This is a genomic window from Paenibacillus sp. P2(2022), assembly GCF_029522175.1.
Lineage (GTDB): Bacteria > Bacillota > Bacilli > Paenibacillales > Paenibacillaceae > Paenibacillus > Paenibacillus polymyxa.
Genome location: NZ_JAKWFI010000010.1, coordinates 57,672 through 115,342 on the forward strand (window position 1 = coordinate 57,672; position 57,671 = coordinate 115,342).

Sequence of the window (57,671 nt, forward strand, 5' to 3'; positions counted from 1 at the left end):
CCCATCAATTAACACGATGTCCTGTGGCTCTACTTCCGCACCCGCTTCACATACGCTACCATTAATTGTAATCCGCCCTGCTGCAATCAGCCTGTTCGTTTCCCGACGTGAGCAGAATCCTGTCTCACTAATGTACTTGTTAATTCGCATGATTCACTTCCTTTACATCGTAGCATCAGATTTATAGATAACTATAGAGAGTAAATCTGTATTGTTTTATTAAAAAAACATCTGATTACATATGCATAATCAGATGTTCGACTTTGAAAACAACCCTATACATGCTCGGCTTACTTACTTCTGCCGCCTCGATTCCCATTTGGCTTGGCAGCAGCGCCTTTTGCAGCTCCGGTCGCTGTATTTCCAGGTGCACCGGTAGCAGCACTTTTTCTCCTTACTGGCTTCGCTGTTTTGTTCCAGCGTGTCCAGCCTTTACTTCCCGTACCTCTGCCGGTTCCGCCACCCTTACTTTTTCCACCCATATTATAATCACTCCATGACTAGTCGTTCAGATTTAACTAAGCTATCATACCATTACTTTGAACATAATGCCCATTTGTTTTGAAAACAGAAGCAATGAATTGAAAATATTTATGTATATCAGTCCTGATCTACTATAAAACTGGATAAGTAGCTTTTAATCGTTTGTTATAGTTATATTTTTTTTGATTTTTAGATTTTAACTTCGCAAAAATTAGGTGTCAAAAAAAGGACAGCATAATCATGTGAAAGCTCACACATGTTAGTCTCTGCGCGAAAAAAATGTTTACTTAAATTCCTTTAAAGGATAATTTTGTCCGAAGAAAGAGGGGTGTTAAATGAGTACTGATGTAAAGTTATATGTGGCTCGCCACGGTATTGGAACTGGTAATGAGCCAGATGCTCCACTCAGTTCAGATGGCTTTAATCAGGCGGAACAGTTAGCTGGTTTTCTGTCCCAAATGGAAGATTTACATGTAGACTGTTTGATTTCCAGTCCATATACGCGAGCCTGGCAGACTGCGGAAATCATCGAAGAAAGATTAAAAATCAAACTTGGTCCACCTGGAAACCGCCTTAGAGAGCAAGGAGTAAGAGGCGTTACCGAAGAGGAATCGGATGAAATGGTTATCGCCCGGGTCACTTCCCTAACGGAAGAATTGCTGAAAAGCGATCAACACACCTTTCTGTTAGTCACCCATCGCTTGATCCTAACACTTCTGTTGCATCACTATGCTCCAGACTTTGTTCTGGAGCATATAACAAATCCGGATCTCTATCTTTTAACGTTTCGTGATGGAAAGTGCCAGGTGAAGCGTTTGTGGAATACGATGCAGCCTGTTGTAGTTTAATTCAAAAAAACTGGGAGGTAAACTAATTATGCAAGGAATGCTGGAAAGAAATCGCATCACTACTGTTACCAAACCGGATGTATCCAACATGTCTCTTTGTATCGAAAATGTGAAGAAGGCTGTGCTCTCCAATCTTCATGGACCATCAGATCCTACAGACTATCATCAACTGATGGGAAGACTCCACGCGGCCAAAGCCAAGCTGCCTAAAATATATCAAGAAACGGTTGCAAGTCCGTTTATTAAAGAACTGGACGAGCTCGGGCAACAAGGCTTCACTGAAATTTTAATTCAGGACCCAAGCAGAACTAGAGCTGCTGGACTCATGCTGGATATTGCTCAGAGCATTTTGCAAAATGGAGAAGGCTACAATGTCCTCGCGACCGATGCTTTTCAGGAAATTGTGAGCGACCTGTATGACGGTTTTCTTAGCGCAGAAGATCGCCAAGGAATAAAAGAACCAGATCTCAGCATCATTCCAGCTCTTGTAAAATGGGGAGCGCCGGAAAATGGCCCATACACATGGCCCGCTGACGCCACAGCCGCATTTAAAGTGCAAGCAGCTATAGTTAGCCTTCCTCCTGCACATGCGACAAACGGTCTAATGGCTTGGTCCAGTATCCCGCATGAAGTATGTGGTCATGATATTTTGCATGCTGATCTGGGTCTACTTCAAGAGTTGGCCAATGTCGTCAGAAACAGATTAAACAGCGAAAATATTGGACAAGGGCTACCGGACTACTGGGCTTCTCGCATTGATGAAACCGCGTCTGATGTATTGGGTGTCCTAAATTTGGGACCAGCAGCTGCCATTGGTTTGGTCGGTTATTTTCGGGGTATGAATGCCGCGTTTTCCGGCAGAGCTCAACTTCGAAATGAGGGACCTGCCCGTGATCCACACGCCGCAGATATTTTACGGGGATACTTGGGTGCCTACGCCACTGCACTGTTGGAATTTGACCAAGCTGGAGCATGGGCGGAAATCATTGAATCGGAGACCGACAAGGATTTGTCCAATATTAAACTTAACGGCAGAGCTATCGACGCTAACACAGCAAAACGTTCTGCACGTATTGTGGCAGAATCCATAATGAAGACTAAACTTATAAGCCTCGAAAACCACAGTCTGGATGAAATCCAGAACTGGAGAAACGAGGATGAGAGCATCGCCGCACATTTACGAACCTTGCTGCAAACTACAGGTTCGCTTACTGACGAGCACCGTTCCGGCTTCTACGCTGCGCATGTGGTAGCTGCTGCTATCACCGAGGGTCTTTCTCGCGAAGCGGATCTGCAAGTTATATTTAATCGGATGATATCGCTGTTAAAGCTGATGCACGACACCAATCCTGCTTGGGGACCACTTTTCGTACAGCATCCCGGCGACATTTCACGTCATCTGCTCTATCATCCAGCCTCTCCAAACTTGATTTCCATCTAGCCAATCCATAATCATAACCCGCAAAAAGTTTGTTTAAGGGCAAGCATCCTTTTTGCGGGTTACTTTCCTTTAAAAGACGCTCCCCCCTTAACGGCTACGTGTTAGCATGTCAGCAAGAGTGTATTTTTGCTTGTGCACAGGTTAATAATGAAAATAAGAAATTAGCCTGTAAAAAATCAGCCAAAAGGGAATGACGCAGATGTCAGTTGATGTTTATCTTAACTTTAATGGAAACTGTCGCGAGGCAGCAGAATTTTACGCACATGCTTTTGGGACTGAGAAACCAAAGATCATGACGTTCGGGGAAGCACCCCCCAACCCCGATTATCCTCTACCAGAAGAAGCCAAAAATCTGGTCATGCATACGCGGCTTCAAATTGATGGAAGTAATGTGATGTTTTCAGACGTTTTTCCTGGTATGCCTTTTGTTGCGGGAAACAACATCAGCCTCGCCATCGTCAATAAGGACGAGGAGAAAATTCGATCATACTTTCACAAATTAAAAGAAGGCGCGACCGTAAACATGGAGCTTCAAGAAACATTCTGGAGCAAATGCTACGGTAGCCTTAAAGATAAGTTTGGAATTGAATGGCAATTAAGCTATGATAACGAAATGACCGGCAGATAGGCCTTTTATATTGTCATACGACAGTGGAGCCCTCGCAAGCTATTCTGATTGAATGCTTTGTGAGGGCTTCATATCAATCGCAGCCTTGAAATTCTTCCAAAACCTTGGATTTGTCTCCATGGATCTTATCCAGGTGATTCTCTCCCCAATAGCATAAATGGTCTAGTGCGGGTTTTAATCCCCAGCCGTACTGCGTTAACTCATACTCCACTTTAGGTGGGATTTCATTATAAACCTCTCGTGTAACAATCTCATCCTTTTCCAGGCTTCTGAGCTGAGTGGTCAGCATTTTTTGAGTAATGCCAGGCATTAACCGACGAAACTCAGACGATCGTTTCCGTCCTGTCATCAGATGGTAGATAATTAAAGGCTTCCATTTTCCTCCCATTACCTCTAAAGCTGCTTCCACTCCAACTTGATACTTCTTTTGAACCCTATTTTTGGTCGGTTCATTCATTCCTTTATCCTCCTTTAGAAGGCTACGTTTGCTAAAAACAACCCATCACTTCAATTCGTGACTCAGGTCAATTTAGGTAATCTACCTAGGGCACTTCCATGTTCCTATGGCACCTGTATTATCCTATAGAACGTAAAAGTGCGTACTTCCAGATTATTTTCCTAATGTTTATAATAGCAGCAAGCATGGAGCATGCCTAGAAGTTAGCCTATTGAGAAAGGTAGTGAAAACATGAAAGTACTAGTCGTTGTTTCACACCCAAGAAAAGATTCCCTGACCTTTAAGGTTGCCGGTCGTTTCGTACAAGGTCTTGTCGATGCGGGCCACGATTATGAGATATTGGATTTGCATGGGATCGGTTTTGATCCTGTTTTAAAAGGAGTAGATGAACCGGATTGGTCCGTTGCGGAGCAGTCTTTTTCCCCTGAAGTAGAAATGGAAATAAGGCGGTTGAAGGAGCATGATGCGTTGGCATTTATTTTTCCACTTTGGTGGTGGCATTTGCCAGCTATGCTGAAGGGTTATATTGACCGTGTATGGAACAATGGGTTTGCGTACGGTTCGAATTACCTTCATCATCAGCATATCTTGTGGATTGGCTTGGCTGGCGTTTCGAAAGAACAGCTGAAAAAGCGTAGATATGATGAAATGATTACTCATTTGCTGAATGTGGGTATTGCAGATTATTGCGGTGTTTCCAACTCCAAGGTTGAATTCTTAGATGAAACTCTGGGTTCAAATTCCGATCATTATGAAATATTGCTGGATCAAGCTTATCGCTTGGGTCTGAATTATGCCAAGGATTAGGCTTTATTTACAAACCGCTAACCCATCCATATTTTCCGTGGAAGTGGGTTAGCGTTTTTTTCCTTCATTAAACATTAACTGGCCTTCGACAACAAATAGAGAAAATAAGGGGTAACCAAGATAGTGATTATGATTCCGGTTGGAATATCAGCACCAAAACTGATCGTGCGTGTAAGGGTATCAGCAATCAATATAACGAGCGAGCCAACCAATGCAGTAGTAGGTAACAGCAGCTTATGATTGGGTCCTACCAACCTGCGAGCCAGATGGGGACTAACCATGCCCACAAAAAAGAAATTCCCACCAAGTGCCACGCTACCAGAAGCCAGAGCCACTGCTGCGATCGTCAAGCCGATAAATTCCCTTTTAATGGCTACGCCGAGCCCCGATGCTGTCTGATTGCCCAAATTCAGCGTATTGAGTGTGTTAGACCTGTAAAAAACGTAAAGGCTGATGATCAGCACCCAGGGGAGCAGCACCATAATATAGCTCCAGTCATCCCCCCAAAGATCTCCAGCCTGCCAACGCAGAGCAAAATCATACTGTTGCTTGTCTAATCGGAGCGTCAGTAGCAGCGACAATGCGCTGTAGCCACTCCCCATAGCAACACCCGTTAAAATTAGGCCTGTAGGTGAAATGTCTCTTCCCCGCCTAAAAGCAAACATAAAAATCAAAAATGCTGCTGTGAGCCCACCTGCAAAAGCCAGCCCTGGAAGAATAATAGGCGATAGTAATCCCTCACTAGCGAACAGCGTAATATATAAAAGCACGAATAACCCCGAGCCCGAGCTGATGCCTAGTGTCCCTGGACTGGCCATGTCGTTTTTGAGCAAGCTTTGCATAATACAACCCGATATCCCCATGCCAATACCCACTAATACGGAAAGCACAATACGTGGCAGTCGAAATTCAAATACGATCAGATTCTGCTTGCTCGTTCCTTCGCCGATGATGACCTTCAATACTTCAAGTGGAGACAGGTTCATTTTTCCAACATTCATGCTGAGTACAGCAACCAGCAGTGTCAACACGGTTAACAGTAAAATAATGCTTATACCCCTGCTATTGCGGGACAGATTCAACTAAACTCCCTCCTTTGCTTGCGCACATGGTAGAGAAAATAGGGTACGCCGACCAAAGCAAAAATAATGCCTAGCGGCGTTTCATGAGGGCGATTAATCATTCGACCCAGCAAATCTGCTGCCAGTAGAAACACTGCTCCATACAACGCTGAGGCGGGAATAATATATCGATAATCTGTACCGACCAGATAGCGTATAATATGTGGCACGATCAAACCTACAAACCCAACAGGACCGACTACAATAACCGATAACCCCGTTAAAATTAATACGATTAAGGTTGAAAATAGCTTGATTCTATTCGCTCGAATTCCTAGGCCTGATGCCACCTCCTCTCCAAAGCTCAAGATCGTAATGGAGGGAGACAGGGCGATAGCACAGACCAAGCCCACTACAAATAGTGGTGAAATGAAAGCCAGTTCACTCCACTTGGCACTGGCTGTACCACCAGCAGACCAATAATCAAGTGCTTGACCAATCTCATACTTAATTGCGAGAAAAGTGCTGAACGCACCAAAGAGCATAGAGATGGACATTCCTGCTAGCACTAAGCGCTGAGGCGTCATCCCCCGTATGCCTATAGACGCGATGTAGTACGTAATTCCTGTGGTGGTTGCTGCGCCCAAGCAAGAATACAGCATGGTTTCACCATAGGTGCGCCCTGGCAAAAAGGCCATACATAGCGCAATAGCAAATGTCGAGCCTGAGCTTATACCAATGAGTCCCGAGTCGGCCAATGGATTGCGAGTCGTTCCCTGCATGATCGCCCCGCACACAGCTAGGCTACACCCAACAATGATGTCCGCCACAGTGCGTGGAAAACGCAATGTATGAATAATTTGGTGTTCCGTAATATTGGGATCAAATTGAAATACAGCCCCCCATGCCAGCTTCAAGCTCATTTCCGCAGCACCAAAGGTGATGGATGCTGCGGAAACTATCATGAGCAGAAACACGCCCACAATCATGTAGCTTACAAAATGAAATATTCCTTTTTTATTTCGTTCTTTGTGAGTAGACATTGATTACACCCTTAGTTGGTCAATTATGCATCATTACTTCGTTTGTTCCAGTAATTTGCCAATAATATAATCTAGCTGTCCTGTCATACTAGCAACGTCCGAATAGTAGAACAGTCCTGCATATTTCGCTGGAATTTCGATGATGTGCCCATTTTTGACGGCTGGAATACTGCTCCAGATTTTGGTTTTCGCATATTCGGATTCTTTGCCTTCCTGCTTAAACCACAGGACATAATCGCCAAAGTATTCAGCAGCTACCTCGTAGGATAAAGAACCTCTCCCCTCTCCAGAATTTTTAACCAATGTGTTGAGTTTTTTCGGTTTGTGAAGTCCTAGATAATCGTAAATCAACGTTCCTCCACGTGAGCCTGTTTCATAATATATTCCGTAGGAGCCACTGCCCCAGTCCTCAAAAATGCTAAACGTTTTGTCTTTGAATATGTCGGAATTTAGTTTTTCTTTGGCCTCACTCAACTTGCTTTCAAACTGTGAAATCACTTTATCCGCTTCTGCTTCATGTCCTGTGGCCTGACCAAGGAATTTCATCCGTTCCACAGACGTCATCTTACCCTCAGGTATTACAAGAACAGGTGCAATTTTGGACAGCTTATCATATCCTTTGTATCATATGTAATGATGAGATCTGGATCGTACTTCATAATTTCCTCAGTCTCCCATTTTTCAATAACAGGAATCCCGTTAAACTTATCGTAAAAAGGCATGGTTTCTTGTTTCCAACCAAATACCGCAGCTGGCTTGATTCCCAGCGTGAATACATCGCCAATATACCAGTTCACCACTACCCGTTGGGGGTTAGCAGGCACCTTTACATCTCCTTTTATCGTAGACACTGTACGTGTACCAGACTCACTGCTTGCCTCTTCCTTCGCCGAAGATGCAGGTTGAGCAGATGAATCTGAGGAACTGCCAGCATTTCCACACCCTGAAATAACGAAGATTATTACGAATAATGCACACAAAATCATGTAAAATTTCTTGCTCATCATATAATGCATGTTGTAAATTCTCCTTTAACATATTGTAATTGTAGAGCATACTTAAAATTAGTGATATTGATAATCATTATCACTAATATAAAATTGTAAATTTCACCTCCAAGATTGTCAACTGTTTCTTTACGTTTTAGTTACTTTAATGGATTTTCCAACGTTGCCCTTCTATTCGCTTCATGCCATTCCTGATAGATTCCTCCAATTTCATAAAATGCTTTATTTATTTCAGTTGTCAGCTCCTTCATGATCTCCTTGGTATATTTTAGATGAGTATTTCGGTTATCTACTTTATATTTACGAAGCAGATTTAGGTGAGCAATGATATGAATCGTATCTTCGATGATCCAATACATCACATCCTCTACATCTTTGGTAAGCTTATTTAGCATCTGTACGCCTCTTTCATACATTTGGAGCGTGTACCCCTGTTTGCCAACTTTCACATGCGGACTCAGATCATCATAAAAACCTGTACGGAAAGGTCGGCTTACATATTGCTCATACTGTTCTTCGTACATCGAAGTTTGTTCGAGCAGCTTAACGGTCATTTCTATGATTTCTTGTTCATTGTATATTTTTCTCATCCTATTTCATCTTCCTTTTCTATACTAAAATTTAAGTCATCATCATATTAGGTTATAGGTAATGCAATAAAATACTAAACTATTTTTTTACCAACCATTAACAATTCTTTTTACTGCAAACGATAATTAGAATAGAGGGATTTTCCTCGATATTTTAATTGAAGGGGACAGGCAAATGAATAAAGTATGGGCGAAAGCATCGGCTATTTTATTGGTAGTGGTATCCCTAATCTTCAATGGAACGTACGCGCTCGCAGCTTCAGCAACATCCACGTATATCGTTACGTTTCAGCAAGCAACCCTGGTCTCGAATGACCATGTAGGCAACGATTGGGCCATCGCTGCCCAGGTGGCTGGTCAGTCCATTAGTGAAGGTAACAGCGTAAAAGTAAAAGCCAAGTCGGGTAGCAGCATTAAGCTGTATGCGTACGCTGAGGAACAAGACAAAATTCCTGATGTAGGCGAAATCACGAAAAATGTAAAGGTCTCTTCGGTTTCTTCCAAAGGTTCTACCGTTAAGTTAAGAGTCACTGTTACTGAAAATCGTGGACGATACTCAGGTCATCAAGCCGTTTGGGAATTCACCTATAAGATTAAGAAACAATCATAAAGCACTATAAATAGACCGTCACTCTCAGGAGCGGCGGTCTTCATATTTTACAAGTCAGGACAACTAGGTAGATACCATTTCGGGATATAGATTTGAAAGCAATCATATGCCTCCAAAACCTCTTCAGCTCGTTGTACCATATCGTCTACCTCTTCTTTGCCAAATGGAATGGCCCAGGGAATCGATGAAAGCTGATTGCTTGCAATATACAGTGCCATTAATCTAAAAAATAAATCCGGTACATCATTATGGAAATAACCGTGAATACGACCTGAAGCAAATAATGGGCTTAATCCTGCACACCAGGTAATACGGTTGAATTCTTCCCAGGGATCACCATAATCCAGCCTATTAAAATCAATGATCCCCAGTTCACCAGATGGGGTAACCACCATATTTCCGACGTGATAATCCCCGTGCTGAAATGTCTGGGGGCGATTTTCTAATAGATGACGGTTTTGCTCAATAAAGCTTATCGTTTGATCTGCTCCCTTTAAAGCAATACCGCATGACTTATAGTTTCTGATATATCTGTTGATTTTGGCATTATAATGTTCAGCCCATGGGACCAGGTCCTGCTCTGCATGAATCTCATGCAATTTAGCCAATACCTCTCCCGCCTGAAACCCGAGTTGATACTGCTGTTCGGCGTTTAAGGATGGGATAACACCTTCAGCATCTTCCCCGTTGACCCAGGTAAATAAAGAGTATACCGACTGTCCGTTGTTGCATATCCCAAAATCAAGCGGACGGGACATTAGAAAATTATCTATATGATGCAGCTTTTTTACGGATTCAAATTCTCGCTGTTTCTTGTCATATTGGGCGATATCCGAAATTCTCAATAGTAACTCTCTACCGTCAGCGGTTTGAATATGATACTTGTTGTCACTGGACCAGCCCTTATGTATTTCTTGCACGTTGCTCCATGCACTGGCACCCGGTATTTCCCTCAAGAGTTGACTCACGCTCGCATCCCTCCACGCTAATAATAGCCTTGCTTGCTATGCCTTCCATAGTTTACCTTCAAAATGAGGAAGGAATCAATCTTCTTGCCAGCATAAACCCAAATAAAAAGGCTGAAAAGACAAATTGTCTCTTCAACCGGATTATAAAATGAGTTGTTATTAAATACCCATTATAATTACCTATCACATATTCATATATACCCTCAATTTAGTAAGCATAGGAAAACTCATTTTTAAATTCGTCTACTCGTTGAATGGTTTTCAGAATATTCCGACCTTCACGGGTACCATCAATAATACGACGCGCTTGTTTGCTGTCTCCGATGTTTACAACTTCCACTTGATGGTCTTTTCCATATTGAAGCAAGCTATCCATCAGCGGAGTGTATGAACGCATACCCAAACATACGAATCCGAGATCAAAAGGAATTTCAAACTCCTGTTCTCCACGCTTTACTTTGAAACGGTCGCTGCACACTTCCGTCAAAGCTGTCTCTGTATGGACGTTCACTTCTCGTTCCTCCACCATTTTCATCATTGAAATGCGGGTGATCATATCCAGGTCCTTACCCAATAAAGGCATCATTTCAATAATGGAAACTTCTTGAGCCCCGCGTTCTGCATAATATTCTACAACATCCAGTCCCACGGCTCCACCACCCACTACAGCAATACGTTTGCCTTCAAACTCTTGAAAGTTCTCCATATTGTTCAACAGATCAAAAATAGAAAATACTTTTGTACCCGGTTTGCCTAGTTGATCGTGCAGACCTGCAATCGGTGGAAGCAGCGGTTTGGCCCCCGTTGCATTAACAATAATATCAGGGTTCAGAGCACTAATCATCGTCAGATCTGCTCGTGTGCCTGTGACAATATTCAGATTGGTTAATTGCTTGGTGCGCTGAATCAGATAATCCGGGAAGTCATTGATGCGCGTTTTGTCTGGTAAGCGTGCAATATCACGCGCAAGGCCACCCAGTTCTGCCTTTTCTTCAAAGAGGGTTACTTGGCAGCCTACCTCAGCCGCTGTACAGGCCGCTTCCATTCCCGCGGTACCCCCACCGATCACAACGACTTGGACATTGTTTCTAACTCGTTGTTTCCGGTATTCAGCTTCCTTGAACAAATCTGGATTTACCGTACAGCAAATTGGTTTACTTTTGGAGATACGATGATCGGCACAACCAATGTTGCAGGAGATGCATTTTCTAAGCAAATGCTCGTAACCGTTTTGCACTTTGAGTACCCAGTTCGGTTCTGCGATCAAGCCTCTGCCCATTGCCAGAAGATCAGCGTCACCTCTTTCCAATATGTCCTGCGCAGCCTGTGGGCTCCGTATATTACCTGAGGTCATCGTGACCTTTCCGAATTTATCTTTTACTGCTTTAGCCATATAAGAGCGCCAACCATCTGGCAGGTTCATCCCGTCAATCTGGTACTGAATGGAATCATTTAGAGCTGCAGAAACGTTCAAAATATCTACCTCATCATTGAGATACTCCAGTAACTCCAGTGTATCTTCCAAGGTATTCCCACCTTCTGTAAACTCCTCCGCACTAAAACGTAAGCAAATGGGAAAGAATGGACCCACCACTGAACGAATTTCATCAATGACTAATCTGGCAAAACGAGTACGGTTTTTTGCGCTACCGCCAAATTCATCCGTACGTTTATTGTACACCGGCGAAAGAAACTGACTCAGCAAGTAGGAATGTCCCGCGTGAATTTCAACACAGTCAAATCCTGCTCGCTGTGCTCTTCCCGCTGCTTCTCCGTATTTACGCACAATGGCATAAATTTCTTCTTTTTGCAAAGGTCTTGGAATCGCTCCACCCTTTTTAGAAGGAATATTCGAAGAAGAAACGGGTTGAACTCCGTTCAGTCGTCCAGCATAAGCCGAAGCACCCGCATGGTTAATTTGTACAGAAACACATGCTCCGTAAGAGTGCAGAGCTTCTGTTAATCTAAACAGTCCAGGAATAAACTGATCATTATCCATCCGCAGCTGGGTTGTTCCATTCGTACCCATAGGGAAATCCAAACAAACATTTTCTACTGTGATCAGGCCGGTCCCCCCTTTGGCCCGTTGTACGTAATAGTCAATATGATCCTGAACAAAGCTTCCATCCATGGCAGCAAAGTTGGTTCCCATCGGGGGCATTACAATCCGATTCTTCAAGGTCATACGCCGTATGGTCAGAGGTTCAAATATCGCAGGATAGTGGTTCATAGTTCTTCCTCCTTGCAGTTTTGCAAATTTCATTCATTTTCAAGTTTCATTACATAACTCATATATGTGATTTTTTTCACTTTAAAGAATATCGAAGTTTTATTGAGTACGATCATTCCTTATGACTTGATTTTATATTATTCGATCTATAAATTCTAATGCTATTTTATGTGCTGAATCATAGTTTCAGTCTATAGATAAAATGTAGTCCTACATAAAAAAAGGAACCATCCTTTAAGAAATGTTCCTTTCAGCTCAAACCCAAATCATACTTTATTCGTTATTCACCTATGTATCCGTTCTTTTGAAACCGTAGGGCCTACGCTCCAATATACCTTCCCTAACATATCTGTCCAACAGTTCACACATTGTAGCATATCCATTTTTGCTAAATGAAGGTGTGTAGGCTTTGGCTTTAGGAGAGGTGTTCAGATATTGAAGGAAGAATCCCTCATCTATCACCTGCGTATCGTAAATATAAGCTTCAATCGATGTATGCCGTTCTGGGTGATGCTCCCCAATATTCACAAACAGACAATGATCACCATGTAAATCAGCTGACCATATTCCATCTATAATCAAGTCTGTTTCTCCTTGTTCCAGCCATTCAAACTGAGTTGGGAACGGAACGTACTCAGAAGGTCTCATTTGATGGGTTTCGGTAGCCATTCGTTCACATAAACGCTGCGCAGATAGCGTGTACTCGTCCCAAAAGCCCAAAATAGCCATATCTCTTGCGCGCGAGTATCCCCAATCTTGATTTTCTTCTGTCGAAGTTTTGAACTGTGCTAACGATTGGTCTATCCTCTTATGCCTCATTGCTGTTCTCCTTCCTCCGATCTATCACAAGATGTACTCCCATTTAGAAACCAAAAATCCCCCGCTCGAAAAGCCGTGTGAGTTCAAAAAAAGAAACATCACGGCTTAACGGCAAGGGAAATATATCTATCTGTATACAGATTATACTTTTAGATCACCATCATAGGTGGCAATCATTTTGTATAGTTCGGGACGACGATCACGGAAAATGCCCCATTCGATCCGTCCTACTTCCAGCTCGTCCAGATCAAATTCGGCGGTAAGCACTTCCTCATCGGTACGACCAGCCTCTGCTATCTTATTCCCTTGAGGGCCAGCGATAAAGGATGAGCCGTAGAAATTGATGCTGGATTCTTCATCGGTTTCCTTTCCGATACGGTTGGAAGCAATGACTGGAATCAGATTGGAAGCTGCATGACCTAGCATGCAAGTCTGCCAGTGATCCTTAGAGTCAATGGAGGAATCTTGTGGTTCTGAACCAATCGCTGTCGGGTAAAATAAAATTTCTGCGCCCATAAGCGCCATACAGCGGGCCGCCTCAGGATACCATTGATCCCAGCACACGCCTACTCCGATTTTGGCATAACGTGTATTCCACACTTTAAAACCGGTGTCGCCCGGATTAAAATAAAACTTTTCCTCATACCCAGGGCCGTCCGGGATGTGGCTTTTGCGGTATTTACCTAACACTTCACCATCTGCATCAATAACAGCAAGACTGTTGTAACGAGCATAGTTCTTCTTCTCGTAGAAGCTGATTGGCAGCACAACCTGCAATTCCTTGGCAATCTTCTTGAAATGGTTAACCGCTTTGTTGTGCTCCAACTCAGTTGCATATACATAATAATCAGACTTTTCCTTCTGGCAGAAGTATGGAGTTTCGAACAATTCCTGCAGCAAAATTATTTGCGCGCCTTGGGCCGCCGCTTCACGTACCAACTTCTCTGCTTTGCTGATATTTTCTTCGATATTGGTAGAACAGCTCATTTGAGTTGCTGCCACTTTTACTTTTCTCACCTTAGTCCTCCTTATAAATGTTGTATCGTTCAACGCTTTACAGCAGGCATCTGCTGGGTTGTACAGTGTACGTTACCGCCTTCACGGATAACTGCCATACCATCTACAGTGCGGATCTTGCGATTCGGGAATAATTTTGACAGCACTTGCTGGGCTGCAAGATCACTCTCAGCAGCAGTTCCGCCAAACACAGGCAAAATAATGCCGCCATTCACAAAGTAGAAGTTAATATAGCTCAGTGTCAGTCGGCTGTCTTCATAATCCACACGCGGCGGTTGGCCGATCTGAATCACTTCCAGCTTACGACCTTTGGCATCCGTTGCTTGCTCTAGAATACGCAGATTTTCCTGCGTGATTTCATAATTTTCATCCTCAGGATCATCACATACTTGCATAATGACCTTGCCAGGAGCAGCAAAGCAAGCAATATTGTCCACATGACCATCCGTTTCGTCGCCACTGAGTCCACGTTTTAGCCAGATAATTTTCTCGGCACCTGTATATTCGCATACGTACCGTTCTATTTCTTCTCGGCTTAATTCCGGATTGCGGTTGGGATTGAGCAAGCACTCTTCGGTTGTAATTAGAGTACCTTCGCCATCTACATGCAGTGAGCCGCCTTCCATTACTAGCGGTGCATCTAACCGCGGAACTCCAAGTTTGTCCAGTATTTGCGGCGCAACCTGGTCATCCAGATCCCATGGAGCATATTTGCCGCCCCAAGCATTAAACTTCCAGTTAATACCTGCCAACTGACCCTGCTCATCCGTCAGAAAAGTTGGACCGTTATCACGTAGCCACGCATCGCTGTGCTCTATCGGTAACAGTTCTACCTGTTCCCCGAGCTCAAGCGCTTTAACGCTCTCCAGATCATCTGGATTTACGACTACGGTAACTGGTTCAAATTCCGCCATAGCACTTACGATTTCGGCATAACCCTTACATACCTCGGCATGCATATCGGGGTAAACCATTGAAGATTTTACAGGCCAGGAAATATACGTACGTTCATGTGGCGCCCATTCAGGCGGCATCTTATAATGTGAATCCTTAATTTGCATGTATTGAAACTCTCTTTCTTTTCAGAATGTAGACTCCGCTCCTATCATACAATAATATGATCTTTGTCTCAATCGAAGCGGAAAAGTTTTAATAATTTACATTGAAATTTGAGAAATTACTTTGAAAAGGTGATTGCTTTCACCGTACTGCCATCAAAATCCTTCACGGTAAATTGTGCTCCCTCCAGCACACCATAAGAGGATGGATAGTTTTCTTTTGGCAATGCGATTGAACCAGGGTTCAGTACAAAGACCCCATTTTCCACATCTGCTACCGGAATATGAGTGTGTCCTTGAATGAATACATCACCCGCTTCAAGTGGCGGTAAATTTCCGATACTAAAACCATGTCCATGCGTGATATAGATTCGCCGTCCTTCATGGTACAGTAAAGCATAATCACCCATCATCGGAAAATCCAGCAACATCTGATCCACTTCTGCATCGCAATTCCCGCGTACCGACACCGCAATGTGAGATTTGTACTTGTTCAGCATAGAAGCCACTTCCGCTGGGTTATATCCTTCCGGTAACGGATTTCGCGGTCCATGATACATGTAATCTCCAAGCAAGACAAGACGGTCAGCTTTCTCCTCCTTGAATTTTACCAGTGCCAATTGCAACCAGTACAGCGAGCCATGAATATCTGATATAAACATTAATTTCATAGTTTTTCCTTCCTTTCTGAATAGGCCATAGTAATTTGGAAATATTCCTCTTACGTTCATTATTACATTATTCCCTGAACAAATCTGTGCAAAAATGTTTCTTTACGTTGGGTAGTTCTCTGTAAAGACGCAAAACTACAGTTCCAAATGAACTGTAGTTTTATGGTTAATTTCTTATATACTTGTGCTTGTCATCTTCGGTAATTTTACGGATGACCTTACAAGGGTTTCCTGCGGCAATCACACCAGAAGGAACATCTTTGGTAACAATGCTTCCTGCACCAATAATTGAATTATCCCCTATCGTGACGCCCGCCAGAACGCAAACATTACCACCAATCCAAACATTATTGCCCACAGTAATTGGAAATACAATTTCCAACCCTTCATTACGTTGCTCCACATCAAGAGGATGACCCGCAGTATAAAATCCGCAGTTAGGAGCAACAAATACATTATCACCGAACACTATTTTTGCCCCGTCAAGCATGACTGTATTGTGATTACTATAAAAATTTTCACCGATTTCAATATTATACCCATAATCACACACAAAAGGCTGCTCAATCAAAAATCTATCCGTTGTCTTTCCTAGTAAAGTTTTGATGAGTGTTTCTCGTTCTTCCATATTTCTAGGATGGAGCTGATTATATTCGTAGCAGAGACCTTTGGCGTATAGACGTTCCTCAATCAACTCTTCATCATAATTAGCATTGTACAGGAGTCCTAATTGTGATTTTTCTTTTTCTGTCATCGCTTGTCCACACTCCGTTTATGTAGTTAGATTCTTGTCGTAAATGACGCTCATAAAAAAATTGGCGACCGCTTCCCCCATAATAAAGCAGAGGCGGTCGCCACGTAAAAAACATCATTATGTTTTTATAACTTAGTTACTGGTTTATTTATAAATTAACGTTTCAAGCTTCCACCGTTTGTGGCAATAACCTCTTTGTACCAGTGGAACGATTTTTTTCGGTATCTTTCAAGTGTACCGCTGCCATCATCATGACGGTCAACATAAATGTAACCATAACGTTTTTTAAGCTGAGCAGTCGACGCGCTGACAAGGTCGATACAGCCCCAAGATGTATAGCCCAGAACCTCTACTCCATCTTCAATCGCTTCCCCAACTTGAACCAAATGATCATTCAGATAGTTGATCCGGTAGTCATCTTCAACCGTTTTTTCACCTTTTTCATTGGTGATAAGCTCGTCCACAGCGCCCAGACCATTTTCAACGATGAACAGTGGTTTTTGGAAGCGATCATAGAATGTATTCAGCACATAGCGCAGACCTTGAGGATCAATTTGCCAGCCCCACTCACTTGCCTCGAGATGCGGATTGCTCACCCCACCGAGGATGTTACCTTCACCTTTGACTTTTTTAGCTTCGTCTGCAGTCTCACAAGTACTCATGTAATAGCTGAACGAGATAAAATCAACCGTATGCTTCAGATCTTCAGCATCACCTGGCTCAAAATGAATAGAGATTCCGTTTTCTTTGAAGAAACGTTTCATGTAACCTGGATATTGACCTCTTGCATGAATATCGGCAAATGCCATGTTTCTGTGATCAAATTCCATTGCTGCAATTACATCGTCTGGATTAGGTGTCAGCGGATAAGTAGGCATACTCAGTACCATACAACCAATTTTGAAATCAGGATTAATCTGATGACCGATTTTTACCGCTCTTGCACTCGCTACCAGCTCATGATGAATAGCTTGATAAAGATCTTGTTCACTAAGTTGATCTTTTGGTGTGCTAATCCCGCCACTCATGAAGGGTGCTTCAAGAATGGAGTTGATTTCATTGAATGTCAACCAGTATTTTACTTTATCTTTGTAGCGATTAAATACAGTTGTTGCATAGCGCTCATAGAAATCAACAAGCTTACGGTTTACCCAACCATCGTATTCTCTGGACAAATGTAAAGGTGTTTCATAGTGAGATAATGTAACGAGTGGCTCAATGCCATATTTATGAAGTTCATCAAACAAATCATCATAAAATTGCAAGCCTTGTTCATTAGGTTCCAACTCGTCACCTTTAGGGAAGATACGTGACCAAGCTATGGAAGTACGGAACACTTTAAAGCCCATTTCCGCAAAAAGTTTGATATCTTCTTTATAATGATGGTAAAAATCAATACCAATCAACTTCATATTATCTTCTGTTGGTACATCCGTAACCGGCCCCCAACCACCACGAGGAGTTACATCCTGAATGGACCAGCCTTTTCCGTCTTCTTGATAAGCACCTTCGAGTTGATTAGCAGCAACTGCTCCACCCCACAGGAAATCTTTTGGAAACTGTGTACTCATATTTTCTCCGCCTTTGCTGATGTTTTTTCATTAACTAGGACATAAACACGTTACCTCTACGCTAATGTTTATAAAGTACTTCTAATTGAATCTTAAGGTTTGTAACGCGTTTCATGTCAAGTATTATTTTAAAAACTTGCAGAGTCTATAATCGTATTATCTCCAATACTTACTTCCATATTTATAACAACGTCCCGACCCATCTATCCGTTAATTACCAATTGTAACTGGGTGAGCTATTCTTCAAAGCGGAAGGCTTCTATTTTCTTTTTTCCACCAATTGTAAATTGTAGGTCAGGCTTTCAAGGGTAACTGAAATCAACCCATACATGTATTCATCGTGCGTATCGTTTTTTACAAAAATCTCAGGCATATGTTCTTTGGGTACATCTTTAAGACAGCCGTTATAAATATCATCCAACAGTGCTGGCTTAGATAACTCTCCAGTCAAAGCGATCGATACAGGGTCTATAATCGCAATAATGGATGTTATCGTTTTGATCGCCAAAGGAACAAATTCCTGTGTGCTATTTAACTGTTTAAGCTGTTCCTCTCTCGTTATGCCAAAGGGTAAAAAGGAAACTTCCCCAGCAAATTTGGTATTTCCTTTTAACAAATGTCCATCGACAATAAAACCCGCTCCCGGAAAATTATCCTTGGGAAACGTAACAATAGCAAAGGTTTTGTCCTCATCATAATTTTGCATGTTATAAAATCCATAGACGGTCAGATGCATATCATTTTCAATGGTGACTTCTAACCCGTATTTATCTTGAAGGCGTGGTCCTACAGGGACTCCTATCAGCAGATCAAGGTCACAGACATCAATAACCCCTTGATGAACAACCCCCGGAATGCCAATACCAACGGCTTTGACGTTTCCATAGGTATGAATTAGCTCTCCGACTTGGTCATCTATGACTTCATAATCAATATGCGGCACAACGGATGTATTCTCTGCGATAATATCGCCAAGCATATTGGCCACAGCATAAGTAAGAGAATGTACTCCTCCTTCTGTTTTCACAGTTAAACAAATAATATAGGAATAATCAGCGTTATATTTGTACCGTCTAGCCGGGCGACCGCCACTCGACTCTTCCAATTCCATCTCTAATACTTCTCCGGTTTGAAGAAGCTCATTCAGAATATTCCCACAGGTTGCCACACTAAGTCCTGTAATACTGGCTATAGACGACTTGGTTGCAAATTCCTTGGATTTCAGTGTGTTTTTAACTAGCTCTACATTAATTCGTTTGACCCGAATGGTATTATTGGAGACTGGTTGTATTTGAATACACCCCTTTTGAAGTGATTATTAAAAGGTTAATAATAAGCTGTAATATAACGCCCGGTCTGCAATAAGTCAATTTGCACAACCCGTACGCAAGAATATGATTCTCCATTCGATTAGTCGATCATCATGATATACTATGGATAAGAGGCAAAAATTTAGTGATAAAACTAACAAGAAAAGGGAGATTCTATTGGCAACTAGCGAATATGTAGCAATCATTGCGTTGATCCTCTCCGTCATACTTTTGTTCAAGGTCTACCGTCTTCAATCTCGACTTAATAACCTGAAATCCGATGTGGAGCGTCTTGAGAACCGTTCAGGACCAACGGAAACATCGATGTCAAGTACAATTACTCCCCCTCCTCCACATTTCCTAGACGCAGAAGCTTCAAAAGAAATCAATCAAAGGCTGCTTCTACTGATCAGGGAAGGAAATAAGATTCAAGCCATAAAAGAATTAAGAATCGCTAAGGATATGTCTCTTAAGGATGCAAAAGATTATGTAGATCATTTGGAAAAGCTTTAAGAAAGGAAGAATTAAAATGAGTGTCAGCAAAACAAACGCCATGCGCATATTAGACGGGCAACACATCCACTACAATATTTTGAGTTATGACCATCAAGATGGAAAAATAGACGGTATGAACGTAGCCGAAAAGATCCAAAGAGCACCGGAATCCGTTTTCAAAACCTTGGTTGCACATAGCAAACAAAATCTGTTTGTTTTTGTGATTCCTGTACATAAAGAGCTTGATCTCAAAAAGGCTGCCAAATCTGCGGGAGAGAAAAAAATTGAAATGCTTCCTGTTAAGGAGTTGCAAAAGCATACAGGATATATTCGCGGTGGCTGCTCTCCCATAGGAATGAAAAAGCTCTACCCCACTTATATCGACCAGCCCGCAGTTGAACTGGAAACGATCGTTGTAAGCGGCGGGAAAATTGGAACTCAGCTGGAACTGAGTCCGCACGATTTGGCTCAAATCATTCAAGCACAGTTTACAGATCTATCGCACACGGTATAAAACTCATCACGTCATCATAAAATCTTTATGCGTATTTTCTCTTAATCCTATGCTTCATCATGCTTCAACCTAGAGAGGAAGATCAAATGATGCATAATGATTGCTCAAAGAAAGTCGGAATCCCCCAACCCATCAGAAGTGATGGTGCAGGGGGCATCGACAAGGGTCCACGTGATGTGATGAGGGATTTACAAAATCCGGATATGCTGGTTCCTCCCGTAACGGACAATGGTCTCATACCGAATATGCGGTTTTCTTTTTCAGATGCTCATATGCAGCTTAATCATGGTGGGTGGTCAAGAGAAGTTACAGTAAGGGAGTTACCCATTGCCACAACTCTTGCCGGAGTGAACATGAGTTTGACACCGGGCGGTGTCCGTGAGCTTCACTGGCATCAGCAGGCAGAATGGTCTTATATGCTGTTAGGAAGTGCACGGATTACGGCAGTTGACCAAGATGGACGTAATTTTATTGCTGATGTGGGCCCAGGCGATCTCTGGTACTTTCCACCAGGCATCCCGCATTCTATACAGGGCCTTGAAGAAGGCTGTGAGTTTTTGCTGGTTTTCGATGATGGCAGTTTTTCCGATCTGAACACCTTATCCATCTCAGATTGGTTCGCCCATACTCCCAAAGAGGTGATTTCTGCAAATTTCGGGATTCCAGAAACCGATTTTGCAGCCATTCCTCAAGACCAAGTCTACATCTATCAGGATTCCGTTCCCGGTTCAATCCAAAGTCAAGCGGTTCCCTCTCCCTATGGGACGTTGCCCCTATCCTTTAAGCATGAATTACTAGCTCAGCCCCCGATCAAAACACCGGGCGGAAGCGTACGGATCGTCGACTCCTCCAATTTTCCGATTTCCAAAACTATCGCAGCTGCCCTGGTTGAGATTGAGCCCGGAGCCATGCGAGAGATGCACTGGCACCCCAATAATGATGAATGGCAATACTACCTTGCAGGGCAAGGACGGATGACTGTCTTTGGCGGTAATGGTGCAGCCCGGACATTTGATTTTAGGGCCGGGGATGTTGGATATGTGCCTTTTGCTTATGGTCATTACATTCAAAATACTGGCTCCAGCACACTATGGTTTCTTGAAATGTTTAAAAGTGACCGTTTTGCAGATGTGTCCTTAAATCAATGGATGGCTCTTACGCCTACAGAACTGATTCAAAGTAATTTACATGTTGGTTCTGATGTAATCTCTAATTTACGAAAGGTCAAATGGCCCGTCGTCAAGTATCCTGGTTACTCTTATGACCCTAAAAATAAATAAAGGAATCACTTCGTCATGATGTCTTCCAGCTGTTTCTGTGGCTCAGAACAAACTGCTCAAATGAGACCGGACAGCGCCCAGTGACAAGCTTAACGGTATCAGTCACTTGGTCTTCACTTCCGTTTTCACGTATCCTTCTATCCAATCCTGCCAGCATATCTGCATATTCTTCAGGCATTCCAGCGCGAACCATGCCCGCTTTCAACTCTTCATCAGACAAAGAGATATGCTGGATCGGTTGGACTGTTGATTTCCCAATAATTTCAGCCACTTCGTTATATGTTAGTGTTTGAGGTCCAGTGATGACATGAGCCGCGTTGTGTGGTTTATCGTCAATAAGAGCCCTCACTCCCACTTCTGCAATGTCATCTGCACTTACGAAGCCTATTCTCCCGTTTTGGGTTGCACTATAAATGGCCTTGTTGTTTTTGATCGTTTCCACATGCTGGCCTTCTGTGAAATTCTCCATAAAGTAGGATGGCTGTAATATAGCCCACTCTGGAGCTAATCTACGAAGTGCTTGATGCACAGGTCCAAATACTGGCCCGTCCTCAGGCACAGATGCGCTGCCTAAAAGCACGAATCTTTGCACTCCTTCTCTCAAGGCCCTCTCAATAAAAGGAATCATCACTTTGGCGGGATTGACGTCCAACACAGGTACTACCAAATAAACTTTATCTACATTCATCAGCGCCTGTGTATGTGTTGATTCATCATACCAATCAAAATATACATAATCTGTCCTTTCCCAATTGCCAGGTTTAGTACGCCCTGCCAAACGTACCGGATACTGAAGTTGCGTAAGTTTGGCAGCTACACGGCTGCCTGTTTTGCCGTTTGCCCCTGTAATCAACGTTATATTTCTGTCTTTCATAAAATTCAACTCCTATTTAAATTTTTTATCTTAGTCTAGATTTTCATATCTCCATGAGGCTTGAACTCTTTCATTCATGATTCCAAGGCTTCAAGAGCTACCAAAGGGTTCCAGTAATCTTTGTAGTGAGTAATTTTTCCGTTCTTCAACTTAATAACAGAAATGTAGGTTTGATTATACGGTTTACCTGTGCTCACAGCCTGCGCCTCACAGGCAAATTCGGCCACGAATAAATCCGGGTCCGTTGTCGTATGGATAATTGGTGAAGAGAAATCCTGAATCCGAAGCATATTAGGAAATTCCTTAATATACTCGTAAATCGCTGCTTTGCCTTGAAGCATTTGTGCAAAATGCTTAGGCGCATAAGGGAACTCGAAAACAGCGTGATCATCAAATAATGAAATCCATTGCTCCATATTTTCTTCTAACATGTTGCTCATAAATTTATGCATGACTGCTTGCGCTTGCTGTTTTGCTTTGTCGGTATTCGGATTGATTGTCATGGTAGACACCTCGCATAATTATTTTTAGTTCCTGCTTAAAACAAATTCAAGACAGAAATTAAACATAAGAATTCTAGATTGATCAGTCTATAATACTCAAAAAAATTTGACTAATTGGTCTAGAATATTCAAAAAATAAACGCTATTAAGCGTTCATAAAGATCACTCCAAAATCGACAGCGTCGTACGCACAACGTCTCTAAGCACCTCAGGGCTTGCGCCTGTCTTGGCGGTAAATGTCAGCGATAGTCGGGCATGATTTAGAAATCTGGCTATTGACAACAGTTCAGATTCCGTAGCATGAATCTCCCCCTCACTTTGGGCGCGGACTAGGGCGTTGTAAAAAGCAAGTTCAAGCTTTTCAGTGTTTTCAGTAATAAAAGCTTTGATCTCATGATGATGCGGAGCCTGTTCAATAGCACTGTTCATAATAAAGCATTCCTTCGACAGCCTCTTATCCATCAAGACTCTAACAGATTCATTAAAAATCATCGCTATTGCATCCTTAATGCTCCCAGGTTGACTGAGCAGATGTACTACGGCTTCGGTTTTGTCACGTATGTAAAGCTGAATAGCCGAAAAAAACAAATCGTATTTCGTGCCGTAGGTATCATAAAGACTTTGCCGCGCTATACCCAGCTGATCCAGTAAAATGGTCAGAGAAGTTCCCTCATACCCATGCTCTCCAAATACAGCCATAGCTTTTCGCAGAACACTTTCAGTATCAAATTCTTTAGCTCTTCCCAAACCTCATGTTCACCTCCTTGCTTATGATTATAATTTTTATAGACTGATCAGTCAAGAAAATAAAATTGATTTTATATAATTTTATTCACAAAAAACCATCGTACCGAAATACGATGGTTTAGGAATGTTTATTTTATCCAAACGCTCAGGTGTAAATGATGCAATCCGACTATTCCTCAGAGTCTACGTTATGGTAAACCTGCTGAACATCCTCCAAATCTTCTAATGCATCAATCAATTTATCAAATTGAGCCTGTGCATCTTCTGGAAGAGTAATATCATTTTGCGCAAGCATGGTGAGCTCGGCAACGGTAAACTCCGTTACTCCTGCCTGCTTGAAAGCTTCCTGAACAGCATGGAATTGGTCAGGTTCTGCATATACGATGACAGCTTCATCTTCTTCGATGATGTCACGAACCTCGACATCTGCCTCCATCAACAGCTCCAGCACTTCATCTGGAGTTTTACCCACCAGACCAATAACTGCTGTTGAATCAAACATATAGGCTACAGATCCGCTCACGCCCAGGCTACCGCCATTTTTAGTAAAAGCAGAACGCACATCTGATGCTGTACGGTTTACGTTATTGGTCAGTGCATCTACAATGACCATGGAACCGTTCGGTCCGAAACCTTCATAACGAAGCTCTACGTAGTTTTCATCGCCAGCACCTTTTGCTTTTTCAATAGCGCGGTCAATGATCGCTTTCGGTACATTGTACGTTTTTGCACGTTCTAACACGACTCTTAGGACCCGATTGGATTCAGGATCAGGCTCGCCCTGTTTGGCTGCCACATAAATTTCCACGCCAAATTTAGCATATATACGACTCGTATTAGCATCCTTGGATGCCTTCTTTTCTTTAATGTTATTCCACTTACGTCCCATAATATCCCGCTCTCTTCCTGTATGAATATACACAACGAACTTCATTATATCCTTGTATATTATATCTCCTAAAGGACATACGAACAAGTTCAAACACTCCGTTATGGAAAAATAAACAATTCTGCCTACAATACTCCTCATCTATGGACAACAATCCTATGAATGTCTAAGATGAGGAGGAAGTCTGACTTGAAGGAGATTATTCACTTGGATGTCTTATATAAAAAGTTGAGCAATAACCATGAAATCACGGTATATGAAACCACGGAGCTGTATGGTGAAAAGGGGTTATTTCGTGTGATGGAATTTTCAAATGCGGCTGTCCAAGGTGCGCTAGATTTGAATCATCCGCAACGCATTCTGTTCGAATATCCCAGAGCAATCATCCATCTTATGGAGCTGAACGATCCGTCATTTGAAGACGTGTTTGTTATCGGGCATGGTATAGGCACGATTGCGGGTCACTTTACAGATAAACGTTTTAAGATTGCCGAGCTGGATTCGCAAGTGGTAGAATTCAGCCGAACATTCTTTGGGTACGACCAGAACAATGTGACTATTGGCGATGGACGTCGCATCCTGGAGAAGGAGGCCCCGGATGCTTTTGACTATATTATATTGGACGCCTTCACGGAGCAGGGTACACCCTTACATTTAGTATCCTGGGAATTTTTCAAGATGGCTAAAGAAAAGCTGGATTCCGAAGGATCGCTAATTATGAATGTAATGGGCAAAAGTGAACACGATCATCTAGTCCATGCCATTCACACAACGTTGCGTGAAGAATTCGCCTATGTCACAACATTCTCTCTACCATCGGAAGGCGTTGCCGACATTCAAAATATCATTATGATAGGTCGAGACAAGCCTATTCGTTTTCAGGCACGTCAGATGGCGGACTTTCATGAGATTACACTTGGAGAAGGTCATATTCTGCGGGATACAGATGCTTAGTGTTGTATGAGACTCAATATTCTTCTCTCTACATCATGGATATGAATCGACTCTTTGTTGCTGTTTCTTCGCTCTACGAATTCTACTTTTCCGTGTTCAGCATCTTTACCAACGACGATGCGCACGGGAATACCTACTAAATCTGAATCTTTAAATTTAACTCCTGGACGTTCGTCACGATCATCTAGAAGAACCTCTATACCGCGATCCTGTAGTTGGCAGTATAGCTCCTCGGCTATTTGCATCTGAAGCCTGTCTTTCACTGAAATCGGAATGATATGAACCTGAAACGGAGCCAGTGCGTGGGGCCATATCATTCCGTTCTGGTCATGATTCTGCTCTACAATGGCGGACAGGATTCGGGAAATGCCAATACCATAGCAGCCCATAATCATCGCTTGATCGGTTCCGGACGCATCTAGAAAGGTCGCCCCTAGCTTCTCACTGTACTTGGTGCCCAGTTTGAATACGTGTCCAATCTCAATTCCACGGTGGAGTTCCAATTTCCCTTCGTCACATCGAGGACATCTATCCCCTTCTATAACATTGCGCAAGTCTGCCACATGCCGAAGATCCATATCACGCCTTGGATTCACATGCCGATAATGGTAGTCCTGCTCGTTCGCGCCTGCAAGACCGCTGGACATTTGAACAACGGCGTAATCCACCCACACAGGGATTGTCAAGCCGCATGGACCTATGGACCCGGGTGGGGTTCCAGTCACCTTTGTGACGGTGTCTGCATTTGCTATTTCGAATTTTTCACTACCTAAAATTTGTTTGACTTTTACTTCGTTGACCTCATGATCTCCCCTGACAACTACAGCAATAGGTTGATCGTTAGCCATATAAATCAATGTTTTGATGATTTCTTGGGGCTCTATGTGAAGGGTATCAACCAGTTGTTCTATGGTCCGCAGACCTGGAGTATACAGTTTTTCCATTTCATCTGTATCGATAGAAGGATGGCTGTCATGTTCATTTTCATCGGAGACAGAAGATATTCCTATGCTCCCCGTAGAACGTGGCTCTGCCTTTTCAAGATTGGCAGCATAATCACAGCAGGTACACGCCACTATGGTATCCTCTCCTATATCAGCCAGCGCCATAAATTCGTGGGTTTCACCTTCACCACCAATAGCACCAGCATCTGCTTCGACGGCGCGAAAATTCAGACTGCAGCGGGTGAAAATACGTTGATATGCCTGGAACATGGCCCAATAAGTGTGATCTAGTCCCTCCCAATTGGCATCAAACGAATAGGCATCCTTCATCAAAAATTCTCTGCTGCGAAGCAACCCAAACCGAGGACGTCGTTCATCCCGAAACTTGGTTTGAATTTGATACAGTGTTACAGGCAATTTCCGATAGGAATTCACTTCATTTCGTATTAAAGACGTAATGACCTCTTCATGTGTAGGCCCTAATGCAAACTCCCGATCATGTCGATCTTGCAGACGCATCAGCTCTGAACCGTACACATCGTATCTCCCCGATTCTTGCCACAGTTCCGTTGGCTGTAATACAGGCATCAGCAATTCTCCAGCTCCTGCACGATTCATCTCATCTCGTACAATTTGTTCCACTTTTCTGAGTACCCGTCTGCCCAGTGGCATATAGGTATACATTCCAGCCGCCAATTGGCGGATAAATCCTGCCCGCAGCATAAGCTGATGACTAATCACTTCGGCCTCTGCAGGTGCTTCACGCAAGGTTGTCAGTAATAATTGGCTTTGGCGCATGTGTGGCTTCCTCCTTGTAAGAACAATAAATTGTACGCAAAAAAGACACATCCGTCAGGGACGAATGTGTCGTGGTACCACCCTTCATTTGACCGTAACCATATTCGGGACGGTCCTTCTTCAGATAACGGCATCTGGCCGGTAACGGTTTATCTTACGCACCGCTACAGCTCGCAAGGCAGGGAAACGTTCATTCGCGGCGAGAAACCTTTCAGCCCATGGGTTTCTTCTCTGTACAGCGGGTAATTGAACCTTTGATCCTTGGTCTACACTATTCCTATATATTACAATTTTCACCACTCTACACGAAACGCAGATTCAAGTCAAGGAGATAATTGTCTATCTGGGCTCAGCCAAGGACATGAACGATATTTAGATTTTAAGATAATCAAATTCCTTTCATTACCATATTGCAAAATGAGCGGCCAGATTTTAGGACGGATACGCCTGCGAAAACCCAGAACAAATCGGACAAACCGAGGTGAAATATCCCAAATACGAACGGCTTCTTGCTCTACTCCTTTGGGTAGCTCCTTGGAAAATAAAAAACGGTTAAGCGAACGCGTGATAACACCTGATATCGCCTCAATCGTGCTGACATCCATTACGATGATTGTGTCGGAACGCTGGAGTCGCTCGGTAAAATAACGTTCATGATAATTGCCTTCGATAATCCACTCTTCCCCTTGCAGGACTTCACCTAGCTGTTTATGAAATTGTTTGTCTGTGCTCCGCTTCCACTCCGGTCCCCAATACAAATCATCCAACGAAATATACGGCAAATGAGTCCACATCGACAGTCGTTTGGCCAAAAAAGTCTTGCCGCTCCCCGGTGAGCCGATTATGATAATACGTTTAGCATGCTGCACAGCTAGAAGCTCGTCACTCACTTCCCCACGTAAGGTTAGCGTTGAATAGATCAGTCGATATAGAAATCCTACTGCCAAAGCCCCTCCCTTTAAAAGCAAATAAAGAAGAAACAGCGGCAGAAAAACAATAGCGTATTTCACACTGTCCATCAGACAACCTGCCCCTTCTATACATTCAATATTTGAGATCATTACATCTGTGAAGCTCTAAATACACGCTGTTGTAGGTTAAGTGTTCTCTTCTTTACTTATGTATTTTTCTTTTTAAAATACACACCCTTAAAAAATACAAAATTTTGCGAATGTGTGCCATACAGCTCCTGGAACCTAGAATGGAGTTTATTCACAGAAATGGTGTCTGAGACTGTCCGATCCGTTTGTATGGTTAAGTCGACACAACTGATTCCAAACTGGCACACTTGCTCCATAGGATAACCTTGGGTAATTCCATAAATCATCCCGGCAATAAACGCGTCATCTGCGCCTGTGACATCAATGACCTGTTGAACTGGAGGGATAGGGATTTGTCCATGAGTTCCATCCTGAGAAGCAAACAACACATGCTCAGCACTGCAGATAATAATGACATTTTGAACCCCTAGTTTGTGAAAAACTCGAGTTGCGTCCAATATCTGCTGGTCATCTTTAAGTTCCAGTCCCAAATAAGCTTCAGCCTCTTCCGGTTGGCATACCAGCCATTCCACCCCATGCAAATTTCGGGGAAGCTTTCTCATCTTGGAAGCTGACACCGATGAAACGACAAGGGGAACCTGATGTTCCTGACAGACATGTATGGTGGCCGCTATTACGTTCATAGAGAAATTAGTGTCCAGCAGAACAAGTCGGGACGAGGCGATTAAAGGAATATTTTCAAAAATTACTGAAGGACGAATCTGATCATAAATCTCCATTTCTGCTGTCGCTACAATCATTTCACCATGCTCGTTTAGCAAGGCAGTATAAACGCCAGTTGACGACTCACCTTTGACTTGAAGAGGAATCACATGCATGTAACGGCTAGACTGTTCGATGATAAATTCGCCTTCCGCATCATCTCCAACTGCGGTTAGCAGGCTGACCCGTCGGCTCAACCTCCCTAAATTTTCAGCTACATTCCGTGCTACCCCACCGCAAGATTGCAGCCTAGTGCTGCTCGGATTGGAGGTGTGAAGCTGAAATGTACCCTTAACCATGATTTTACGATCCAGATTTGCCCCTCCTATACACAGTATTTGTTCACTAGAGGGCCAAGGCTCGTCCTGTTCATTTTTGTGAATTTTTTTTAATTTCATCATTTGACTCCTTTCTCGACTCTATTCGGCTAGAATGATTTAAATTTGTGCAGAAATAGGCACTCTATAAACCTAACATGTTCTAAATGTCAAATTCCCAAGAATCATGTCGAGTCCGTTAAAATATCAAAAAGTTACACATGCTAAAAAAGTCACCTCTTCGTAAAGATACCCTCCACTTTACGATAAGATGACTAGAACTGAACTTGCAGCTTAGATCCTTCTTCCTAGCATCCTGTTATTTTATAGAGAATAGAGCAGCTCCATGAGGGGGTAAATCTGCGGACAGTTCCTGCACTATAACACCTAAATCCACATGGTTCCACAAGTCTCTGGCACTTGCCTGCCCTTCAATTCCAAGCTCCTGTAGGGATACACGGACTGTTGAAGCTTCATCTCCAACATTAAATAAAGCCGCATATACGTGACCTTCCTCATTGTGAGAAGTCCAAACGATATGTTCATCCTTTCTGTAGACCTGTCGCGCATTCACACCGTTGTGATGAACATCGAGCACTTCTTTGTTCGTCAGCAATGAAAGTGTCCATGCGTCATTATCACGCAGTTCTCCTCCGAACATCAGTGGAGACCGGAAAATGCTCCATAAGGTCATCATCGTCAGCTGCTCATCCTTCGTAAAGCGTGTCCAACGATCATGACTGCCGGAATCTACTGAATCTACCGAACGAATTCCCAGATGCCCCAGTGGCAACATGTCGCAATCCGGCCAGTGACCTGGACCTACATGTCCCGCCCATTTCTCGCAACGCTCGAACATACCATGCAGTAAAGGCCATACATCCCAGAAATCATCAGTCATACGCCACATATTCGCATTTGCGATTAAATCAGATGCATGTTCCAGCGGTGCGGGACCAGGCGAAAGACTTAACACCATCGGACGTCCGCATTGGGCGATAGCCCGCTTAATCAATTCGATTTCCGCCAAATGAATACCATAGAGACGTGATGCAGCAATGTCATCTACTTTGACAAAATCGACACCCCATTCCGCATACAGGTCAAACAAAGAATTATAATACTCCTGTGCGCCTTCCTTGGATGCATCTACCCCATACATATCTGTGTTCCAAGGACAAATAGAGTTAGGATGTGCAATTTGTCTGGCCGTAGCTGTAGTTCCCAAAATCGGGGTATCCTGATGAACCGCCTGTCTAGAGATGCCCCTCATAATATGTATCCCGAATTTCAATCCCAAACTATGCACATATTCTGCAAGAGCATGGAACCCACGACCGTCTGCTGCCGAAGGGAACCGATTCACCGCTGGAATCAGACGTGAAAATGAATCCATTTCCAATGGAACAAATGGTCGGTACTGTGAAGATACTGCTCCCGACTCATACCATTGAATATCCACCACTACATATTCCCATCCATACTCCTTCAGGTGCTCCGCTATATATTGAGCATTTCCCCGTACTTCCTCTTCCCTTACTGCTGCGCCATAGCAATCCCAGCTATTCCATCCCATAGGTGGTGTATGCGCTGTCAAAAGATGTTCCATTGAATTCATCCTTTCATCTGTTAGGCCTCAACCTGTTACCGCAAATCTCATCAACCCCACAATACCATTATAATGTAACCCCTTACTTTTGTCGCTCGTCATCTTTTTCATTTCCACTTTTTATACATTTATGTTGACTAACTTAAAGAATGTGGTACATTTAAACTTGCTTGTTAAAAAACTTTGACTTGAATCAGAGGGTGATTTTACATGTGTGAACATGCTTATCGAATTTTGTTGTTTTACAAATATGTCAATATTGAAGATCCTGCCACCTTTACGGCAGAGCATCTGGCTTACTGCAAAGAGCTGGGCGTCAAGGGAAGAATCTTGATTGCTGAGGAAGGAATCAACGGAACACTGTCCGGTACAGTAGAGCAAACGGAGCAGTATATCCGTGATTTGCGCGCCAATCCGAAATTCCACGATATCGTTATTAAAATAGATGAGTCTGACGGTCATGCGTTCAAGAAAATATTTGTACGTCATCGCCAGGAACTGGTTACGCTACGTCATGAGGACGAGCTGGACCCTAATGTAATTAGCGGCAAGCGTCTGTCACCAAAGGAGTTTTATGAACAGCTTCAAGATGAAGATGTCGTGGTTCTGGACGGTCGTAACGACTACGAATATGACATCGGTCATTTCCGCGGAGCCATTCGCCCCGAAGTTGAATCGTTCCGTGAATTTCCACAATGGATTCGCGATAATATGACTCAATTTAAGGATAAAAAAATCCTGACATACTGTACTGGAGGTATTCGTTGCGAAAAGCTGTCCGGTCTGCTGATTAAAGAAGGCTTTGACGATGTAGGCCAGTTGGATGGCGGCATTGTGACTTACAGCAAGGACCCTGAAGTACAAGGGCGTTTGTTTGACGGTAAATGCTATGTGTTTGACGAACGGATTTCGGTTCGGATCAACCATACGGATGAAGACGTTATTGTCGGTCAATGCTATCACTGTGAAACGCCAAACGATCATTATATTAACTGCCCGGTCTGCAATCTCCAACATATCGTGTGCCCAGACTGCGAAGAACAGCATCAACACTATTGCTCTGACGAATGCCGAACCAAAGCAAAAACTATGGCTTCTGCTTAAACCATTAGAATACTCGGTTTCACATAAAAGGGATGTTCCTACTAGCCGTTCAACATGGCTGTGGACATCCCTTTTGTTGTTCTCAGAATAAGTGCGTTAACCTTCATAGTATATACCTATAACCTTAATTGTTTATCCATCTTGGACGGACTCAAAAGTAGCACCTTATAATGGAAAATGTCATTACAGAAAGGATGGGTGGAATTCATGATTCAAATCGTACTTTCAACTCTTTTATCCGTTATCGTTCCGCTGTCCATTCCGGTGATTGCCGGATTTTTACTCGGCAAATTCATGAAGCTGGAAACAAAACCGCTCTCGACTTTGTACTTATATTTTTTAAGTCCTGCCATGATTCTGGACACACTGCTCAAAGCGCAGCTTTCCTGGCATGATGTGACACAGACAGCCGCTTTTTCATTACTCAACCTGCTGCTATTGTGGGGAATTGCACAATTAGCAGGAAAAATCTTTGGGCTGAGCGCCCCGGAAACGGCTGGGCTCACCTTAATCTCCACACTGACCAATAGTGCAAATTATGGGTTGCCGCTCATTTTACTTGCCTTTGGGCAGCTTGGTCTTGATAAAGCCTCTGTATATGTCGTCATCCAAATGATTATGGTCAATACTATTGGCGTTTATTTTGCAGCCCGCTCTGAATTTTCTGTTCAAAGTGCCGTGAAGTCGGTATTTTCTCTCCCTGCAATTTATGCGGCTCTTCTCGCACTGGGACTTCGAGCACTGGATTGGCATCTGCCCTCCGGCATTCAATCGAGCGTCTCAATGATTGCAGCTGCTTATTCTCCGGTTGTGCTGGCGATTCTGGGTACCCAAATGGCTTATGTGAAAATACTCAAGCTGGAGCCATCTATTAAAAAAGCCAGCTACGCAGGACTAACAATCCGACTTCTGCTTTCCCCGCTCGCGGCTTGTCTTGCCATGCTGATACTGGGAATTTCAGGTCTTTTGTTCTCCGTTCTCTTCATTCTGGCCTCCATGCCAGTGGCTGTGAATGCAGTCATTTTAGCCGAAAAATTTAATGCATCGCCAAAACTGGTCTCCACCTGCATCCTGTGGAGCACGCTTGCCTCATTCCTGGTTCTGCCCATTCTGATTATGCTGGTAGCAGGTTAGACGGACAAAAGGCTCTCTACACCATAGAGAGCCATGCACGATCCTGTCTCCAGTCTACTTGCACAGACGTTTCAAAAAAAGTACTAAGCGTTTCACTGCTCAGGATATCAGTCGTTTTACCTTTGGCAAACACCGTACCCCGGCGAATCAGAATCGTATGTGTGTACATCGGTAAAATTTCTTCAATATGGTGTGTAACATACAATAAATTGGGAGAACCCGGCGTCTCGGACAGCTGACGAACGCTATCCAATAATGCTTCTCTAGAGAAAAAATCCAACCCGTTGCACGCCTCGTCCAAAATCAACAGCTTGGGCGAGGCCATTAACGCGCGAGCAATAAGCACTTTTTGCTTTTCTCCCTGTGAGCATCCCTGATACAACCGATCGACGAGATGAGCACAGCCCAGTTGGCTCATAAGCTGAACGGCCTGTTCATAATCTATATCCGTCGTCTGGTCATACAGTCCAATGGAGGCAAATTTACCGCTGATGACGACATCCTGTGTACGCTGGCTTCCATTAATCCTTTCCTGTAAAGAGGAACTGACCCAACCAATAGATTTGCGCAATTCCCTCAGATCTACATCCCCAAAAGTATGACCCAATACACTGACACTACCTGTGGTTGGCCATATGTAGCCATTAATCATATTGAGCATCGTTGTTTTGCCTGATCCATTCAAGCCGAGTACAGCCCAATGCTCTCCCTCAGATACCTGCCAATTGATTTGATCCAGTATGGTACGGTTATCTCTCTTCCAGCTTACATTGTTAAGCTCAATGACAGAATTCATGGCTGTACATCCCTTCTATACATCGTATCATCAGATGTTTATAGGCGTAATAATATATCACGTTTGCTACGTTAATCTTCACTTTCGTATAAGAATAGCACAGGGTTGCAGGTTGTTCAATTTTAAATTCACTATATTGCTTTCTACAAAACTAATAGTAATAGAATCAAGTTCAATAGCCCGCTTAGGCTAACTTGGAATAAGGTAGTCTAAGCGGGCATTTTAGTTGTTTTAAGATTTAAGATTTAAGATTTAAGATTTCGGAGTGATGAAGACCGATTTATGAGGTAGTTTATGCGCTATTTCTCGAGGAAGGCTCAGATTCGTTGCCAATACATCAACAGGGTTGCCAGCCATCCACTCACTCAAATCAATGGCCTCGTAATGACCACTGTTAAAACCAATCAAAATACGGCATACGTCCGATCCGGTATTTTTAATATAATGCCCGGCTCCCATAGGTACATACCCTACATCTCCGGCCTCAAACTGCTCTGTCACTGCATTCCCTTCTGCCAGAAATACAGTCATTTCTGCTTTGCCGTCCAAATAGTACTGCCATTCATCCGCATTGGGATGCCAGTGCATTTCTCGCAATCCGCCCGGCTCCAGTCCAATTACAGATCCGGCCATCGTCGAAGAAATAGGAAAATCTTCTACTGTAACGGTCCGCTGAGTCCCTCCACCCGGTGCCAATCTGGGCTGTTTGGCCATTAAAGGATAGCGGTGTTTAGTAATCAGATCAGAAGAAATGCGCGGATATGCATCATGAGATGCGGTAGATGGGATAGGCCCTTTTGCAAAATAAGCTTCCTTCTTTGGCAAAAGAGCGAGCTCGTCGGCTGCAAATCCGAGATTCTGCATGACAACATCTGCGGGAGTCTGAGCGATAAAATCAGTAATGCTGAACGTATGGTCCTCCGAAAAATCACCATTATCGAAAATCAGGATAAAATGACACTCTCCAGGACCAAGACCTTGAATGGAGTGACCATAACCACGCGGGAAATACCATACATCACCGGGGTTAAAAATATCGACATAGGAAGTACCGTCTGGATGGATAACAGTTGTCCGACAGGAACCGCTAATCACATAGGCCCATTCAGCTGCATTGGCATGCCAGTGAAGCTCGCGCATTCCACCCGGCTCCAGACGCATCGAAACCCCTGCTATTCCTTCTGATACAGGGAAATCATGGACTGAAGCCCCACGTGTGATACCCCCTGGCCCGGTTCTGGGTTCCTTTTTCTCCAAAGCATACTTAAATGATTTCATCGCGATTCCTCCTTAAAATCATTCTTCCCATATGTCTTTATTCACTTATTGGTGCTGTGCAGGTCTATTATATACTTTTAATGTTAAAGAGATCAAATTTGTCCATTTTTTCATCAAACTATGTCCGAATCGCCCCCCTCGCGGTTAGGATTAGGGTAAATAGGCAAGAGAAAAAGGATGAATCATAAACAATTCATCCTTTTTTTGATTTAGTTTCTTTATTTGATTTAGTTTCTTTATTTGTATGATCAGCTTTATTTGCATTTTTATCTTTATTCTTGTCGTTATTCTTCTTATCCTTGCTTGGGACTATAACTTTCTTTTTTTCATTAGCCAGTCGCCAATAGCTTATTACTTTTCGGTACATAGACTTATCTGTCAATTGGTTAAAAATGTATGGGTCTGGCTTCGTGTTCACCTCAATGATCCACGGGATAAAGCGATGATCCAATCCAATGTCCACACCAATTTGCCGGAAATTCGGATATGTTTTTTGTAGTTGTGTGGCAATGGTAATCCCCAGTTCATTGAGCTTCTTAACCAGCTCAGCCTGCTTACTTTGCGATAAATGGGATTTCAGTAGCTGTTCCAAGGCCATCGGCTTACCACCACTATGATAATTGGTCACGATTTTACGGGGATGGCCCAAGCGTCCAATAATTCCGGTAGATTCCCATGTCCCTTTTGCATTACGCTGCACCATGACCCGGATATCAAAATAACGATTTTGATGGCGCAGTAAATGAATTCCCTTTTGAATGAGATAACTTTTTTTACCCATGTGTTTCGATAGGCTGGTAATCAGTGCATCCAACTGTTTGAATTCCAGACGTTTTTCCTCATATTGGTAGGCGAAGCGCTGACCTGCCTCCTGTTCGACTTTCATCACACCTTTGCCAAAGGTACCTCGATCAGGCTTTACATAGACCATCCCATACTTCTCCAACATGGATTTCACAGTTATTTTGCTGTATTTACGGGTTTCAGGTACAAAAGGCTTGATACTGCCATGCTGGAGCAACAATTGGGTTTTATGCCATTTGCTACGCAACGCCTGCGCTTGTGAAGAATTCACTTGCCCCTCTCCTCTCTACTCTCAGGGTAGAACGCTCCTGTTAAAAAAGATCAATCTATCGTATGCGCCAAAACCCCATTCGAAGCTCCATTCGCCCTCTTCTACACAGAATTAGACAGTTGGCCTTGCCCGGTCGAAAGCGCCTGTCCAGGCATACAATAATATGAGATACCGGTAGCGTATATTTACACGTATAGGGAGTGAATAACATGTCTGCGCAATCCGATGGGCTACAGAAGGGTTCCCTCTCAATCGATGTTCTAATCCCCGCAATTGAAAAAGATCTGGCTACACTACCACTAGTAATTGACAGTCTGCGCAGTCACGTGCAGCACCGAATTGCAACCATCTATATCGTTTCACCGCAAAGCACCAAACTTCGCCGTCTATGTGCAAACAAAAAGTGTACATTTATAGACGAAAAAACGGTGTTGCCCATCACTAAAAAGCATATTCATTACGGAACAACGCGCTGGGATCGCTCAGGCTGGCTGTATCAGCAATTGCTCAAAATGAATGGCGACAAAATCAGTAAATCGTCTTTTTTTCTCGTCATAGATGCGGACACCATTTTGATTCGTCCACATACGTTCCGTAAAGACGGAAAAACAATTTTTTACTATCGCAGCTGGAGTCAACCTGAGTATTTTCGAACTTACCGTAAGCTGATGGGTGCTAAAGCTCCCTCACCAAAGTCCTTTGTCACTCACTATATGCTTTTTGAAAAAACACGGCTCGCCCAGCTCAAGCAAGTTATTGAGGCCAAGCATGGGAAACCTTGGTACAACGCCATTATTCAAAGTATAGACCGGACAAAACAGTTTGGATTTTCCGAATATGAAACGTATGCCAACTATCTATACAGCAATCAGCCCTCTCGGATGATTTTGCGCAAGTCATTAAATAAAGCGCTTCATAGTCGTGCTTCTTCGCTGTCACAAAAACAATTGGATATCTATGCCCAAAGCTACCGCTCCTTATCTTTTCATCAACGCAAAGTGTACCAGCTAGCTCCACAAACAAGGATTCAATCTTCATTGAAATAGTTTCTAAAATAGAAAATCCCGCAATTGTTGATGCAATCTAATGGATTTGCATTGAAGGAGGAAACGTCTGTGCGCATCGTATTGTTATGCGGTGGTGCCGGAAAACGGCTGTGGCCATTATCCAATGATATTCGGTCAAAGCTGTTTCTCCGGTTGTTGCCCGCTCCTGACGGGCAGCAGGAATCTATGCTCGGCCGGGTGTATCGTCAGCTTACCTTAGCCGGACTAGATTCCTCTGCCCTGCTTCTGGCTCATCAGAGTCAGGTAAATCTAGCCTTTCGACATACAGAAGGTCGTCTGCCTGTTCTTGGCGAGCCGGCTAAACGGGGAACCTTCACAGCTGCTGCACTCGCTGCTGCTTATTTTCACACAAGAGGCATGGGGCTGGATGAAGTTCTCTGTATTGCTCCAGCAGATATGTTTGCAGGCGATGACTTCTTCCACAGCATAGCAGCGCTATCCGGTCTATTGCTCGAGAGCGGAGCCGATCTAGCTATGCTTGGGACAAGGCCTACCCATGCCTCCGACCAATATGGCTATGTCGTTCCGGGTCTGCAAATGAGGCAGGAAGGGAAATCGTCTTATGCACAAGTTGCTCGCTTCACTGAAAAGCCGGATCTGTCTGGGGCGCAGCAGCTTATTAACCAAGGCGCACTATGGAACTGCGGTATTTATGCTTTTACGTTACGATATATGCTGTCCTGTATGGAGCAAAGTCAATTGCCGCTGAACGATAAAGAACTGTGCGCAATGTATGATAGCCTCCCGGTTCGCAGTTTCGATGAGGAGATTGCGGAGCGTACTGAACGGGCCGTTGTCCTGCCTTACGAGGGCGAATGGCACGACATCGGCAACTGGCAGACCTTAACAGAGCAGCTAGGAAGCCGAGTGATCGGGCGTGGACAAATCAGTGGTCAAACTCACGGCACACACATCGTCAATGAGCTGCCCTATCCACTTCATGTCATTGGTGTGGAGGATATTATTGCTGCTGCAAGCCTTGACGGTATTCTCATTGCATCCAAAAGCCATGCCCACGCGATCAAGGAACAGCTAGGCAAACTCCAACTTCACCCCATGCATGGTGAAACCTCTTGGGGCAGTTACCGAGTGCTGGACGAATTTGAGCACCGAAGCCCAAATGACATATTAGCTATACGACTGACGGTGTTGCCGGATCATCGCTTGAATGGACGTATTCACGGCAGCGGACTTAAAGTATGGACGATCGTATCCGGTCGGGGAGAGGTTATGCTGAACGGAGAACGCTTTGCTGCGGCAAGCGGCTCTGTATTTAGCATTCCGGTCGATACGTATCACACGATCCGCGCCGATCTGGATTCAAAACTGGAACTAATCGAGGTTCGCCTAGGTAACAGTTTGGTGAGCGCCTTCTATAAATCCGATTCCTGCAACACGGAGTTATAACATCTAAACAGATCGATTTCTGCACGAAGATCACACATCAAAAAAATCGCTCTTGAGCAAGGTGAGTAACATCCTTTGCTCATGAAGCGATTTTTTTTGTAATATTACATCTCATAAGGAAACCGTTCTAACCTTGCCAGATAAATAAACCTTGTTGGCCTTAATCATCCCGGCCTCTCTTAAAAAGTGCTGCACGATCTTCATCTGATAGTGTATGCGTTCTTTCTGGGGCAGGCTCCACCCTGTTTCCACGGTTACCGCACGTGCCCCTAAAATACGGGCTGCAGCGGTACGAGAGGAACCTGGGAGCTCATGCAACCGCATGTTGAAATGGCGGTCTTTCACCTTGATCGAGCGATTCATTCGCTTAATAATCCGGCGCGTCGTGGGAATTATCGGGTTGCCCTTATTGGAGATCAGCGTTTGGCCAAGCACCTTGGCATCCTTTTGTGATAATCCATTCGCCTCATGCAAGTCAAGATACCATTCAGGGTGATGCTTTTGTAATAATTTGAATAGAGCAGTGGAAAGCGGTTGTGTTGCCGCCTGCTTTTTCCGGCGCGGAAAGGTTCGATTCAGATCCGGTTTTCCTCTAATCTGCTTGCGGTAAGCCTTTTGATTCACAATTGGCACAATAATAAGCTTGCCATGGCTGAATCTCAGCTTTTGTTCATTCAAAAGCTTTACCAGTTTCTCAGCCGCACGTATACTTGCTATTTCATTACCATGTATGCCTGCAACCACCATCGCACACGGACCTTGCTGTCCCTCTATGGCTACATAATAAGGTGTCGCCCAAGAAGAGCCCTTTCCAAGCATATATCGTTTGACCTGCATCCCCTTCACCTCCGTATAGGCTTTCGGTGTCCTCTCTTCTGTTCTCGCCGACGAATGATTTCACGGTATAGTCTCAAGTAGTTGCTGGTCATCTGTTTGTTGGTAAATCTTTGGCTAACATACAATCGAAGCTGCGCGGGTGACGGGTAATTCTTTTGCTGTGCCTTTCGTGCCATTTGTCCAACTGATTTGCAAATCAACTGCGGAAAGCCTGATAGCACCTCGGGAACAGAGCCATTTTTTAGTGCCAGCACCGGTGTTCCACAAGCCATAGCCTCTACCATTACAAGTCCGAACGGTTCTTCCCACAGTGATGGAAACAACAGACACTCTGCATGTTTCAGAAGCTTCTGTTTCCGATCACCCCCAACTGGTCCCACATAGCGTATATTCGGATTGCGCTGAATTCGTGTCTGAATCTCTCGGCGAAAAAATACAGGGGCTTTGATGGGACCCGCAATAAGCAGTCTTTTTCCTGTTCGCTCTGCAACCTGAATGGCCTGCAATACACCTTTATCCGGTATAATTCTGCCCATGAACAGCAAGTAGCTGCGCTTCTCACTGCTGAACTCGTATTCATGCGTGTTGATGCCGTTATAGATATAAAATCCTTTGCCCCCGCCCATCAGCTGACGTGCTCGTTTACTGACATATACCGGGTTTTTACCGTGTCTTCTCACTGGAAGATGAACGGTACACAATGATGAGCAGGGCAACTTCCTACGCGCTACAGCAGAACGAAAGGTATGATCATGAATGATATGTGTGCCGGAAGGCATATGCCGAAGTACATATTGGGGGATCTGACTATGTTTCAAACCCTTGGGATAAGTAATCAACCGCGCGCTGCTCCTGCTCCCACGGGCGGCAAAAAGAGATACATGATGCCCTCGTCTCACTAATTCCTCTGTTAATTCATGCACGACCTTTTCTGTTCCGCCCTTGATGGAGGGAACAGGCTGTGCATCGGGATAGTTGGATATGACCTGCACAATGGTTAAAGGTCGGTTTTTGAATGCTTTGCTCTGCTTTGAAGCCATACGAATTCCCCTTCCTGACCGGAAATACGGTGTGATCTTTACGATGTCAACGGGAATCTGAGTATACTCCCGTGCAGGTTATAAATTGTAGTATATAGGTATGTATGTTTTGCATGATTGCTTGTGCCAATCGTCTGCAAGTCGCTTTTTGTCATACGAGCCTAGTCATAAGGGGGAGTTATTTAATTTGTCAAGCTAAAGTTAAGGAGAAAATTCTCATCGTTTTCTAATAAAGCAGTGCAAAACGTTGGGGTAACAGGATTATAACCATGAGTGGTAAATTCCGGATATTTTATTTGTGTTATTGTCATTTCAGGACATCAACACAATACGAATAACGGAGGAAATTATATATGAAACGTACTTCTAAAAAATTGTGGATGGGTATTTGCTTTACGATGACTTTGGCACTGAGCGCTGGAAGCTTCGTTGTTGGACCAGACACCACTCATGCGGCTTCGACAAGTAAAGCTGATCGGATTATCTCAAAAGGCTCCCAGTATATGGGCGTCCGTTATGAACATGGAGCTCCAGCTGGCAGTACAAGCTCTTTTGATTGCTCTTCGTTCACTCAGTATGTTTTTGCACAAAATGGAATCAAGCTTCCACGTTCGTCCAAACAGCAGTCAACTGTGGGCACTTATGTACCGCGTAGTCAGCTTAAAAAAGGTGATTTAGTCTTTTTCTATGCGCCAATTCATCATGTAGCCATTTACATGGGAGACGGGAAAATTCTGCATACGTTTGGTAAAGGCGGCGTAACGGTTACCAATCTAAATTCGGGATGGTGGAGCTCCCATTACACAACAGCACGTCGTGTCCTTTAGGATCATTTTGGATGATCTCCCATCCACCGAATGCATAACTTACAAATAACATTAAAAAGGCTGTTCCTTTGAGTAGAGATGTCTACTGGAGGGACAGCCTTTCCTGTTGTTTTTGAGGCAGCGTAACGATGACATCCGTCCCTTCGCCTTCTGCGCTTTCCATGCGTATCGTACCCTGGTGAGCATCTGTTATTGCCTTGGCAATCGGTAACCCAAGCCCGGTTCCTCCGGTTTTACGATGTCTGGAGCTGTCTACCCGATAAAATCGTTCAAAGACACGCTTGATCTCACTCTCAGGAATGCCAATTCCGTAATCCTTAACGCGGAGGTGGACATCTTTTTCATCAGTAGATAACCATATTTCGATTTCTTCCGAGCTATACTTTAACGCATTATCCAGCAAGATGACTAGTAACTGCTTGATTTTTGCAAGATTAGCATCCAGCCAAATTTCCTTCTCTTCTGTAGAAATAAAAATTTGGCGGTCATGTACAGGCCTGAGATGTGCTACCACCTGTTGACAACAACCGATCAGCTCTACCCGCTCATACGGTTCGGAATCTTGCTGCTGTGAGGAGGCCAATGTCAGCAATTGCTGCGTCATCGTACGCATTCGCTGAGTTTCTTCATAGATCGATTCAATCGATTCCTTACGTATGTCCTCGTCACGCGTACCCCACCGCCGCAGCATGTTGGCATAGCCCTCAATAATCATCAATGTCGTATTCAGTTCATGTGAGGCGTCGGAAACAAATTGCTGCTGGCTCTGAAAGCTTTCTTCCAATCTCTCCATCATTCGATTAAAAGTAGCGGTCATTTGGGATAATTCATCTTGATTAGGACTGCCAGCAGGAATTTTTTTGAATTTCAAGCTTCTTTCGATCTCCTGCATCGTTTGAATACTACTGGCAATGGGCAGCAATATCGCATTTGCCAAAATCGTGCTGCCCACCAGACTGAGCAACATAGCTCCAACAGTCGATGTGATAAGAATTGTATTTAAGATATCGAGATTGTTTTCGAGCGCATCCCATTTTTCTACGATCTCCAGTGTCCCCTTTTGATTACCTTCTGGTGAAAGCACTGGAAGATGGATAATCAGGATTTTATGATCCTGTAGATCCGTTAGTTGAGAGCTTTGAGAAAGGTTAAAATGTATATCGTTCAGCTTAAAGCGGGACTGACGGCTTACTTCATACAAAAGACGAGATTGCTGATCAAATACCCTCAGAATGGTATCCGCAGAAAGTTCATCTTTCAGCTTGGACCCCCAAGCATTTTTCAGAATCATCGTGGCTCCTGTTTCGGCAATGATTTCGGTCCATTTATTTTGTAGCACTTCTCTTTCATTACGAGTAGCAATTTTGACAAATAATAGATGAACCGTGACGTCCACAAACAGGAGAATCGTCATCACTAAAATAGAACTAAGCAGGGTAATTTTGGTCCGCAGCTTCAATGGTCTTCCTCCCGGATACAGTACCCAACACCGCGCACGGTTTTAATCAGTTTCTTTTTGTATCCATGATCAATTTTTTTGCGAACATACCGGATATATACATCTACCACATTCGTATCACCGACAAAATCAAACCCCCACACATCCTGAATCATTTGATCCCGATGCAATACCTGATTTTTGTGCTCCATCAGATAGAGAAGCAGATCAAATTCTTTGGGCGTAAGTTCGATACGTTTTCCTTCCCTCACCACGGACCGCGTCTTGGGTTCCAACACCAGGCTATCGACTTGAAGTTTGGACTGCTGCTTTTCCTCTTTTTGCGAAGTAGTAGCTGCCGGCTCCAACTGATTCCTCATACTGGCCCGCATCCGCGCTAATAATTCCTCAATTTCAAAGGGCTTTGTAATGTAATCATTAGCTCCTTCATCCAGACCTGAAACTTTTTCAGGAGTCGTGTTACGTGCAGTAACCATAATTACCGGGGTATGATTGTCCACTTTTCGAATCTGCTTCAGCACCTCGACTCCGTTCATCTCGGGCAGCATCACATCCAGTATGATAATATCCCATGTAAGGGATAGTGCTTTTTCCAATCCTTCTTTTCCCGTCTGTGCAATTTCAACCGCATATCCTTCGTGGGATAACTCCAGTTGAAGCAATCTGGATATCTTCGCTTCATCATCAATGACCAGCACCGACTTTTCCATTACAAAACCACCTATTTTTTATAGAGAAAACTAATAAGCAATGCACATACCATTCATTTTTTATTTGATTTTAAGCTTTTATCCGTATAGTCGCTCTATAATATAACTTTGTAATTTAATTTTTTGAGGTTAAGGAGTAATTTATTCATGTTAATTAATGTAGACTTTGCTTTGTTTCACTGGATCAATGAATTGGCTAATCACCTCGCCTTTTTGAATGGAACCATGCGTTTCTTGGCGCAATATGCACCGTATTTATTTGGAGTGGCTTTACTGCTATACTGGTTCACCTTTAAAATGCCGCATCGGATGATGGTTTTAGAAGCCGTTATAACGGTTTGTATCGGTTTTACAATTAGCTGGTGTCTTGGACATTTGTTTTACAGAGATCGGCCTTTTGTCAGACACTCTGTCATTCAGCTGATTCATCATGATCCCAATGCTTCATTTCCGAGTAACCATGCACTTGGAGCTTTTGCTCTGGCAGCAATTCTATGGCTTCATCATCAAAAATATCGTGTCCTCTGGATTGTCTTGGCTGTGCTTATTGCGATATCCCGCGTATGGACCGGTGTGCATTATCCTTCAGATATTTTGGCAGGGGTGCTCATTGGGGCAGGTTGCGCAGTTGGTGTTCACAAATTCATTCGCAGTCGGAAGCTTCCAGGCATCTTCATCCAAGCAGCTATTATTTTTTATGAAAAATGGGAGCAGAAGCTAGGAATAAAGCATGTAGAACAGACGAGAACAAAGATGACCCAATCTACTTCCTCTGTGCAAATAAAAAGCAGACGCTAATGCGTCTGCTTTTTTAGCCTCATGATTTATGCACTCATTATGCAGTCGATTTGGTACGAAGTGGTAGCATTCGTTCTTCATACCGCTGGTAGAACCAAATGCAAGCCGCCATCCAGCAACCACTCATGAAATAGCCACCCACAACGTCACTCGGATAATGAACACCCAAATAAATGCGGCTTGTCCCGATCGTTACAATTAGTAGGCTACTGAGCACAACAAGAAGGATACGACCTATCCTGGAAGGAACGTGCTTCCACAATAAAAACGTCAGCGCCGCATACATACTGAAAGCGGTCATGGAATGTCCGCTTGGAAAGCTATATCCATTCGCTTCGATAATACGGTTGATTTCAGGCCTCGCACGCCGAAATAGCATTTTTAGTACCGTATTCAACAGCACTGATCCCAGCACAGCAACCGCTAAAAAAAGTAATTCTCGTCGGTGTCCCAATACACTATAGAGCACGAACATGGCAATTAAAATGATGATTACCACTGGAAGCCCGCTGCCGATAATAGTGAAACATTTCATAAGACGTGTCATGAAAGGCGATTCCAGTTGTCCAATAGCCGTAATGATCTTGTGGTCAAAATGCCGTACTTGCTGGTCGCTAACCCATAATGCGATTAAGCCAAAACCAAGGGCACATACTATACATGTAAGTAGAGCCACGGAAATCGGTAGCTTTGTATATATTTGCTTCATTTTTTAGAGGTCCTCCATGAAATTCATCCCGTGATCAAACAAAATGCAGCATTCACATCGTCCATGTATTTACTTTACCCACTTTTCTTGTATCATTTCATAAAAAGATTAGCTTTTAGAATAAAGCATGGTTAGCTTTTTGGCAAAAGAACGAGGAGTCATCCTGTGATATGAAATCAATTCCCCATTACAGATCACGTGAAATACGCCATACGGTGTCGGAGACAGTTCCATGAGTTGTGAACGATCTCGTATATCAATAATCTCTGGTTGTATCCCCACAGTCTCAGCTGCTTCAATCGCATTGTGCGTGGCTATTTCCAGATAAGGGCATTGATGAGTTCGTAAAATGGTTAAGCCTTCACTAAAATGATCCAGACGTTGAACCCAATTATTAGGGAAATAAGGATCTGAATGCTCTTGATTCAACTTATAAACATACAACTGAAAAGAATATGGAGCATCCTCCACATGCCGAAATCCGTTTTTCAGAAAAATTTCGGGACCTGGCGCCCAGGAGGTATCTATATTTGTAACGACTGCCACTCCCTTCTTCCCCAACGTAATAGCATCTTGAATGCAGCGTTGAATAAGCTGTGAGCCTAATCCCAAGCCGGTTACAGCAATCCAGATACAATGAATTACTAGATATCCATCCGCATGAACAGCTCTCCATGCTTGTTCACCCGATGCATACTCTATAAATCCTGCTGGTTTATTGTCTTTTCTCAATTGTATGTAAGTCAAATTTTGAGTGAATTCTTTTTCTGTCCAATTCATTTTTTGTACATATCCCGGTGCTTTTTGCATGCTTCTCATGCAAAAACAGCCGTCTTCCCTTATTTGATTTTCATACCATTCAATGGTTGTTGTTGAATTTTCCATTTAGTCTCTCCTAACTTTATGAATATTGATATAAGGATTTCATAATGATTACAAAACCGCAAGCGAAATATAGTGAAAAAAACAGCACAAAAAAAGACACCACTCAAGCCTTATTGGCTCGAATGGCATCTGTCATTGCATGTGAGACACTGCTAACACAATTCTATGTCAAACAAATAGCATCTTCTTATTAGGTTGGCGTGACTTCACCAAGTTTAATCTTATTCTCTGCTTCTTCAATTGGATAGCGTTTGCGGAACCACAGCGATTGAAGCAGCAAAAAGGTGCCGCTTACGGTCCAATATAAAGGCATGGCCGCAGGAGCGTTGAAGGAAAAGACCGCCATCATAATCGGTGAAAGATAACCCATAATAGCAAATTGCTTGCGCTGGTCAGCCGTCATCTGTTGCTGAGAAAGCTTAGCCTGTGCCAAGTATACAACTGCGACGACAATTGCCAGAATCCAGTCCGGCTGTCCGAGCCGGAACCATAAGAATGAATGTGACGCCAACTCCGGCGTGAGTCGGATGGCAGTATACATACCGCTTAAAATCGGGAGCTGAATGAGAATAGGCAGACAACCGATATTGAGCGGATTGAATTGATGCTCCTTGTACAGCGCCATCATTTCCTGCTGCATACTCTGCTGGCTGGTGGTATCTTTTTTATTCTCATACTTCTTTTTAATTCGGTCCAAGTCGGGCTGCATAGCGCTCATCTTGCGCTTCATACCCTGCTGGGCACGCGTTTGACGCATCATTAGCGGCAATAAGGCCAGACGGACAATGAATGTCAAAGTCATGATCGCCAGCCCAAAACTTCCACCGAACCATTCCGCCAAATGCTGAATGAGCCAAGAAAGTGGGAATACCACGTAATGATTAAAAAAACCAGGTGTCTGTGCATTAATCTCCGCAGCATTCGCACCACAACCAGACAGCAGCATGACCACCGCCAGCGCTACGATTAAACCCAATATCCGTTCTTGTTTACCCCAAAAAGTGAATCCCTTGAATCGTTTCATATGTTCCTCCTCGTTGATTGGCTGTGCCATTTTTCAACAAGGGGGAACAATCGGAAGCATCTTCATCTGGCGCTTCCTTCCGCCGAATGTGACGTGCTAGCCGGACAGGCATGTCCTGTCCGCGGGCAGACATCGGCATCAGCGGAGAAGCATGCGAGCGAACGGGGCCGCCTTCGACCCAGCATTCAGCTACGCTGCCATGCAAATGAGCAAGATACGTATATGTCACTGTGCACAGCAAGCCGATCGTAAGCAAATAGGGGAGTAGGTCCTGAAGCTCAAACAAGGGATTCACCTCCTTCGGTATGTTGCTACAATTATAGCACGAAACCGGACAATCGACTAATCTTTAAATAGAGATAGAGATCGGATTACACAAGAAAGTACGCTCTACGTAACGGTAAAACTTAACGTATAGCAAGCATACGATTCAGTGCCTGTACAGCGTCCTGTCTGATCTGAGCATCCACACGAATTACGCCTACAGGCTCTCTCCGATCAATCTGTTCCATTGCCCACAGCAAATGCGGAAGATCGATCCGGTTCATGGTCAGACAAGGACACATATCGGGATTGAGCGATTCAATCTGCTGTTCAGGGTACTGCTGTCTAATTCGTTGCACGAGATTCATCTCTGTGCCAACGGCCCAACGGGTTCCCGGCTCTGCCGCACGGATCGTATCGATGATGAATTTGGTGGAGCCAGCACAATCTGCGAGTTGTACAACCTCATAAGAGCATTCGGGATGAACGATGACTCGGATATTCTTATCGCGTTCACGGACGTTGCGAATATGATCTACCGTAAATTTTTCATGAACTGAACAATGCCCTTTCCATAAAATGATTTTTACGGTTGCCGGGTTTCGTTCAGTCTCCAACTGATCGGTCATAGGATTCCATACAGCCATTTCATCCAGCGGAATTCCAAGATCATGGGCTGTATTGCGTCCCAAATGTTGATCCGGCAAAAATAAAATACGTTCCTTTTGTTTCAGTGCCCAGTCTAGCACCTGCTTGGCATTCGAAGAAGTCACGGTAGCCCCGCCATGCCGTCCTACAAAGGCTTTAATCTCTGCTGTGGAATTTACATATGTTAACGGAATGATCGTATCACCAACCAACTCCTGCAAATGCTTCCACGCTCGTTCCGTCTGCTCCATATTCGCCATATCTGCCATTGAGCAGCCTGCGCGCATATCCGGCAGAACAACGGTTTGCCGGTCGGTAGTCAGCATATCCGCTGTCTCCGCCATAAAATGAACCCCGCAGAACACAATAAACTCCGCTTCCTGATTTTGTGCCGCCATTTGAGCGAGCTGTAGAGAATCTCCTGTTATATCAGCAAATTGGATAACCTCGTCTTTCTGATAGTGATGGCCCGGAATGAGCAGCTTTGAGCCCCATTTTTGTTTCAGCTCGGCTACGCGTTGCTCCATGTCAGCAACCGTCAGTGTTTTATAATGCTCTGGCATAAATCCACGATTTCCTTGTAAAACGTCTAGCATAGACATTAGATTCCCTCCATATCGTTGCGGCTGACTGTCCCTCGCTCACGAATAGATAACCGCTATGTGTACAAAACATATTTACATGTGTCTTGACACCTATATTTACACATGCCTACAATAATCTCAAGAGTTTTTGGAATGGAATTATTTTTAAGTGGGGAGGATTTGCTGTGATTTACCTGGACTACGCCGCTTCCACACCCATGTGTGACGAAGCTTTGCATATATATAGCGTAATGAATAAGGAAATGTTCGGAAATGCCAGCAGCCTCCATGATGCGGGCGGTCAAGCAGCCTACACACTAGATTACAGCAGGCAACGAATGGCAAAAATGATTGGCGGGCAAAAGGAAGGCATCTATTTTACATCAGGGGGCACAGAATCCAATATGGTGGTCTTGCAATCAATCCTGAACGGGCTGCCGCCAGACAAAAAGCATTGGATTATGAGCGCTTTGGAACATCACTCGATGTACAATCTTGCTACTTTGCTAGAACATCAGGGCTATGAGCTAACTATTATACAACCGGATCGGGAAGGACGAATAACCCGTGAAGTTCTTGTACCCCATCTTAGAGACAACACCGGGCTTGTATCGATACAACACGCCAATTCGGAGACAGGGCTGATTCAGGATCTTGCTGCCTTGTCTCCCCTGCTCCACGAACGTGGTATTATGTTGCACAGTGATGCGGTACAAACATTTGGGAATGTTCACATAGATGTAGAAGCCATGGGAGTGGATGCACTCTCTATATCAAGCCATAAAGTATATGGCCCCAAAGGTGTCGGTGCTGCATATCTCAAACCCGGAACCCCATGGCGTCCGGTGTATCCTGATACACTGCATGAAAACGGATTTCGTCCTGGTACAGTTAATGTTCCTGGGATTGCAGCCTTTGTCGCAGCGGCAGAAATGATGACGGAACAGATGGAGATGCATCAGGAGCGATATGCTACCCTGCGAAGATACTTTATTACGAAAATTCAGGAAAGATCCATTCCATTACGTTGGGTCGTAGAGGAAAGCGAAAAAAAAGCAGTGCTTCATCATATTGTAGGATGTTTTTTTCACGGTTACGAGGGACAATATGTTATGCTGGAATGTAATCGCAGCGGTGTCTGTATATCTACCGGAAGCGCATGTGCCGCCGGACATCACGATCCTTCACCTGCCTTACAGGCACTTGGAGCATCTGAACGTGAAGCCTTACAATTTATCCGTATTTCTTTCGGCAGGACAACCACCATCGAGGAATTGAATGTACTGGTAGATATTTTGACAGACCTGACGCATCGACAAGAAAGGAGCTTATCCCGTTGACTGAATCTTTAAAACGGTCAGGTACGGATCGCCGCGAACAGCTGCTATTGTGGCTCAAAAGCGAGTCACCGCTGACCGGGAGCGAGCTGGCACGCAGGTCCTCCGTTTCCAGACAAGTAATTGTACAAGATATTTCCCTGTTAAAAGCAAGCCAAGAGCCTATACTTGCAACGAGTCAAGGATACATTTATATGGAACCTGCGGCTCAAGCCGCTCCCTTAGCCTCTCGTATTATTGTGTGTAATCACCGACCTGAACAAACAGAAGAAGAATTAAAGCTAATTGTAGACTACGGTGTCAGTGTGCAGGATGTTATAGTTGAACATCCAGTATATGGAGATCTGACTGCTCCAATACGGGTCGGAACTCGCAAAGAAGTGGACGATTTTATACGTAAGATCAGCTCCACCCAAGCCACGTATTTGTCCCAGCTGACCGGAGGCATCCACCTGCATACCTTGCATGCTTCGGATGAAGATAAAATTAATGATGCCTGTGCTGCATTGGAGCAAGCCGGCTTCCTAATGACAGATTGATCTTAATACGATAGCAAAGCAATAAAAATCCTTTCCAGTTTGTGGAGTGCAAATGCACTCCGCAGGGATGGTATGTAAATAGCGAGAAATGAAAAATCCCGGCCCCCTTATAAAGGGAATCGGGAATGGACTAAGCGAGCTTAATTTCTAGTAACTCATATTTGATTACAGCCATAGGTGCATCGACATGAATGATACTGCCCACTTCTTTCCCCAAAAGTGCCTTACCTAAAGGACTCTCATAGGAAATTTTGTTGTCCAGAACATCTGCCTCCGCAGGACTTACAACTTTGTATTCCACCTTCTCCGAAAATTCGATGTCATTCAGAATAACAGTAGAACCGATACTGACCGTTTTAAGATCCAGATTACTTTCATCCACTATCCGAGCTTTGGTCAACATTTTTTCCAAGACCATGATTCGTGTTTCCATAAACGCCTGATCGTCCTTGGCTGAGTGATATTCACTATTTTCCTTCAGATCTCCATAGCTGATGGCCAACTTGAGGCGTTCGGCTAGCTCCTTGCGTTTTACTGTCTTCAGTTCCTTGAGCTCTTCCTCCAGCTTGGCTAATCCCTCTTTAGTTAACAATACTTCTTCATTCGACATGGTCTTATTTCAACTCCTATTTCAGCACTTTGCATAATTCAAGTTCAATACTCGAAGGTACAATATATACGAGCTAAACCGTTAGGGTCCATCTATTGCTAATTGGATAAAGCTCCTGGAATTGATGCAAAATGCTCATTTAGCTTGCTTTATTGTAGTTTACTCTAAATTGGACCAACATGCGAAAAGAAATTCAGGAAATAGCAATCAGCTACCTTCGACCACTGTGATCCATATGGTAACCAAAGCTTTCTTGTTCGCATATCGTATGATCATAACGTATTTTAATGAGCACGTGCAGTGCCACTGCCCTTGTCCCAAATTTCATGCAAATCAGGCAGGAGCAGTGTATGGCGGGAGGAAGGATTCAATGGCTTCCTTAGGAAAGAATGGCAATGGGAACGGGAATCGCAAATCCAAATCCCCCCCTAACGGTCAAAAGAAAAATGGATTAAACAGTAATTCGGCTATCTTTTCAGCACTTCAAGGAAAAAATGTAGAGGTCCTAGTCGCAGCCCTCCTACTAACAGGAAAACTAAACGTCGATTCCGTGACTTTATACAGACAAGCAACATTATTTTTAGGTCTCACAGGAAAATACAAAACATTAGCATCTGCCCCTACTAATGTCGATAATATGGTGAAATTTTTAAATGATAACGGCAATATGACGTTGGATCAGGTGATACAAGCCTTTTCGCAGAAAATAAATAATTAACAGGTGGCGAAAGGAGATAGTTGTGGTGAGTGAGTTTGATGGAGAATCTTTTGCAGAGGTTATCATTATTGTGATTCTAGTTGCCATGATCTTCTATGGCTCCTCAGATATAGAGGGACTTTCCGCTTCGCCAACCCAATCCTAAAATGCTAATTCCCGCAAAAAAGAGCATCTATAGACTCTCGCGAGGTCAATAGATGCTCTTCCTTTTTAACGGCTCATTATTTCGAATTAACGTTCCTTCACTTCTACACTTATGGTTTGACTGGAAACCTCTCCTGCAGCATTGACTAACTCGGCCCGATACTCATATGTACCCGGCTTTTGATTTTGGATGTTGGTCACAGCACTTTGGGCCTGCGGACTTTGGCTCGACAGATCCTGCGTGTCGATCAGCTCTCCATTTTCATACAGGTTGTATTGGGTTGCATTCGTACCCCACCACATGTTCATTGTCAGGGTATAGTTACCGTCACCATCCCAATTGTTATGAGACAACACCGGTATGCCAGGAGAAGCATCGATCACTTCGACAGTTAACGGGTCGCTAACCGTTTTACCGGAAGCGTTGATCAGCTCAGCAGTATACGTGTAGGTTCCATTGCTCTTGCCTGTAACAGAAATGACTGCATGCTGTGCTTCAGGGGAAGCCGCTTGCAACGATTGGGTTGCAATCAGCTTGTCATTTTCATACAACTTGAGTTCATCACCATTCGTGCCCCACCACAGATTCATGGTGATGTTGTAGTCTCCATCCTTCAGTCCGGTGTCCTGACCGTTATCATGAGACAGCACCGGTTTACCCGGCACTTCACCTACAGTGTTTTTCTCGACTCTAACGGTTACTGGATTGGATACGACCGTTTTACCGTCCAAGGTGACGCTCGCTGTAATCTCGGCGCTCCCCTCTTTTAGGGCCCGAAGCTCTCCATACGTATCCAGTGCAACGGATTCATGGCTGCTGATATACTGAACAGAGGCATTACTTAAATCAGCTTGGCTGCCATCTGTGAGCGTACCCTTGAGATGTGTGGCTGCTGTATCCCCAACGTTAAATGTTGTTTGATCCAAGGAAAGCTCTACTTCCTGTAAAGCTGCGCCTGTCTGAGCTGAAAAATCATCTAGTCCGCGCGGCTTTAACTGATAATTTCCTTTGAAAACTGCCGAAATTCCCTTCAGCTTCACTTGCTGTCCTTCTTGATACGGAAAAGATGTCCGTGTTAAGCCTGTACGTGCATCAACTCGCACATGATGGCTAACCTCACCCGCTACTGCATCAAATTCAAACGAACCTACAGGAGTTGCATCTATTATATTACGAATAATGGCAGTAGGAAGCTCAACCAGCTGTCCTTGGTTCGCATCGCTGAGTTCAGTGACCTGCACAGCTTGCGGAAGTTGTCCTTCTCCCGTTTTTTCAATAGCCACTGGATCAGTCAACTCGACTTCACCATTGTACAGTGCCAAACTTGCTGTAATCTTTACTCGATCACCTTGGTGAAAGCCGCTTTGGTTTTGATATACATAAATGCCGCCACTTTCATCCTGCATATAGAAGGCTTGACCGCCAAAAGCCCCTGGTTCTGTCGTCACAACACCCTCCAAGGTCACAACTTTGCCAGCCGAAAGAGTTCGTGCTTCTGCGACACTGATTCGAGCCGGAATTGTATTGCCATCCTCAGGCAACGGCTGGGCTGGGACATCTGCCAGCACGACCGATTGGGTCAGCAGGTTGCTGCCGTTTTGTCTCAGCCTAAGATTAGCTGCACCACTGGTACCCGGCTTGATCCGCACCGTCAGGTCCCTATAGGCATGCCCCTTGCTGTCGGATTCCAGACTAAATGTTCCGCTATAACCGTAAGAGGTCGGCCAGCTTCCATCTGGATTTTGAATCTGGGCTACTTGGTTGCCGCCCGCTACATAAATACCTGCGCTGAATCCGCTAATCGTACTATGGGGAGCCAGTTGGTCGGCAACTATGCGAATTTGAAAAGGCTGTGCATTCGGTAGTTGCTCCTGCCGAACGATGCTGTACACAGGCTGCGCACTGGCTGTAGGTCCGCCATAGGAGCCGGCCTTGAACGTTCGCTGATCCCACCATTTGTAGCCGGCTGCAGGAGCGGACCAAGGCTCGGCTTGCGGTTCCGTGGAAGCCTGAGGAGCTTCAAAAGACAGCAATGCCGTCGGCTGATCTAGCTGTAAGTTTTTTACATCCGACAGGCTGGTATACTCCTCCTTCTTGGATAACCAATCGACGATATTGACCAGTAACACAGCGTCATCCTGCTCCTTAAAGCCGTCATACGTTGTCTTCTTGGTTCCTGTCTCTTCACGCAGATATTTCGGCGTTGCATCTTCAACAGGAGATGAATCCCCAATGAAAGCAGCTTTGCCTAGACCTACTTTTGCTACAGCTGCATAAGGTCCTTCCGCTATACCACCTCCGTTATAAACGCCCTGATCTACTGCATTCCCCCAAGCCTGATTGGTTTTAGGCAGATATACGATCCCCTTGGCTTTGGTCGGGTCAATAATCGCCAATGTTGATCCTGCGTGCATTGCCACATTACTCACTCCTGCTGTAATGCCGAACGCCTGGGCAGGTTCAACAATCTGATTAGCCGTGATATCGCCTAATGCATTGTAGCGAAAGCGTATACCAAACTGGTTACCCAGCCAATCTGAGCTAACCACGCCCTGCATCGCTGCCGAGCTTTTTTCTTCCTCACTCATTCCCTTTGCAGGGTCTTCCCATGCACCACGACGGTACCCATTGATACTTTCCGATCCGTCCCAGCGATTCTTGTTGCGGTCGGCGTTATAATGATCACCAATGAAAAAAATGCTATTGCCTGCTTTAACATACTGTTCCATTGCGGCCTGTTCGCTTTGTTTAAAAGGAATATTCGGCTCCGCTGTCACAAATACATCATAATTCTTTAAATCATTATAAGTAATGGGTGTAGATTGGCGAAGTTCATGAACATCGTAGCCATTGTTTGCAAGGGCTTGGCCAAAATCTGAAAATCCACCATCAATCACCCAATCTGCTGCGCCGGCTGTCTGTCTATGTGTATTATCGAACAACACTTTTTTACCAGCGTTTTCGTTGACCACTTTGGCTGCAATGAAAGGGGCCGGGTCTGCGGGACCTTCTGCGCGTGCCGGTTGCATGCCGCCCACAACACCGGCGTACAACGATAAAGTGAAAACCATAGCTGTTGCGTATTTGAAGCTGCGGGATGTAAAACGACGAAAGATTCCCATTCTATTCCTCCTGTTAATTGGTTTAAGGCCCCTCTCAGAGGGGCACTAAATATAAATGTTAGCATTCATTTATGTGCGGACATGCGTTGTTTTGTAAATCTTTAGGAATAATGAAAAGGGAGGAAATTCCAATAAAAAAGGTAGGCTGTATGCAGCAAAGTGAGTATCGCAAATACAATTTTCCCGGCAGCCCGGGTTCTTTTTTCCCCTGTAATCAGCTTGGTGCCATTCACGATCAATACCCACACGGCAATGAGTGCTGAAATGAGCGGCAGCGTACAAATTCCCCAGATATACCAGGCGGAATAGCCATACACCATCTGGTTGTTACCATAGACGACCTGTACCCCGAGAAAAATCGTATTTAGTAACGCGATGTATGCAAGGTTGGACGAAATGTGATTATTCGTTTTGCGGATAACTCTGATCACATATCTTATGATCCATATCAGTAGGGTTGTGACGAAAAATAAGGATGCGGCTGCATAGCTGACGAGTAGCGTCCAGGTACGGTGCCAAAGTGTCGTCTGCTTCATGGTCTTACTATCCGGGGCAATCATCATCCACGTACCCTTTTCCTGATACAGCAAAATTTTAAGCTGGCCCCCCTTTTCCACAAACAGCCCATCACCTGCTGCTTGAAAAACTTTGTCTGTTGCTTCATTCTGATCCGGGTATTTTCCTTTAACAATTAGCGTATGATCATCTTGAATATGAACGGTGTATTTAATGCTTCCCAGTATCCGAATCCATTTTCCCCACCCATGAACAGGAGTAGTATCCACCTGATATACGCCCTCGATCTCTGGCGAAAGCTTCACTTGCGTGACAGAACGAGCCAGTGACTGAGAAGCGGCCTGTGGCTTTGAGGCCAGCATTTGAGCTATCGTATTGATGACTTTTCCATGAAGCAGGGTGTCTGTGTCAGCTGAATTGATGGTCACAAAAATACCGATCTTTTGGGATGGAATCAGTACCATTTCGGAAATAAAATCATCAATTTCTCCAGTAGCCCACAACATGGGTACTCCCGTCTTCAGTTGACCACGGAAAAATCCGTAGCCCAAGCCATCCAGACGGGCATCCGCTGCAAATTGCTGTGCATGCATCACTTTTACCGTTTGTGGCTGGAGTACCGCTTTGCCCTCATACTCTCCTTGGTTTAAATGAGTGATCAGATAGTGGGAAAATTCGTTGGGTGTGACGTTCAACGCTCCTGCTCCCGGCAGATTGATATACGATAAGGGTTGTTTCACATAAGCTCCATGCTTCCACTGATACGATTGCGCCAATTCTGGATGATTTAATGGCAACTCCAGTGTCGCGCTGGGCATATTCATCGGCTGGAATAGATGTGTACGAAAGTAATCATTCAGTCCCTGACCGGTTACTTGCTCCACGATATTACCGATCAGGCCGAAGGCGACATTACTGTATTCATACTGAATTCCAGGTTTGCGGATAGGTGGCTGCTTTTGAAAATACGTGCTGAGATACTGCTCTGTAGGTAAAACTCCTGCGCGAGTTGAGCTGTTAATGTCGTATATCGCTTCATCTAATCCCGCAGTATGTGTCAGAAGCTGATGCAGATTGAAAGGGATATTTTGGTATTGCGAAGCTTTATAGCTGTGGAGATAGCTGTTCACGTCTTCATTCAAATCAAGCTTGTTTTGCTCGACCAGTTGCATTGTGGCACTTGCACTAAATGATTTGGTTAGCGAGCCAACACGAACAATGGTCTTTGCCGGGTCGAATACCATTTTCCGCTCCAGGTCTGCATATCCATATCCTTTACTAAAAAGAATTTGGTCTTCCTGGGTCACAACGACGGCCGCTCCCGGAATATGCAATTTTTCCAATTCTGTACTCATGATATCGTCCACTGCTTTTTCCACTGAATTAGGTGTTATACTATCTGCTGCCCATGCTGAATTAATGAGCAGATTCCAAAGAAACAACGTTGTTAAGAATGCGGATAGGTAGCCAATACCTCTATTCTTCATATTGAAGTACCCTCCTTACCTATGAAGTTGATTTCATGATTTAAACCGTGCGGTGATTGCATAGCGGAGCAGATATTTACACTCCGTATGGGAGCCATCAGCATGGCGCTATGGAATCATCGCACTTCCCTCGCGGGAGTGCGCATGATAAAGCGAATCCTGATCGAATCGCGTAAGCAGAAGGCTTCTTACCTGTTCGATCAGGATTCATACATTACAGATAAAATTAGTAATTCCAGTTAGTTAAATCATCGACTGTAAGTTTTCAAGAATTATGATGGGCCAATCCTTGTGTCACGTCTTTGCCCATGTTCCGGGTTATCTTGTGTATTGTGGCACGGATACATTTTACATTTTCTTCGATAAATCCGGGTTCCAGCAGTTCATAATGATTACCAATCAAGCTATGCTCTTCATAGCTTCCTTGTGTAGCATCTTTCCATAAAAGTTTATTATCTCCTGTGCCCTTCACCGTTTCCGATCCAGCGGCA

60 protein-coding genes (2 of these 60 cut by a window edge) are annotated in these 57,671 nt (G+C 44.0%); 19 read left to right on the forward strand and 41 right to left on the reverse strand.

Annotated features, from left to right (window positions below; genetic code table 11):
- Positions 1–150, reverse strand: the 5' portion of a protein-coding gene (locus MMB75_RS22710; protein ID WP_031463481.1) for a pseudouridine synthase. It extends 543 nt beyond the left edge of the window; 150 of the gene's 693 nt are visible here — the first part of the coding sequence; it begins with the start codon at positions 148–150; the stop codon falls past the left edge of the window.
- A 140-nt stretch (positions 151–290) separates the two neighbouring features.
- Positions 291–482 carry a DUF3934 family protein gene (locus tag MMB75_RS22715; RefSeq protein ID WP_016818999.1) on the reverse strand — a complete coding sequence of 64 codons (192 nt, stop codon included), beginning with the start codon at positions 480–482 and terminating at the stop codon, positions 291–293.
- Positions 483–818: 336 nt separating this feature from the next.
- Here MMB75_RS22715 and MMB75_RS22720 point away from each other — a divergent pair, with 336 nt between their 5' ends.
- The 3 genes from MMB75_RS22720 (at position 819) to MMB75_RS22730 (ending at position 3,400) form a co-directional block, all read left to right on the forward strand.
- Positions 819–1,331, forward strand: coding sequence for a histidine phosphatase family protein (locus MMB75_RS22720; RefSeq protein WP_277511006.1), 513 nt, complete (start codon positions 819–821; stop codon positions 1,329–1,331).
- Between the two features lie 28 nt (positions 1,332–1,359).
- Positions 1,360–2,772, forward strand: a complete 1,413-nt coding sequence (locus MMB75_RS22725; RefSeq protein ID WP_277511009.1) for a hypothetical protein — start codon at positions 1,360–1,362, stop codon at positions 2,770–2,772.
- A 199-nt stretch (positions 2,773–2,971) separates the two neighbouring features.
- The gene (locus MMB75_RS22730) at positions 2,972–3,400 is read left to right on the forward strand and encodes a VOC family protein (protein ID WP_031463479.1); all 429 of its coding nucleotides are present in this window, start codon (positions 2,972–2,974) and stop codon (positions 3,398–3,400) included.
- A gap of 73 nt (positions 3,401–3,473) precedes the next feature.
- Here the strand turns inward: MMB75_RS22730 and MMB75_RS22735 are convergent, their stop codons facing one another.
- Positions 3,474–3,857, reverse strand: coding sequence for a winged helix-turn-helix transcriptional regulator (locus tag MMB75_RS22735; RefSeq protein WP_016818995.1), 384 nt, complete (start codon positions 3,855–3,857; stop codon positions 3,474–3,476).
- Between the two features lie 231 nt (positions 3,858–4,088).
- On the opposite strand from MMB75_RS22735, the gene MMB75_RS22740 reads away from it, so the two are divergent.
- Positions 4,089–4,664, forward strand: a complete 576-nt coding sequence (locus MMB75_RS22740) for an NAD(P)H oxidoreductase (protein ID WP_031463477.1) — start codon at positions 4,089–4,091, stop codon at positions 4,662–4,664.
- 74 nt (positions 4,665–4,738) lie between these two features.
- Here the strand turns inward: MMB75_RS22740 and MMB75_RS22745 are convergent, their stop codons facing one another.
- From MMB75_RS22745 to MMB75_RS22765, 5 genes are all read right to left on the reverse strand, one after another.
- Positions 4,739–5,746 (reverse strand): FecCD family ABC transporter permease, encoded by a 1,008-nt coding sequence (locus tag MMB75_RS22745; protein WP_277511011.1) that lies wholly within the window; start codon positions 5,744–5,746, stop codon positions 4,739–4,741.
- Positions 5,743–6,768, reverse strand: coding sequence for a FecCD family ABC transporter permease (locus MMB75_RS22750; protein ID WP_277511013.1), 1,026 nt, complete (start codon positions 6,766–6,768; stop codon positions 5,743–5,745). The genes MMB75_RS22745 and MMB75_RS22750 overlap by 4 nt, the downstream gene beginning before the upstream one ends.
- A 33-nt stretch (positions 6,769–6,801) precedes the next feature.
- The gene (locus MMB75_RS22755) at positions 6,802–7,332 is read right to left on the reverse strand and encodes an ABC transporter substrate-binding protein (protein WP_277511015.1); all 531 of its coding nucleotides are present in this window, start codon (positions 7,330–7,332) and stop codon (positions 6,802–6,804) included.
- 14 nt (positions 7,333–7,346) lie between these two features.
- Positions 7,347–7,784, reverse strand: coding sequence for an ABC transporter substrate-binding protein (locus MMB75_RS22760; RefSeq protein WP_277511017.1), 438 nt, complete (start codon positions 7,782–7,784; stop codon positions 7,347–7,349).
- Positions 7,785–7,915: 131 nt separating this feature from the next.
- Positions 7,916–8,365 carry an immunity 63 family protein gene (locus tag MMB75_RS22765; protein ID WP_017428528.1) on the reverse strand — a complete coding sequence of 150 codons (450 nt, stop codon included), beginning with the start codon at positions 8,363–8,365 and terminating at the stop codon, positions 7,916–7,918.
- Positions 8,366–8,540: 175 nt separating this feature from the next.
- On the opposite strand from MMB75_RS22765, the gene MMB75_RS22770 reads away from it, so the two are divergent.
- Positions 8,541–8,975, forward strand: a complete 435-nt coding sequence (locus MMB75_RS22770) for a hypothetical protein (protein ID WP_017428527.1) — start codon at positions 8,541–8,543, stop codon at positions 8,973–8,975.
- A 47-nt stretch (positions 8,976–9,022) separates the two neighbouring features.
- Here the strand turns inward: MMB75_RS22770 and MMB75_RS22775 are convergent, their stop codons facing one another.
- The 9 genes from MMB75_RS22775 to MMB75_RS22815 form a co-directional block, all read right to left on the reverse strand.
- Positions 9,023–9,943, reverse strand: coding sequence for an aminoglycoside phosphotransferase family protein (locus tag MMB75_RS22775; RefSeq protein ID WP_277511020.1), 921 nt, complete (start codon positions 9,941–9,943; stop codon positions 9,023–9,025).
- A gap of 208 nt (positions 9,944–10,151) precedes the next feature.
- A complete protein-coding gene (locus MMB75_RS22780) occupies positions 10,152–12,173 on the reverse strand; it encodes an oxidoreductase (RefSeq protein WP_277511022.1) in 2,022 nt (673 codons plus the stop codon).
- Positions 12,174–12,461: 288 nt separating this feature from the next.
- On the reverse strand, positions 12,462–12,992 hold the full coding sequence (locus MMB75_RS22785) for a hypothetical protein (protein ID WP_102997309.1): 531 nt from the start codon (positions 12,990–12,992) through the stop codon (positions 12,462–12,464).
- 141 nt (positions 12,993–13,133) lie between these two features.
- Positions 13,134–14,009 carry an N-carbamoylputrescine amidase gene (gene aguB / locus MMB75_RS22790; RefSeq protein WP_016818981.1) on the reverse strand — a complete coding sequence of 292 codons (876 nt, stop codon included), beginning with the start codon at positions 14,007–14,009 and terminating at the stop codon, positions 13,134–13,136.
- A 29-nt stretch (positions 14,010–14,038) separates the two neighbouring features.
- Positions 14,039–15,070, reverse strand: a complete 1,032-nt coding sequence (locus MMB75_RS22795) for an agmatine deiminase family protein (RefSeq protein WP_025364805.1) — start codon at positions 15,068–15,070, stop codon at positions 14,039–14,041.
- Between the two features lie 116 nt (positions 15,071–15,186).
- Complete coding sequence (gene yfcE, locus MMB75_RS22800) at positions 15,187–15,738, reverse strand: phosphodiesterase (protein ID WP_025364804.1); 552 nt, start codon at positions 15,736–15,738, stop codon at positions 15,187–15,189.
- A gap of 166 nt (positions 15,739–15,904) precedes the next feature.
- Complete coding sequence (locus MMB75_RS22805; protein WP_025364803.1) at positions 15,905–16,492, reverse strand: sugar O-acetyltransferase; 588 nt, start codon at positions 16,490–16,492, stop codon at positions 15,905–15,907.
- A 155-nt stretch (positions 16,493–16,647) separates the two neighbouring features.
- The gene (locus tag MMB75_RS22810) at positions 16,648–18,063 is read right to left on the reverse strand and encodes a glycoside hydrolase family 1 protein (RefSeq protein WP_025364802.1); all 1,416 of its coding nucleotides are present in this window, start codon (positions 18,061–18,063) and stop codon (positions 16,648–16,650) included.
- Between the two features lie 259 nt (positions 18,064–18,322).
- Complete coding sequence (locus MMB75_RS22815; RefSeq protein ID WP_031463469.1) at positions 18,323–19,231, reverse strand: ROK family protein; 909 nt, start codon at positions 19,229–19,231, stop codon at positions 18,323–18,325.
- A 319-nt stretch (positions 19,232–19,550) separates the two neighbouring features.
- Here MMB75_RS22815 and MMB75_RS22820 point away from each other — a divergent pair, with 319 nt between their 5' ends.
- The 3 genes from MMB75_RS22820 to MMB75_RS22830 all read left to right on the forward strand — a co-directional run bounded on the left by MMB75_RS22820 (position 19,551) and on the right by MMB75_RS22830 (position 21,662).
- Entirely contained in the window at positions 19,551–19,886 is a 336-nt protein-coding gene (locus MMB75_RS22820) for a hypothetical protein (protein ID WP_025364800.1), read from the forward strand.
- A 16-nt stretch (positions 19,887–19,902) separates the two neighbouring features.
- The gene (ybaK, locus tag MMB75_RS22825) at positions 19,903–20,382 is read left to right on the forward strand and encodes a Cys-tRNA(Pro) deacylase (RefSeq protein ID WP_016818974.1); all 480 of its coding nucleotides are present in this window, start codon (positions 19,903–19,905) and stop codon (positions 20,380–20,382) included.
- Between the two features lie 89 nt (positions 20,383–20,471).
- Complete coding sequence (locus MMB75_RS22830; protein ID WP_029514310.1) at positions 20,472–21,662, forward strand: oxalate decarboxylase family bicupin; 1,191 nt, start codon at positions 20,472–20,474, stop codon at positions 21,660–21,662.
- Positions 21,663–21,675: 13 nt separating this feature from the next.
- Here the strand turns inward: MMB75_RS22830 and MMB75_RS22835 are convergent, their stop codons facing one another.
- The 4 genes from MMB75_RS22835 to MMB75_RS22850 form a co-directional block, all read right to left on the reverse strand.
- The gene (locus MMB75_RS22835; RefSeq protein ID WP_257127044.1) at positions 21,676–22,536 is read right to left on the reverse strand and encodes an NmrA family NAD(P)-binding protein; all 861 of its coding nucleotides are present in this window, start codon (positions 22,534–22,536) and stop codon (positions 21,676–21,678) included.
- A 74-nt stretch (positions 22,537–22,610) separates the two neighbouring features.
- Positions 22,611–23,039, reverse strand: a complete 429-nt coding sequence (locus MMB75_RS22840; RefSeq protein ID WP_090891206.1) for a nuclear transport factor 2 family protein — start codon at positions 23,037–23,039, stop codon at positions 22,611–22,613.
- Between the two features lie 162 nt (positions 23,040–23,201).
- Positions 23,202–23,786 (reverse strand): TetR/AcrR family transcriptional regulator, encoded by a 585-nt coding sequence (locus MMB75_RS22845; RefSeq protein WP_017428512.1) that lies wholly within the window; start codon positions 23,784–23,786, stop codon positions 23,202–23,204.
- 169 nt (positions 23,787–23,955) lie between these two features.
- Positions 23,956–24,675 (reverse strand): YebC/PmpR family DNA-binding transcriptional regulator, encoded by a 720-nt coding sequence (locus MMB75_RS22850; RefSeq protein WP_025364795.1) that lies wholly within the window; start codon positions 24,673–24,675, stop codon positions 23,956–23,958.
- A gap of 189 nt (positions 24,676–24,864) precedes the next feature.
- Here MMB75_RS22850 and MMB75_RS22855 point away from each other — a divergent pair, with 189 nt between their 5' ends.
- Positions 24,865–25,629 (forward strand): spermidine synthase, encoded by a 765-nt coding sequence (locus tag MMB75_RS22855; RefSeq protein ID WP_017428510.1) that lies wholly within the window; start codon positions 24,865–24,867, stop codon positions 25,627–25,629.
- Here MMB75_RS22855 and MMB75_RS22860 read toward each other — a convergent pair.
- From MMB75_RS22860 to MMB75_RS22875, 4 genes are all read right to left on the reverse strand, one after another.
- A complete protein-coding gene (locus MMB75_RS22860) occupies positions 25,626–27,371 on the reverse strand; it encodes a proline--tRNA ligase (RefSeq protein WP_257127043.1) in 1,746 nt (581 codons plus the stop codon). The genes MMB75_RS22855 and MMB75_RS22860 overlap by 4 nt on opposite strands.
- Positions 27,372–27,694: 323 nt before the next feature.
- Positions 27,695–28,390 carry a P-loop NTPase family protein gene (locus MMB75_RS22865; RefSeq protein ID WP_025364793.1) on the reverse strand — a complete coding sequence of 232 codons (696 nt, stop codon included), beginning with the start codon at positions 28,388–28,390 and terminating at the stop codon, positions 27,695–27,697.
- Between the two features lie 98 nt (positions 28,391–28,488).
- Positions 28,489–29,532: a carbohydrate kinase family protein gene (locus tag MMB75_RS22870; protein ID WP_039277235.1), complete on the reverse strand. Its 1,044-nt coding sequence runs from the start codon at positions 29,530–29,532 to the stop codon at positions 28,489–28,491.
- A 238-nt stretch (positions 29,533–29,770) separates the two neighbouring features.
- On the reverse strand, positions 29,771–31,060 hold the full coding sequence (locus MMB75_RS22875; protein ID WP_031463461.1) for a glycoside hydrolase family 27 protein: 1,290 nt from the start codon (positions 31,058–31,060) through the stop codon (positions 29,771–29,773).
- Between the two features lie 210 nt (positions 31,061–31,270).
- Here MMB75_RS22875 and trhO point away from each other — a divergent pair, with 210 nt between their 5' ends.
- Together trhO and MMB75_RS22885 are read left to right on the forward strand one after the other, a co-directional pair.
- On the forward strand, positions 31,271–32,164 hold the full coding sequence (trhO, locus tag MMB75_RS22880) for an oxygen-dependent tRNA uridine(34) hydroxylase TrhO (RefSeq protein WP_017428505.1): 894 nt from the start codon (positions 31,271–31,273) through the stop codon (positions 32,162–32,164).
- A gap of 207 nt (positions 32,165–32,371) precedes the next feature.
- Complete coding sequence (locus MMB75_RS22885) at positions 32,372–33,298, forward strand: AEC family transporter (RefSeq protein ID WP_045245201.1); 927 nt, start codon at positions 32,372–32,374, stop codon at positions 33,296–33,298.
- A 16-nt stretch (positions 33,299–33,314) separates the two neighbouring features.
- On the opposite strand, the gene MMB75_RS22890 is transcribed toward MMB75_RS22885, so the two are convergent.
- From MMB75_RS22890 to MMB75_RS22900, 3 genes are all read right to left on the reverse strand, one after another.
- Complete coding sequence (locus MMB75_RS22890; protein ID WP_045245202.1) at positions 33,315–34,094, reverse strand: ABC transporter ATP-binding protein; 780 nt, start codon at positions 34,092–34,094, stop codon at positions 33,315–33,317.
- A gap of 252 nt (positions 34,095–34,346) precedes the next feature.
- The gene (locus MMB75_RS22895; RefSeq protein ID WP_045245203.1) at positions 34,347–35,372 is read right to left on the reverse strand and encodes a cupin domain-containing protein; all 1,026 of its coding nucleotides are present in this window, start codon (positions 35,370–35,372) and stop codon (positions 34,347–34,349) included.
- A gap of 193 nt (positions 35,373–35,565) precedes the next feature.
- The gene (locus tag MMB75_RS22900; RefSeq protein WP_045245204.1) at positions 35,566–36,447 is read right to left on the reverse strand and encodes a YheC/YheD family protein; all 882 of its coding nucleotides are present in this window, start codon (positions 36,445–36,447) and stop codon (positions 35,566–35,568) included.
- 209 nt (positions 36,448–36,656) lie between these two features.
- Here MMB75_RS22900 and MMB75_RS22905 point away from each other — a divergent pair, with 209 nt between their 5' ends.
- Both MMB75_RS22905 and MMB75_RS22910 read left to right on the forward strand, forming a co-directional pair.
- Positions 36,657–37,493, forward strand: a complete 837-nt coding sequence (locus MMB75_RS22905; RefSeq protein ID WP_045245205.1) for a DUF6492 family protein — start codon at positions 36,657–36,659, stop codon at positions 37,491–37,493.
- Positions 37,494–37,562: 69 nt separating this feature from the next.
- Positions 37,563–38,921, forward strand: coding sequence for a sugar phosphate nucleotidyltransferase (locus MMB75_RS22910; protein WP_045245206.1), 1,359 nt, complete (start codon positions 37,563–37,565; stop codon positions 38,919–38,921).
- A gap of 111 nt (positions 38,922–39,032) precedes the next feature.
- Here the strand turns inward: MMB75_RS22910 and MMB75_RS22915 are convergent, their stop codons facing one another.
- Positions 39,033–39,758: a succinylglutamate desuccinylase/aspartoacylase family protein gene (locus tag MMB75_RS22915; RefSeq protein WP_045245207.1), complete on the reverse strand. Its 726-nt coding sequence runs from the start codon at positions 39,756–39,758 to the stop codon at positions 39,033–39,035.
- A gap of 5 nt (positions 39,759–39,763) precedes the next feature.
- Positions 39,764–40,798 (reverse strand): glycosyltransferase, encoded by a 1,035-nt coding sequence (locus tag MMB75_RS22920; protein ID WP_017428498.1) that lies wholly within the window; start codon positions 40,796–40,798, stop codon positions 39,764–39,766.
- A 353-nt stretch (positions 40,799–41,151) separates the two neighbouring features.
- On the opposite strand from MMB75_RS22920, the gene MMB75_RS22925 reads away from it, so the two are divergent.
- On the forward strand, positions 41,152–41,625 hold the full coding sequence (locus tag MMB75_RS22925; RefSeq protein WP_016818954.1) for a C40 family peptidase: 474 nt from the start codon (positions 41,152–41,154) through the stop codon (positions 41,623–41,625).
- An 82-nt stretch (positions 41,626–41,707) separates the two neighbouring features.
- Here the strand turns inward: MMB75_RS22925 and MMB75_RS22930 are convergent, their stop codons facing one another.
- Positions 41,708–43,084: a sensor histidine kinase gene (locus tag MMB75_RS22930; RefSeq protein WP_045245208.1), complete on the reverse strand. Its 1,377-nt coding sequence runs from the start codon at positions 43,082–43,084 to the stop codon at positions 41,708–41,710.
- The gene (locus MMB75_RS22935) at positions 43,081–43,794 is read right to left on the reverse strand and encodes a response regulator transcription factor (RefSeq protein WP_017428496.1); all 714 of its coding nucleotides are present in this window, start codon (positions 43,792–43,794) and stop codon (positions 43,081–43,083) included. Before MMB75_RS22935 ends, MMB75_RS22930 begins: the two co-directional genes overlap by 4 nt.
- Before the next feature lie 147 nt (positions 43,795–43,941).
- On the opposite strand from MMB75_RS22935, the gene MMB75_RS22940 reads away from it, so the two are divergent.
- Positions 43,942–44,592 carry an undecaprenyl-diphosphatase gene (locus tag MMB75_RS22940; RefSeq protein ID WP_045245209.1) on the forward strand — a complete coding sequence of 217 codons (651 nt, stop codon included), beginning with the start codon at positions 43,942–43,944 and terminating at the stop codon, positions 44,590–44,592.
- A 37-nt stretch (positions 44,593–44,629) separates the two neighbouring features.
- On the opposite strand, the gene MMB75_RS22945 is transcribed toward MMB75_RS22940, so the two are convergent.
- From MMB75_RS22945 to nadA, 5 genes are all read right to left on the reverse strand, one after another.
- On the reverse strand, positions 44,630–45,301 hold the full coding sequence (locus tag MMB75_RS22945) for a phosphatase PAP2 family protein (protein ID WP_016818950.1): 672 nt from the start codon (positions 45,299–45,301) through the stop codon (positions 44,630–44,632).
- Between the two features lie 108 nt (positions 45,302–45,409).
- On the reverse strand, positions 45,410–46,186 hold the full coding sequence (locus tag MMB75_RS22950) for a GNAT family N-acetyltransferase (protein ID WP_045245210.1): 777 nt from the start codon (positions 46,184–46,186) through the stop codon (positions 45,410–45,412).
- Between the two features lie 190 nt (positions 46,187–46,376).
- On the reverse strand, positions 46,377–47,210 hold the full coding sequence (gene yidC / locus MMB75_RS22955) for a membrane protein insertase YidC (protein ID WP_016818947.1): 834 nt from the start codon (positions 47,208–47,210) through the stop codon (positions 46,377–46,379).
- A complete protein-coding gene (locus MMB75_RS22960) occupies positions 47,176–47,496 on the reverse strand; it encodes a hypothetical protein (RefSeq protein ID WP_017428493.1) in 321 nt (106 codons plus the stop codon). Before MMB75_RS22960 ends, yidC begins: the two co-directional genes overlap by 35 nt.
- Before the next feature lie 121 nt (positions 47,497–47,617).
- A complete protein-coding gene (gene nadA, locus MMB75_RS22965) occupies positions 47,618–48,724 on the reverse strand; it encodes a quinolinate synthase NadA (protein WP_045245211.1) in 1,107 nt (368 codons plus the stop codon).
- A gap of 167 nt (positions 48,725–48,891) precedes the next feature.
- On the opposite strand from nadA, the gene MMB75_RS22970 reads away from it, so the two are divergent.
- Together MMB75_RS22970 and MMB75_RS22975 are read left to right on the forward strand one after the other, a co-directional pair.
- A complete protein-coding gene (locus MMB75_RS22970) occupies positions 48,892–50,046 on the forward strand; it encodes an IscS subfamily cysteine desulfurase (RefSeq protein WP_045245212.1) in 1,155 nt (384 codons plus the stop codon).
- Positions 50,043–50,582, forward strand: a complete 540-nt coding sequence (locus MMB75_RS22975; RefSeq protein WP_016818943.1) for a transcription repressor NadR — start codon at positions 50,043–50,045, stop codon at positions 50,580–50,582. Before MMB75_RS22970 ends, MMB75_RS22975 begins: the two co-directional genes overlap by 4 nt.
- Before the next feature lie 130 nt (positions 50,583–50,712).
- Here MMB75_RS22975 and greA read toward each other — a convergent pair whose 3' ends face one another.
- On the reverse strand, positions 50,713–51,192 hold the full coding sequence (gene greA / locus MMB75_RS22980) for a transcription elongation factor GreA (protein ID WP_016818942.1): 480 nt from the start codon (positions 51,190–51,192) through the stop codon (positions 50,713–50,715).
- Between the two features lie 370 nt (positions 51,193–51,562).
- Here greA and MMB75_RS22985 point away from each other — a divergent pair, with 370 nt between their 5' ends.
- Entirely contained in the window at positions 51,563–51,910 is a 348-nt protein-coding gene (locus MMB75_RS22985) for a hypothetical protein (protein WP_016818941.1), read from the forward strand.
- A 231-nt stretch (positions 51,911–52,141) separates the two neighbouring features.
- Here the strand turns inward: MMB75_RS22985 and MMB75_RS22990 are convergent, their stop codons facing one another.
- Both MMB75_RS22990 and MMB75_RS22995 read right to left on the reverse strand, forming a co-directional pair.
- Entirely contained in the window at positions 52,142–55,177 is a 3,036-nt protein-coding gene (locus MMB75_RS22990) for a chitinase N-terminal domain-containing protein (RefSeq protein ID WP_045245213.1), read from the reverse strand.
- Positions 55,178–55,278: 101 nt separating this feature from the next.
- Positions 55,279–57,180, reverse strand: coding sequence for a serine hydrolase domain-containing protein (locus MMB75_RS22995; protein WP_045245214.1), 1,902 nt, complete (start codon positions 57,178–57,180; stop codon positions 55,279–55,281).
- 102 nt (positions 57,181–57,282) lie between these two features.
- Here MMB75_RS22995 and MMB75_RS23000 point away from each other — a divergent pair, with 102 nt between their 5' ends.
- Positions 57,283–57,423 (forward strand): hypothetical protein, encoded by a 141-nt coding sequence (locus MMB75_RS23000; protein ID WP_016818937.1) that lies wholly within the window; start codon positions 57,283–57,285, stop codon positions 57,421–57,423.
- A gap of 22 nt (positions 57,424–57,445) precedes the next feature.
- Here MMB75_RS23000 and MMB75_RS23005 read toward each other — a convergent pair whose 3' ends face one another.
- On the reverse strand, positions 57,446–57,671 hold the 3' portion of the coding sequence (locus MMB75_RS23005) for a non-ribosomal peptide synthetase (protein ID WP_045245215.1). Its footprint extends 10,955 nt past the window's final position; the window shows 226 of its 11,181 coding nt (coding positions 10,956–11,181); the start codon falls outside the window, past its right edge; its stop codon occupies positions 57,446–57,448.

What these genes read in the sequence shown, in the direction of transcription:
- MMB75_RS22760 (WP_277511017.1), bottom strand. Translation starts at nt 7,784, where the DNA reads ATGCATTATATGATGAGCAAGAAATTTTACATGATTTTGTGTGCATTA.
- MMB75_RS22875 (WP_031463461.1), bottom strand. Translation starts at nt 31,060, where the DNA reads ATGGAACATCTTTTGACAGCGCATACACCACCTATGGGATGGAATAGC.
- MMB75_RS22715 (WP_016818999.1), bottom strand. Translation starts at nt 482, where the DNA reads ATGGGTGGAAAAAGTAAGGGTGGCGGAACCGGCAGAGGTACGGGAAGT.
- MMB75_RS22895 (WP_045245203.1), bottom strand. Translation starts at nt 35,372, where the DNA reads ATGAAATCATTTAAGTATGCTTTGGAGAAAAAGGAACCCAGAACCGGG.
- trhO (WP_017428505.1), top strand. Translation starts at nt 31,271, where the DNA reads ATGTGTGAACATGCTTATCGAATTTTGTTGTTTTACAAATATGTCAAT.
- MMB75_RS22750 (WP_277511013.1), bottom strand. Translation starts at nt 6,768, where the DNA reads ATGTCTACTCACAAAGAACGAAATAAAAAAGGAATATTTCATTTTGTA.
- MMB75_RS22990 (WP_045245213.1), bottom strand. Translation starts at nt 55,177, where the DNA reads ATGGGAATCTTTCGTCGTTTTACATCCCGCAGCTTCAAATACGCAACA.
- MMB75_RS22870 (WP_039277235.1), bottom strand. Translation starts at nt 29,532, where the DNA reads ATGAAATTAAAAAAAATTCACAAAAATGAACAGGACGAGCCTTGGCCC.
- MMB75_RS22865 (WP_025364793.1), bottom strand. Translation starts at nt 28,390, where the DNA reads ATGGACAGTGTGAAATACGCTATTGTTTTTCTGCCGCTGTTTCTTCTT.
- MMB75_RS22765 (WP_017428528.1), bottom strand. Translation starts at nt 8,365, where the DNA reads ATGAGAAAAATATACAATGAACAAGAAATCATAGAAATGACCGTTAAG.
- MMB75_RS22755 (WP_277511015.1), bottom strand. Translation starts at nt 7,332, where the DNA reads ATGACGTCTGTGGAACGGATGAAATTCCTTGGTCAGGCCACAGGACAT.
- MMB75_RS22915 (WP_045245207.1), bottom strand. Translation starts at nt 39,758, where the DNA reads ATGCAGGTCAAACGATATATGCTTGGAAAGGGCTCTTCTTGGGCGACA.
- MMB75_RS22935 (WP_017428496.1), bottom strand. Translation starts at nt 43,794, where the DNA reads ATGGAAAAGTCGGTGCTGGTCATTGATGATGAAGCGAAGATATCCAGA.
- yfcE (WP_025364804.1), bottom strand. Translation starts at nt 15,738, where the DNA reads ATGAAATTAATGTTTATATCAGATATTCATGGCTCGCTGTACTGGTTG.
- MMB75_RS22810 (WP_025364802.1), bottom strand. Translation starts at nt 18,063, where the DNA reads ATGAGTACACAGTTTCCAAAAGATTTCCTGTGGGGTGGAGCAGTTGCT.
- MMB75_RS22780 (WP_277511022.1), bottom strand. Translation starts at nt 12,173, where the DNA reads ATGAACCACTATCCTGCGATATTTGAACCTCTGACCATACGGCGTATG.
- MMB75_RS22720 (WP_277511006.1), top strand. Translation starts at nt 819, where the DNA reads ATGAGTACTGATGTAAAGTTATATGTGGCTCGCCACGGTATTGGAACT.
- MMB75_RS22830 (WP_029514310.1), top strand. Translation starts at nt 20,472, where the DNA reads ATGCATAATGATTGCTCAAAGAAAGTCGGAATCCCCCAACCCATCAGA.
- MMB75_RS22995 (WP_045245214.1), bottom strand. Translation starts at nt 57,180, where the DNA reads ATGAAGAATAGAGGTATTGGCTACCTATCCGCATTCTTAACAACGTTG.
- MMB75_RS22945 (WP_016818950.1), bottom strand. Translation starts at nt 45,301, where the DNA reads ATGAAGCAAATATATACAAAGCTACCGATTTCCGTGGCTCTACTTACA.
- MMB75_RS22770 (WP_017428527.1), top strand. Translation starts at nt 8,541, where the DNA reads ATGAATAAAGTATGGGCGAAAGCATCGGCTATTTTATTGGTAGTGGTA.
- ybaK (WP_016818974.1), top strand. Translation starts at nt 19,903, where the DNA reads ATGAGTGTCAGCAAAACAAACGCCATGCGCATATTAGACGGGCAACAC.
- MMB75_RS22985 (WP_016818941.1), top strand. Translation starts at nt 51,563, where the DNA reads ATGGCTTCCTTAGGAAAGAATGGCAATGGGAACGGGAATCGCAAATCC.
- nadA (WP_045245211.1), bottom strand. Translation starts at nt 48,724, where the DNA reads ATGTCTATGCTAGACGTTTTACAAGGAAATCGTGGATTTATGCCAGAG.
- MMB75_RS22885 (WP_045245201.1), top strand. Translation starts at nt 32,372, where the DNA reads ATGATTCAAATCGTACTTTCAACTCTTTTATCCGTTATCGTTCCGCTG.
- MMB75_RS22785 (WP_102997309.1), bottom strand. Translation starts at nt 12,992, where the DNA reads ATGAGGCATAAGAGGATAGACCAATCGTTAGCACAGTTCAAAACTTCG.
- MMB75_RS22905 (WP_045245205.1), top strand. Translation starts at nt 36,657, where the DNA reads ATGTCTGCGCAATCCGATGGGCTACAGAAGGGTTCCCTCTCAATCGAT.
- yidC (WP_016818947.1), bottom strand. Translation starts at nt 47,210, where the DNA reads ATGAAACGATTCAAGGGATTCACTTTTTGGGGTAAACAAGAACGGATA.
- MMB75_RS22850 (WP_025364795.1), bottom strand. Translation starts at nt 24,675, where the DNA reads ATGGGACGTAAGTGGAATAACATTAAAGAAAAGAAGGCATCCAAGGAT.
- MMB75_RS22740 (WP_031463477.1), top strand. Translation starts at nt 4,089, where the DNA reads ATGAAAGTACTAGTCGTTGTTTCACACCCAAGAAAAGATTCCCTGACC.
- MMB75_RS22920 (WP_017428498.1), bottom strand. Translation starts at nt 40,798, where the DNA reads ATGGCTTCAAAGCAGAGCAAAGCATTCAAAAACCGACCTTTAACCATT.
- MMB75_RS22805 (WP_025364803.1), bottom strand. Translation starts at nt 16,492, where the DNA reads ATGACAGAAAAAGAAAAATCACAATTAGGACTCCTGTACAATGCTAAT.
- MMB75_RS22835 (WP_257127044.1), bottom strand. Translation starts at nt 22,536, where the DNA reads ATGAAAGACAGAAATATAACGTTGATTACAGGGGCAAACGGCAAAACA.
- MMB75_RS22795 (WP_025364805.1), bottom strand. Translation starts at nt 15,070, where the DNA reads ATGCAAATTAAGGATTCACATTATAAGATGCCGCCTGAATGGGCGCCA.
- MMB75_RS22890 (WP_045245202.1), bottom strand. Translation starts at nt 34,094, where the DNA reads ATGAATTCTGTCATTGAGCTTAACAATGTAAGCTGGAAGAGAGATAAC.
- MMB75_RS22940 (WP_045245209.1), top strand. Translation starts at nt 43,942, where the DNA reads ATGTTAATTAATGTAGACTTTGCTTTGTTTCACTGGATCAATGAATTG.
- greA (WP_016818942.1), bottom strand. Translation starts at nt 51,192, where the DNA reads ATGTCGAATGAAGAAGTATTGTTAACTAAAGAGGGATTAGCCAAGCTG.
- MMB75_RS22950 (WP_045245210.1), bottom strand. Translation starts at nt 46,186, where the DNA reads ATGGAAAATTCAACAACAACCATTGAATGGTATGAAAATCAAATAAGG.
- MMB75_RS22725 (WP_277511009.1), top strand. Translation starts at nt 1,360, where the DNA reads ATGCAAGGAATGCTGGAAAGAAATCGCATCACTACTGTTACCAAACCG.
- MMB75_RS23000 (WP_016818937.1), top strand. Translation starts at nt 57,283, where the DNA reads ATGGCGCTATGGAATCATCGCACTTCCCTCGCGGGAGTGCGCATGATA.
- MMB75_RS22860 (WP_257127043.1), bottom strand. Translation starts at nt 27,371, where the DNA reads ATGCGCCAAAGCCAATTATTACTGACAACCTTGCGTGAAGCACCTGCA.
- MMB75_RS22925 (WP_016818954.1), top strand. Translation starts at nt 41,152, where the DNA reads ATGAAACGTACTTCTAAAAAATTGTGGATGGGTATTTGCTTTACGATG.
- MMB75_RS22840 (WP_090891206.1), bottom strand. Translation starts at nt 23,039, where the DNA reads ATGACAATCAATCCGAATACCGACAAAGCAAAACAGCAAGCGCAAGCA.
- MMB75_RS22735 (WP_016818995.1), bottom strand. Translation starts at nt 3,857, where the DNA reads ATGAATGAACCGACCAAAAATAGGGTTCAAAAGAAGTATCAAGTTGGA.
- MMB75_RS22730 (WP_031463479.1), top strand. Translation starts at nt 2,972, where the DNA reads ATGTCAGTTGATGTTTATCTTAACTTTAATGGAAACTGTCGCGAGGCA.